61 protein-coding genes and 1 riboswitch (1 of these 62 cut by a window edge) are annotated in these 57,487 nt (G+C 33.0%); of the genes, 46 read left to right on the top strand and 15 right to left on the bottom strand.

Annotated features, from left to right (window positions below; genetic code table 11):
- On the top strand, positions 1-1,571 hold the 3' portion of the coding sequence (locus tag ANASTE_RS11380; protein WP_007050037.1) for a bifunctional diguanylate cyclase/phosphohydrolase. It extends 790 nt beyond the left edge of the window; the window shows 1,571 of its 2,361 coding nt (coding positions 791-2,361); its start codon lies off the left edge, out of view; its stop codon occupies positions 1,569-1,571.
- A 19-nt stretch (positions 1,572-1,590) separates the two neighbouring features.
- The gene (locus ANASTE_RS05750; protein ID WP_007050036.1) at positions 1,591-1,941 is read left to right on the top strand and encodes an Hpt domain-containing protein; all 351 of its coding nucleotides are present in this window, start codon (positions 1,591-1,593) and stop codon (positions 1,939-1,941) included.
- Between the two features lie 90 nt (positions 1,942-2,031).
- Here ANASTE_RS05750 and ANASTE_RS05745 read toward each other — a convergent pair whose 3' ends face one another.
- A complete protein-coding gene (locus tag ANASTE_RS05745) occupies positions 2,032-2,469 on the bottom strand; it encodes an HD domain-containing protein (protein WP_007050035.1) in 438 nt (145 codons plus the stop codon).
- A gap of 184 nt (positions 2,470-2,653) precedes the next feature.
- Here ANASTE_RS05745 and ANASTE_RS05740 point away from each other — a divergent pair, with 184 nt between their 5' ends.
- The 10 genes from ANASTE_RS05740 (at position 2,654) to ANASTE_RS05695 (ending at position 11,676) form a co-directional block, all read left to right on the top strand.
- The gene (locus ANASTE_RS05740; RefSeq protein WP_039945214.1) at positions 2,654-3,820 is read left to right on the top strand and encodes an aminotransferase class I/II-fold pyridoxal phosphate-dependent enzyme; all 1,167 of its coding nucleotides are present in this window, start codon (positions 2,654-2,656) and stop codon (positions 3,818-3,820) included.
- 124 nt (positions 3,821-3,944) lie between these two features.
- Positions 3,945-4,793, top strand: a complete 849-nt coding sequence (locus ANASTE_RS05735) for a patatin-like phospholipase family protein (protein ID WP_007050033.1) — start codon at positions 3,945-3,947, stop codon at positions 4,791-4,793.
- A gap of 250 nt (positions 4,794-5,043) precedes the next feature.
- Entirely contained in the window at positions 5,044-6,078 is a 1,035-nt protein-coding gene (gene vanG, locus ANASTE_RS05730; protein WP_039945211.1) for a D-alanine--D-serine ligase VanG, read from the top strand.
- Positions 6,079-6,080: 2 nt separating this feature from the next.
- A complete protein-coding gene (locus ANASTE_RS05725; protein WP_007050031.1) occupies positions 6,081-6,833 on the top strand; it encodes a M15 family metallopeptidase in 753 nt (250 codons plus the stop codon).
- Between the two features lies 1 nt (position 6,834).
- On the top strand, positions 6,835-7,854 hold the full coding sequence (locus ANASTE_RS05720) for an acyltransferase family protein (protein WP_007050030.1): 1,020 nt from the start codon (positions 6,835-6,837) through the stop codon (positions 7,852-7,854).
- A complete protein-coding gene (gene vanT, locus ANASTE_RS05715; protein WP_007050029.1) occupies positions 7,847-8,971 on the top strand; it encodes a serine racemase VanT catalytic subunit in 1,125 nt (374 codons plus the stop codon). The genes ANASTE_RS05720 and vanT overlap by 8 nt, the downstream gene beginning before the upstream one ends.
- A 120-nt stretch (positions 8,972-9,091) precedes the next feature.
- The gene (locus ANASTE_RS05710) at positions 9,092-9,919 is read left to right on the top strand and encodes an Mrp/NBP35 family ATP-binding protein (RefSeq protein ID WP_007050028.1); all 828 of its coding nucleotides are present in this window, start codon (positions 9,092-9,094) and stop codon (positions 9,917-9,919) included.
- Between the two features lie 10 nt (positions 9,920-9,929).
- Positions 9,930-10,223, top strand: a complete 294-nt coding sequence (locus ANASTE_RS05705; RefSeq protein WP_007050027.1) for a Dabb family protein — start codon at positions 9,930-9,932, stop codon at positions 10,221-10,223.
- Positions 10,224-10,312: 89 nt separating this feature from the next.
- Positions 10,313-11,014 carry a CBS domain-containing protein gene (locus tag ANASTE_RS05700; RefSeq protein WP_007050026.1) on the top strand — a complete coding sequence of 234 codons (702 nt, stop codon included), beginning with the start codon at positions 10,313-10,315 and terminating at the stop codon, positions 11,012-11,014.
- An 8-nt stretch (positions 11,015-11,022) separates the two neighbouring features.
- The gene (locus ANASTE_RS05695; protein WP_007050025.1) at positions 11,023-11,676 is read left to right on the top strand and encodes a trimeric intracellular cation channel family protein; all 654 of its coding nucleotides are present in this window, start codon (positions 11,023-11,025) and stop codon (positions 11,674-11,676) included.
- Positions 11,677-11,739: 63 nt separating this feature from the next.
- On the opposite strand, the gene ANASTE_RS05690 is transcribed toward ANASTE_RS05695, so the two are convergent.
- Positions 11,740-12,195 carry a DUF1307 domain-containing protein gene (locus ANASTE_RS05690; protein WP_007050024.1) on the bottom strand — a complete coding sequence of 152 codons (456 nt, stop codon included), beginning with the start codon at positions 12,193-12,195 and terminating at the stop codon, positions 11,740-11,742.
- Between the two features lie 190 nt (positions 12,196-12,385).
- Between ANASTE_RS05690 and ANASTE_RS05685 the strand changes: the two genes are divergently transcribed.
- The 9 genes from ANASTE_RS05685 to ANASTE_RS05645 all read left to right on the top strand — a co-directional run bounded on the left by ANASTE_RS05685 (position 12,386) and on the right by ANASTE_RS05645 (position 18,543).
- Positions 12,386-13,501: a helix-turn-helix domain-containing protein gene (locus ANASTE_RS05685; protein WP_007050023.1), complete on the top strand. Its 1,116-nt coding sequence runs from the start codon at positions 12,386-12,388 to the stop codon at positions 13,499-13,501.
- 1 nt (position 13,502) lies between these two features.
- Complete coding sequence (locus tag ANASTE_RS05680; RefSeq protein ID WP_007050022.1) at positions 13,503-13,712, top strand: PLDc N-terminal domain-containing protein; 210 nt, start codon at positions 13,503-13,505, stop codon at positions 13,710-13,712.
- The gene (locus ANASTE_RS05675; RefSeq protein ID WP_007050021.1) at positions 13,713-14,630 is read left to right on the top strand and encodes an ABC transporter ATP-binding protein; all 918 of its coding nucleotides are present in this window, start codon (positions 13,713-13,715) and stop codon (positions 14,628-14,630) included.
- Positions 14,627-15,385: an ABC transporter permease gene (locus ANASTE_RS05670; RefSeq protein ID WP_007050020.1), complete on the top strand. Its 759-nt coding sequence runs from the start codon at positions 14,627-14,629 to the stop codon at positions 15,383-15,385. The genes ANASTE_RS05675 and ANASTE_RS05670 overlap by 4 nt, the downstream gene beginning before the upstream one ends.
- Positions 15,386-15,484: 99 nt before the next feature.
- On the top strand, positions 15,485-15,856 hold the full coding sequence (locus ANASTE_RS05665) for a GntR family transcriptional regulator (RefSeq protein WP_039945206.1): 372 nt from the start codon (positions 15,485-15,487) through the stop codon (positions 15,854-15,856).
- 2 nt (positions 15,857-15,858) lie between these two features.
- Positions 15,859-16,701, top strand: coding sequence for an ABC transporter ATP-binding protein (locus ANASTE_RS05660; RefSeq protein WP_007050018.1), 843 nt, complete (start codon positions 15,859-15,861; stop codon positions 16,699-16,701).
- Complete coding sequence (locus tag ANASTE_RS05655; RefSeq protein ID WP_007050017.1) at positions 16,702-17,340, top strand: ABC-2 transporter permease; 639 nt, start codon at positions 16,702-16,704, stop codon at positions 17,338-17,340.
- 150 nt (positions 17,341-17,490) lie between these two features.
- Positions 17,491-17,853 carry a DUF4180 domain-containing protein gene (locus ANASTE_RS05650; protein ID WP_007050016.1) on the top strand — a complete coding sequence of 121 codons (363 nt, stop codon included), beginning with the start codon at positions 17,491-17,493 and terminating at the stop codon, positions 17,851-17,853.
- Positions 17,854-18,093: 240 nt separating this feature from the next.
- On the top strand, positions 18,094-18,543 hold the full coding sequence (locus tag ANASTE_RS05645; RefSeq protein WP_007050015.1) for an Hsp20/alpha crystallin family protein: 450 nt from the start codon (positions 18,094-18,096) through the stop codon (positions 18,541-18,543).
- Between the two features lie 39 nt (positions 18,544-18,582).
- Here the strand turns inward: ANASTE_RS05645 and ANASTE_RS05640 are convergent, their stop codons facing one another.
- Together ANASTE_RS05640 and ANASTE_RS05635 are read right to left on the bottom strand one after the other, a co-directional pair.
- Entirely contained in the window at positions 18,583-18,981 is a 399-nt protein-coding gene (locus tag ANASTE_RS05640) for a helix-turn-helix domain-containing protein (protein WP_007050014.1), read from the bottom strand.
- Positions 18,982-19,127: 146 nt separating this feature from the next.
- Positions 19,128-20,411 carry an NAD(P)H-dependent oxidoreductase gene (locus tag ANASTE_RS05635; RefSeq protein ID WP_341271229.1) on the bottom strand — a complete coding sequence of 428 codons (1,284 nt, stop codon included), beginning with the start codon at positions 20,409-20,411 and terminating at the stop codon, positions 19,128-19,130.
- 271 nt (positions 20,412-20,682) lie between these two features.
- Here ANASTE_RS05635 and ANASTE_RS05630 point away from each other — a divergent pair, with 271 nt between their 5' ends.
- From ANASTE_RS05630 to ANASTE_RS05620, 3 genes are read left to right on the top strand one after another with little or no spacing between them, the layout of a single operon-like run.
- Complete coding sequence (locus ANASTE_RS05630; protein WP_007050012.1) at positions 20,683-21,900, top strand: S41 family peptidase; 1,218 nt, start codon at positions 20,683-20,685, stop codon at positions 21,898-21,900.
- Between the two features lie 16 nt (positions 21,901-21,916).
- Positions 21,917-22,564, top strand: a complete 648-nt coding sequence (locus ANASTE_RS05625; RefSeq protein WP_007050011.1) for an HAD-IA family hydrolase — start codon at positions 21,917-21,919, stop codon at positions 22,562-22,564.
- 9 nt (positions 22,565-22,573) lie between these two features.
- Complete coding sequence (locus ANASTE_RS05620; protein ID WP_007050010.1) at positions 22,574-23,221, top strand: HAD hydrolase-like protein; 648 nt, start codon at positions 22,574-22,576, stop codon at positions 23,219-23,221.
- Positions 23,222-23,249: 28 nt separating this feature from the next.
- Here ANASTE_RS05620 and ANASTE_RS05615 read toward each other — a convergent pair whose 3' ends face one another.
- The 3 genes from ANASTE_RS05615 to ANASTE_RS05605 all read right to left on the bottom strand — a co-directional run bounded on the left by ANASTE_RS05615 (position 23,250) and on the right by ANASTE_RS05605 (position 26,678).
- Entirely contained in the window at positions 23,250-25,307 is a 2,058-nt protein-coding gene (locus ANASTE_RS05615) for a hypothetical protein (RefSeq protein ID WP_039945202.1), read from the bottom strand.
- Between the two features lie 8 nt (positions 25,308-25,315).
- Positions 25,316-26,020: a hypothetical protein gene (locus tag ANASTE_RS05610; RefSeq protein ID WP_007050008.1), complete on the bottom strand. Its 705-nt coding sequence runs from the start codon at positions 26,018-26,020 to the stop codon at positions 25,316-25,318.
- A gap of 412 nt (positions 26,021-26,432) precedes the next feature.
- Positions 26,433-26,678, bottom strand: coding sequence for a helix-turn-helix domain-containing protein (locus tag ANASTE_RS05605; RefSeq protein WP_007050005.1), 246 nt, complete (start codon positions 26,676-26,678; stop codon positions 26,433-26,435).
- A 214-nt stretch (positions 26,679-26,892) separates the two neighbouring features.
- Here ANASTE_RS05605 and ANASTE_RS05600 point away from each other — a divergent pair, with 214 nt between their 5' ends.
- Positions 26,893-27,234, top strand: coding sequence for a helix-turn-helix domain-containing protein (locus ANASTE_RS05600; RefSeq protein WP_007050004.1), 342 nt, complete (start codon positions 26,893-26,895; stop codon positions 27,232-27,234).
- Between the two features lie 292 nt (positions 27,235-27,526).
- On the opposite strand, the gene ANASTE_RS05595 is transcribed toward ANASTE_RS05600, so the two are convergent.
- Positions 27,527-28,807: a 3-phosphoshikimate 1-carboxyvinyltransferase gene (locus ANASTE_RS05595; RefSeq protein ID WP_007050003.1), complete on the bottom strand. Its 1,281-nt coding sequence runs from the start codon at positions 28,805-28,807 to the stop codon at positions 27,527-27,529.
- A 124-nt stretch (positions 28,808-28,931) separates the two neighbouring features.
- Positions 28,932-29,023: riboswitch (THF riboswitch) on the top strand.
- A gap of 65 nt (positions 29,024-29,088) precedes the next feature.
- Between ANASTE_RS05595 and ANASTE_RS05590 the strand changes: the two genes are divergently transcribed.
- Positions 29,089-29,622, top strand: a complete 534-nt coding sequence (locus ANASTE_RS05590) for a folate family ECF transporter S component (protein ID WP_007050002.1) — start codon at positions 29,089-29,091, stop codon at positions 29,620-29,622.
- Positions 29,623-29,637: 15 nt separating this feature from the next.
- Positions 29,638-31,311 carry a formate--tetrahydrofolate ligase gene (locus ANASTE_RS05585; protein ID WP_007050001.1) on the top strand — a complete coding sequence of 558 codons (1,674 nt, stop codon included), beginning with the start codon at positions 29,638-29,640 and terminating at the stop codon, positions 31,309-31,311.
- Positions 31,312-31,610: 299 nt separating this feature from the next.
- Here ANASTE_RS05585 and ANASTE_RS05580 read toward each other — a convergent pair whose 3' ends face one another.
- The 3 genes from ANASTE_RS05580 to ANASTE_RS05570 all read right to left on the bottom strand — a co-directional run bounded on the left by ANASTE_RS05580 (position 31,611) and on the right by ANASTE_RS05570 (position 34,814).
- On the bottom strand, positions 31,611-32,858 hold the full coding sequence (locus ANASTE_RS05580) for a glutamate-5-semialdehyde dehydrogenase (RefSeq protein ID WP_039945199.1): 1,248 nt from the start codon (positions 32,856-32,858) through the stop codon (positions 31,611-31,613).
- Positions 32,859-32,868: 10 nt separating this feature from the next.
- The gene (gene proB, locus ANASTE_RS05575) at positions 32,869-33,657 is read right to left on the bottom strand and encodes a glutamate 5-kinase (protein ID WP_007049999.1); all 789 of its coding nucleotides are present in this window, start codon (positions 33,655-33,657) and stop codon (positions 32,869-32,871) included.
- A gap of 134 nt (positions 33,658-33,791) precedes the next feature.
- On the bottom strand, positions 33,792-34,814 hold the full coding sequence (locus tag ANASTE_RS05570; protein ID WP_007049998.1) for an alcohol dehydrogenase catalytic domain-containing protein: 1,023 nt from the start codon (positions 34,812-34,814) through the stop codon (positions 33,792-33,794).
- Positions 34,815-35,328: 514 nt separating this feature from the next.
- On the opposite strand from ANASTE_RS05570, the gene ANASTE_RS05565 reads away from it, so the two are divergent.
- On the top strand, positions 35,329-37,524 hold the full coding sequence (locus tag ANASTE_RS05565; protein ID WP_039945196.1) for a leucine-rich repeat domain-containing protein: 2,196 nt from the start codon (positions 35,329-35,331) through the stop codon (positions 37,522-37,524).
- 436 nt (positions 37,525-37,960) lie between these two features.
- Here the strand turns inward: ANASTE_RS05565 and ANASTE_RS05560 are convergent, their stop codons facing one another.
- Positions 37,961-38,329 carry a Fur family transcriptional regulator gene (locus ANASTE_RS05560; RefSeq protein ID WP_007049996.1) on the bottom strand — a complete coding sequence of 123 codons (369 nt, stop codon included), beginning with the start codon at positions 38,327-38,329 and terminating at the stop codon, positions 37,961-37,963.
- Positions 38,330-38,544: 215 nt separating this feature from the next.
- Here ANASTE_RS05560 and spoIIP point away from each other — a divergent pair, with 215 nt between their 5' ends.
- The 11 genes from spoIIP (at position 38,545) to ANASTE_RS11365 (ending at position 48,108) form a co-directional block, all read left to right on the top strand.
- Positions 38,545-39,543 (top strand): stage II sporulation protein P, encoded by a 999-nt coding sequence (gene spoIIP, locus ANASTE_RS11375; RefSeq protein WP_007049995.1) that lies wholly within the window; start codon positions 38,545-38,547, stop codon positions 39,541-39,543.
- A complete protein-coding gene (locus ANASTE_RS05550) occupies positions 39,543-39,767 on the top strand; it encodes a hypothetical protein (RefSeq protein ID WP_007049994.1) in 225 nt (74 codons plus the stop codon). Before spoIIP ends, ANASTE_RS05550 begins: the two co-directional genes overlap by 1 nt.
- A 149-nt stretch (positions 39,768-39,916) precedes the next feature.
- Positions 39,917-40,561, top strand: coding sequence for a redox-sensing transcriptional repressor Rex (locus tag ANASTE_RS05545; RefSeq protein ID WP_007049993.1), 645 nt, complete (start codon positions 39,917-39,919; stop codon positions 40,559-40,561).
- Between the two features lie 223 nt (positions 40,562-40,784).
- Positions 40,785-41,969 (top strand): acetyl-CoA C-acetyltransferase, encoded by a 1,185-nt coding sequence (locus tag ANASTE_RS05540; RefSeq protein ID WP_007049992.1) that lies wholly within the window; start codon positions 40,785-40,787, stop codon positions 41,967-41,969.
- 37 nt (positions 41,970-42,006) lie between these two features.
- A complete protein-coding gene (locus tag ANASTE_RS05535; protein WP_007049991.1) occupies positions 42,007-42,777 on the top strand; it encodes an enoyl-CoA hydratase-related protein in 771 nt (256 codons plus the stop codon).
- A 70-nt stretch (positions 42,778-42,847) separates the two neighbouring features.
- Positions 42,848-43,684, top strand: a complete 837-nt coding sequence (locus ANASTE_RS05530) for a 3-hydroxyacyl-CoA dehydrogenase NAD-binding domain-containing protein (protein ID WP_007049990.1) — start codon at positions 42,848-42,850, stop codon at positions 43,682-43,684.
- 15 nt (positions 43,685-43,699) lie between these two features.
- Positions 43,700-44,836 carry an acyl-CoA dehydrogenase gene (locus ANASTE_RS05525; protein ID WP_007049989.1) on the top strand — a complete coding sequence of 379 codons (1,137 nt, stop codon included), beginning with the start codon at positions 43,700-43,702 and terminating at the stop codon, positions 44,834-44,836.
- Positions 44,837-44,860: 24 nt separating this feature from the next.
- The gene (locus ANASTE_RS05520; RefSeq protein ID WP_007049988.1) at positions 44,861-45,643 is read left to right on the top strand and encodes an electron transfer flavoprotein subunit beta/FixA family protein; all 783 of its coding nucleotides are present in this window, start codon (positions 44,861-44,863) and stop codon (positions 45,641-45,643) included.
- 25 nt (positions 45,644-45,668) lie between these two features.
- Complete coding sequence (locus tag ANASTE_RS05515; protein ID WP_007049987.1) at positions 45,669-46,703, top strand: electron transfer flavoprotein subunit alpha/FixB family protein; 1,035 nt, start codon at positions 45,669-45,671, stop codon at positions 46,701-46,703.
- A gap of 87 nt (positions 46,704-46,790) precedes the next feature.
- Positions 46,791-47,279 (top strand): RNA polymerase factor sigma-54, encoded by a 489-nt coding sequence (locus tag ANASTE_RS11370; protein WP_187361975.1) that lies wholly within the window; start codon positions 46,791-46,793, stop codon positions 47,277-47,279.
- Complete coding sequence (locus ANASTE_RS11365; RefSeq protein ID WP_341271236.1) at positions 47,242-48,108, top strand: RNA polymerase factor sigma-54; 867 nt, start codon at positions 47,242-47,244, stop codon at positions 48,106-48,108. The genes ANASTE_RS11370 and ANASTE_RS11365 overlap by 38 nt, the downstream gene beginning before the upstream one ends.
- A gap of 40 nt (positions 48,109-48,148) precedes the next feature.
- Here the strand turns inward: ANASTE_RS11365 and ANASTE_RS05505 are convergent, their stop codons facing one another.
- The 3 genes from ANASTE_RS05505 to ANASTE_RS05495 all read right to left on the bottom strand — a co-directional run bounded on the left by ANASTE_RS05505 (position 48,149) and on the right by ANASTE_RS05495 (position 51,610).
- Entirely contained in the window at positions 48,149-48,508 is a 360-nt protein-coding gene (locus ANASTE_RS05505) for a heavy-metal-associated domain-containing protein (RefSeq protein ID WP_007049984.1), read from the bottom strand.
- Between the two features lie 261 nt (positions 48,509-48,769).
- Entirely contained in the window at positions 48,770-50,068 is a 1,299-nt protein-coding gene (locus ANASTE_RS05500) for an acetyl-CoA hydrolase/transferase family protein (RefSeq protein ID WP_007049983.1), read from the bottom strand.
- A 93-nt stretch (positions 50,069-50,161) separates the two neighbouring features.
- Positions 50,162-51,610, bottom strand: coding sequence for a 4-hydroxyphenylacetate 3-hydroxylase family protein (locus ANASTE_RS05495; protein ID WP_039945190.1), 1,449 nt, complete (start codon positions 51,608-51,610; stop codon positions 50,162-50,164).
- 478 nt (positions 51,611-52,088) lie between these two features.
- Here ANASTE_RS05495 and ANASTE_RS05490 point away from each other — a divergent pair, with 478 nt between their 5' ends.
- The 7 genes from ANASTE_RS05490 to ANASTE_RS05460 all read left to right on the top strand — a co-directional run bounded on the left by ANASTE_RS05490 (position 52,089) and on the right by ANASTE_RS05460 (position 57,288).
- On the top strand, positions 52,089-52,832 hold the full coding sequence (locus ANASTE_RS05490) for an SDR family NAD(P)-dependent oxidoreductase (protein ID WP_007049981.1): 744 nt from the start codon (positions 52,089-52,091) through the stop codon (positions 52,830-52,832).
- An 87-nt stretch (positions 52,833-52,919) separates the two neighbouring features.
- Positions 52,920-53,573: a flavin reductase gene (locus ANASTE_RS05485; RefSeq protein ID WP_039945187.1), complete on the top strand. Its 654-nt coding sequence runs from the start codon at positions 52,920-52,922 to the stop codon at positions 53,571-53,573.
- Positions 53,574-53,710: 137 nt separating this feature from the next.
- On the top strand, positions 53,711-55,093 hold the full coding sequence (locus ANASTE_RS05480) for a hypothetical protein (protein ID WP_039945184.1): 1,383 nt from the start codon (positions 53,711-53,713) through the stop codon (positions 55,091-55,093).
- Between the two features lie 123 nt (positions 55,094-55,216).
- Entirely contained in the window at positions 55,217-55,756 is a 540-nt protein-coding gene (locus ANASTE_RS12395) for an EamA family transporter (protein WP_007049978.1), read from the top strand.
- A 38-nt stretch (positions 55,757-55,794) separates the two neighbouring features.
- Positions 55,795-56,178 carry an EamA family transporter gene (locus ANASTE_RS12390; protein WP_007049977.1) on the top strand — a complete coding sequence of 128 codons (384 nt, stop codon included), beginning with the start codon at positions 55,795-55,797 and terminating at the stop codon, positions 56,176-56,178.
- A gap of 124 nt (positions 56,179-56,302) precedes the next feature.
- On the top strand, positions 56,303-56,521 hold the full coding sequence (locus ANASTE_RS05465; RefSeq protein ID WP_007049976.1) for a hypothetical protein: 219 nt from the start codon (positions 56,303-56,305) through the stop codon (positions 56,519-56,521).
- Complete coding sequence (locus tag ANASTE_RS05460; RefSeq protein ID WP_007049975.1) at positions 56,470-57,288, top strand: Ig-like domain-containing protein; 819 nt, start codon at positions 56,470-56,472, stop codon at positions 57,286-57,288. Before ANASTE_RS05465 ends, ANASTE_RS05460 begins: the two co-directional genes overlap by 52 nt.
- Positions 57,289-57,487 lie beyond the last annotated feature (199 nt).

Here is a 57,487-nt window from a genome sequence, read left to right as displayed (position 1 = left end):
CAGGTATTTTGAATAAAGTTGCCAGTGAATCTATTATAAAAGAACTTATTGAGAATTCAAATGATAAAGAAAATAAACATGGATTATTGGTAATAGATGTAGATGACTTTAAAAACATCAATGATTCTTACGGACATAAAAAAGGTGACAGCGTAATAACGCTGATTGCGAAAATACTGGATAATACTTTTCGTTCTACAGATACCATAGGAAGGATAGGCGGGGATGAATTTATTGTTTTTCTAAAGAATGCAGATAACGACATTATAATAAGAAAAGGAAACGAACTAAAAGATAAATTAATGAACGATCCTTTCCCTATAAGTGTCAGTATTGGAATAAGTATATATCCCAATGACGGTAAGGATTATATAGCATTATTTTCAAAAGCGGATATTGCAATGTATCAGGCTAAATTAAATAAAAATGAAAAGGTGATTTGTTATAGCGGCAATGAACCTAAAAGAGAAGAAAATAGGGAAAAGATAAAAAAAGAAATTAAAAAAAGAGAAAGTATTTTAATTGTAGATGATGAAGAATTAAACAGAGAAATTCTAAAAATAGCCCTTGAGGATGAATATAATATATTAATGGCTGCTGACGGTGAGGAAGCTTTAAAAGTATTGGAAGAGAATAAAAATAAGGTAGTGCTTATTTTACTTGATATAGTCATGCCTAAAATGGATGGGGTTCAATTTTTAACTATACTTCGTAATGAGCTCAATGAAAAAGATATACCTGTTATAGTTATTTCAGCAGGTGTTTCTGAAAATATGAACGATATGATCTATCAAATAGGTGTTGAGGATATAATGAGAAAGCCTTTTGATAATTTTGAAGTTAAGAATAGAGCCAAGAACTTAATTGACTTATTTAAATATCGTAATCATTTAGTCAATTTAGTTGATGAGCAAAAGAAAAAAATAGACAGACAGATGAAATCTCTTCAGGAAAGCCAGTCAAGGATATTATCCAATTTGAGTACTTTAATTGAATTCAGAAGTTTGAAAAGCGGGGGACATGTAAACAGAATAAAAAAATATGTTAATATTTTATTAAAAGCACTTGTAAAAATAAACAATTCAAAGTACGATATTAGTAAAGAAGAAATAGATGTAATAACGGAAGCAGCGGCACTTCATGATTTGGGTAAAATAGCAGTCCCGGATAATATAATTAAAAAGGGTTCGATTTTAAATTATGAAGAAAATGAGATAATGAAGACACATACTATTCAAGGTGCTAAATTTTTATCAAAAATTTTAGAAACGAAAGATGAGTATTATATAGCAAGCAGAGATATAGCATTGTATCACCATGAAAGATATGACGGGAAAGGATACCCTTATGGTTTAAAAGGGGATAATATTCCAGTGTCTGCTCAAGTAGTCGGGCTAATAGATGTTTATGATGCGCTTACTATGGGAACTCCTAACGGAAATCCTATTTCTCATTCAAAAGCTTCTGAAATGATAATAAACGGAAAATGCGGGGCTTTTTCGGATGATTTGATATCAGCATTTATTGCAGTATTGGATCAATTCGAAAAGGTAGACAAAAGTAAAAGTTAAGCGAGAGGATGTATAAGTTATGAATGGTGTTTTAAATGAATTGAATGAAAATGGCGTAGATATTAAATCCGTCATTGAAAGATTTGCCGGAAATGAAGGGCTTTGTACGAAATTTATACTTAAATTTGTGGATGATAAGAGCTTTAATGAGGCAAAAGAAGCTTTAAACGAAAAGGATTTTGAGAAGGTATTAGTTGGCGTACATACATTAAAAGGTGTAAGTGCTAATTTAGGTATGACTGATTTATATAAAGAATGTGATAATGTAGTAATAAAAATCAGAGCCAATGATCATGAAATTGAAAAAGATATGCAAAAGATAGAAGATGAATATGACAGGATTGTAAATATAATAAAGAAATATAAATAAAAAAGACCAATAAGGTCTTTTTTATTATTTTGGCACAAATATTTACTGCACTGCACTAGATATCTTAATACGAATATCACAAGTACTCGCTTATTCTTTATTGTCTGTTAATATTTCAATTGCTTTTTTGTATTTTTCATATCTTTTGATATCTTCACTTGTTATTTTATCGAGTCTTGATAAGTCCATATTATGTTTTAAATCCAGTATTTTTATTTTTCTTGCAAGGTTATTTTTCTTTATCCTGCTGATATAATAAAAATAATCCTCATTATTTCTTGTTAAAGTATCGACAGCTTCAACTATATTAGTATTAAACCCTGCATTTATTAAGTCTTTTTTTGTAAGGTCACTATCTTCCAGCGTATCATGCAAAAGTGCGGTAATGATTTCATCTTCATCATTTAATTTACTTGCTATATAAAAAGGATGCATTATATATGCCATGTCTCCTTTATCTGTTTGTCCTTCATGTGCACTGAAAGCTAAATTAATAGCTTTTTTTATCATAGCTGAATTTATATCCATATGCTTTACCTTCAATATGATTTTTTTATTATTTCATATTATAACTTTAAATCGTAATAAAGTATATATATTGACAAGGTTCTAACATTATTTTTTTAATTGCATATAATAAACAGATGTGATAGACTTTTCTTTGGTTATTACATTATATTTTATAGCAAGTATCAAACTAGGAGGAATATTAATGAAATTTGCAAAAAGGATGGATATGTTCACAGAAGGGATTTTTTCTAAACTTGCTAATTTAAAAGAAGAAAAAATAAAGGAAGGGATGCATGTAGTTGACTTGAGTGTAGGTACACCCAATATACCTCCTGCAAAGCATATTATTGATGCTTTGACCAAACAGGCTAAGGATATAAACAGCTATTTGTATCCGTTGAATGATAAAGAGGATTTAAAAGAGTCAGTGGCAAAGTGGTATAAAAATCGTTACGGAGTTGATTTGGACCCTGATACGGAAGTTCAGTCTTTGCTTGGTTCACAAGAGGGACTTGCTCATATCTCGTTTTCCGTTGTTGATACGGGAGATGTTGTTCTAGTTCCCGACCCATGTTATCCTGTCTTTGCTGACGGACCTAAGCTTGCTGGGGCGGAGCTATATTATATGCCTCAAAGAGAAGAGAACGGATATGTTATCAATCTCGATGATATAACAGAAGATATAAGACAAAAAGCTAAATTGATGATAGTATCTTATCCAAATAATCCTACGACTGCAATGGCACCGGACAGCTTTTACAAGGATTTAATAGACTTTGCCAAAAAATATGATATTATCGTACTTCACGATAATGCGTACAGCGATTTGGTGTTTGACGGTAAAGAATGCGGAAGCTTTTTAAGGTTTGAAGGTGCTAAAGACGTTGGAGTTGAATTTAACTCTCTTTCAAAGACTTATGGACTGGCGGGAGCAAGAGTAGGGTTTTGTGTAGGTAATAAAGACGTGGTAAGTAACTTAAGCAAACTGAAATCAAACATGGATTACGGTATGTTCCTTCCCGTCCAAAAAGCTGCCGTAGCTGCCATAACGGGAGATCAGTCTTGCGTTGAGGTTACGAGAAAGGCATATGAAAAGAGAAGAAATATACTTTGTGACGGGCTTAGCGGTATAGGCTGGGATATAAAAAGATGTTCTTCAACAATGTTTGTTTGGGCTAAAATACCTAAAAAATATACTTCTTCGGAAAAATTCTGTTTTGACCTGTTAGATAGAACCGGAGTATTGGTCACACCGGGAAGTGCATTCGGACCTTCAGGAGAAGGCTATGTAAGGATGGCTCTTGTTCAGGACGAAGAGGAAATAATAAAGGCCATCGAAAGTATAGATAAATCAAACATTTTAAAATAAATAAGGCTCGGTTTGACCGAGCTTTTTTGATTTGGATAAATACTTATTTTTATTAAATCAAATTAAATTATTTTAAATATCAAATTTTAGTGATATAATATAAAATATTTTATATGGAGGCATTATGTATAACAGCGGACTTATATTGGAAGGCGGCGGAATGAGAGGTATCTATACTGCCGGTGTACTTGACTTTTTTATTGATAAAGATATTTATTTTAAAAATAACTATGGAGTTTCTGCGGGGATATGCCATGCATGTTCTTATTTAGCCAAACAACGAAACAGAGCTTACAGAGTAAATGTAGATTATCTTGATGATAAACGATATGCAAGCTTTTACAGTTTGATTACTACCGGGGATTATTTCGGTGCGGATATGTTATATAATATAATCCCAAATGAATTATATCCTTTTGATTTTAAGACTTATGATGAATTTGAAGGTAGTTTATATGCGGTCGTTACCAATATAGAAACGGGAAAAGCGGAATATATAAAGCTTAATGATATGAATGAAGATATCATATATGTAAGAGCTTCCAGTTCACTTCCTCTTTTATCAAGGAATGTACCTATTAACGGAAAAGAATATTTAGACGGAGGTATTTCCGATTCTATCCCGATTAGAAAATCCATTGAAGACGGTAATAAAAAAAATGTTGTAGTTCTTACTCAGCCTGAGGGATATCAAAAAAGTAAAAATAAACTGCTTCCTATGATAAAAATAAAGTATAGAAAGTATCCTGATTTTGTAAATGCTACAGCTAAGCGACATATTAATTATAATGAATCTCTCGGTATAATAGATGAAGAAGTAAATAAGGGAAGTGCATTTGTTATAAGACCCAGCGAAAATATGAATATAGGAAGACTGGAAAAAGACAGGGATAAACTGAAAGCACTGTATGATTTGGGTTATAAAGACGCGAAAAACAGTTATGATGATTTAATTGGTTTCTTGTCAAATTAGGCTACTCATTTATAGCTTTTTATTTATTTTAATACATATTTAATTATTGTTAATAGATTATTAAATCTTGTTAATAAATAAGAAATTATTTTTAATACTATCTTAAACGAGGCTTCAAGATTAAATTTAATAAAAAATATATAATAATATCAAATTTAGTAATTAATATTAAATTTGATATTTTTTTATAAATAAAATCTTTGCAAAGTATTTGATTTAGTTTTAAAAAATGATTTTAGGAAGTGATAAAATGAAAAAATCTATTTTGGTACTGTTTGGCGGGAATTCTCCGGAGTACGATGTATCTCTTAAATCAGCTTATTCCGTTATTAATTCAATAAACAAAGATCTGTATGATATAAAACTAATTGGAGTTAGTCGCAGCGGAGATTTTTATTTATATGAAGGTGATATTGAAAAGATAAGAAATGATACTTGGCATTTGGATAAGAATTGTTATGATGCTTTGATATCGGGAAATACATCAGAGCATGGTATTGTCGTTTTTAAAAATGATGAATTAATAATAATACATATAGACGCTGCTTTTCCTATATTACATGGGAAAAACGGAGAGGACGGAACGATACAGGGATTATTGGAGCTTGGCGGTATACCTATTATCGGCTGCGGTGTATTATCTTCGGCTTTATGTATGGATAAATACAGGGCTCATAAGTTAGTTGAAAGCATGGGGATTAAAGTGCCTAAATCTGTTTTGATTAATAAAAGCATAAATGATTTCAGTAATCATATTGAATATTTAGGTTTTCCGATATTTGTAAAACCATTAAAAGCAGGTTCATCTTTTGGTATTACAAAAGTTGAAGATAAAAAAGACTTATTTAAAGCGGTCGATAAGGCTTTTGAATACGATGATAAAGTAGTACTGGAAGAAAATATCGACGGTTTTGAAGTCGGATGTGCCGTGCTTGGTAATGAAAAGCCGATAATCGGCGAAGTAGATGAAATAGAACTTTCCAAAGGATTTTTTGATTATGTTGAAAAGTATAATTTAAAAACTTCTAAAATACACATGCCTGCAAGGATAACCGAAGAAAATGCAAAAGTCATTAAAGAAACCGCACTGAAAATATATAAAATATTGGACTGTAAGGATTTTGCACGTATTGATATGTTTATAACGAAAGATAGAGATATTGTATTTAACGAAGTCAACACTATACCCGGCTTTACAGCTCATAGCAGATTTCCTAATATGCTTAAAGGTATAGGTATGGATTTTGATGAAATAGTAAATAAAATTATTTCATTGGCGGTGTAATCATGAAAAAGTTGTGCTTAGATAGAAATCAGGTATTCAGCGGGGAACTTATATTGGTAAATAAGGATAATCCTATTAGGGAAATAATTCCTTACGAAAATATATGCCAAATAGATAAAGACAGTAAGGTTTACTTAAATAAGAATGTTGATTATATATTAAAAGAATTGCTGTTTGAAATTGGCAGCACTGATGAGATAGCATATGTAAGCGGATATAGAACGCTTGAAGAACAAATAGAGATTTACAATAATTCTCTTAATGAAAACGGAGAAGATTTTACAAATAAATATGTGGCTCTTCCCGGGCACAGTGAACATCAGACCGGATTTGCTATAGATTTAGCAAAGAATAACGGGGATATTGATTTTATAAGACCCGATTTCCCTAATGAAGGTATATATAAAGAGTTTAGAGAAAAGGCTCCCGCATTCGGATTTATTGAAAGATATATAAAAGAGAAAGAAAGGGTAACTGGAATATCAGCGGAACCTTGGCATTTCAGATATGTGGGCTTTCCTCATTCCAAAATAATCACGGATAAAAATATGGTGCTGGAAGAGTATATTGAATTTATAAAGGATTTTAAATATGGTAAAAAATCCCTTATTGTTAAAGATAAAAATTTAAATATAGAAATATCATATATATGCTTCGAAAGCGAAAAAAATTTAATATCTATACCCGATAACTCTCCGTATGTTATTTCGGGAAATAATGTCGATGGTTATATATTGACATTATGGAGATCCTGATATGAAGACTTTTAAATATAACGGCATAGACTGTTTTAGATTGATTGCCGCATTTTTGATCATTGCCATACATATCGGTCCTCTTAGCAGTATAAATAATACATTGGATTTTGGTTTTACATATGTTTTATGCAGGATAGCGGTTCCTTTCTTTTTGATGACGACGGGATATTTTATATTGTATCCCGTCGCTGTAGAGGGAAATGATAACTCTCGATTTTTAGCATTTTTAAAGGGCACTCTTATTTTATATGTAGTTTCTGTAATATTATATTTGCCTGTTAATATTTATTCGGGAGCATTCAATAAATCATTTAGTATTTGGGGTGTTATAAGAGCGTTTTTCTTAGACGGAACCTTTTATCATTTATGGTATCTTCCTGCCGTTTTAATTGGCTGTATCTTTGTCTATTTACTTTGCAGGAAAGTAAATATCAAAAATGTATTTATCATTTCACTGTTTTTATATCTGATAGGTTTATTCGGAGATAGTTATTACGGATTTATAAAGAATATGCATTTTATAAATTACTTTTATGACATTATATTTAAAGTAACTTCTTTTACCAGAAACGGGATTTTTTACGCTCCTGTATTTTTGGTTCTTGGTATGGTTTTAAGAAAAGTAAAATGCAATATGCAATTTAAATCAAAAGTTATATTTTTTGTTATTTCAATGTCATTAATGCTTATGGAAGGACTTTTGCTTCATTATTTTGATATACAAAGGCATACGAGCATGTATATATTTTTACTGCCATCCATGTTTTTCTTCTTTCAAATATTATTGGATATAAAGGGCGATAGATACAAGGATTTAAGAAATATTTCTATGTATATTTATATTATCCATCCTGCTTTTATAATTACCGTGAGAATGTTTGTAAAGGTCTTTGGTTCTATGAGTGTTTTTATTGATAATTCTATGTTGAATTATTTTATAGTGAGTATCTTATCTTTATTATTTGCTGTTATATTCAATACTCTCTTTACTAAGTATAAGGAGTGGAGAAATGTATGATAAAGGCAGGGCTTGGATAGAACTGGATATAAATAATTTAAATAATAATGTAAATGAGTTTAAAAGAGTACTGCCTAAGGGATGTGAATTAATGCCTGCAATAAAGGCAAATGCTTATGGACATGGACTGGTGGAAACAGCCGAAGCGTTAAATAAAATGGAGATTTATCATTTTTGTGTGGCAGAGATTTCGGAAGGGATAAGGCTAAGGAAAGCCGGTGTTAAAGGAGAAATACTGATACTTGGATATACTCACTTAAGCAATATAAATTTAGTAAAGAAATACGATTTGACTCAAACAGTAATTGACTATAGATATGCAAGTTCGTTAGACGAATGTAAGTTAAATATAAAAGTACATATAAAAATCGATACGGGAATGCATAGACTGGGTGAACATTTTGAGAATATAACAAATATAATTAGAATACTAAGTTTTAAAAATATAGATGTTAAGGGAGTATTTAGTCATTTATGTGTAAGTGACAGTATTGATAAAAAGGATATAGAGTTTACAAAACTTCAAATAAATCATTTTAATAATATAGTCAAAGTATTAAAAGAGAATGGTTATACAAATTTGAAATTTCATATTCAGGGGAGTTACGGAGTACTCAATTATCCCGATTTAAAATATGACTATGCAAGAGTCGGGATTGCACTATACGGAGTATTAAGCAAAAAAAGTGATAAAATTAAATTAGACTTGGATTTAAAACCGGTTTTATCTTTAAAAGCAAGAGTAGAAGTTGTCAGAGAACTTATGAAAAACGAAACTGTTGGTTACGGTCTGGATTTTAAAGCCGAGAAAAAATGTAAGATAGCGGTTGTATCAATAGGTTATGCGGACGGTATTTCGAGAAAATTATCCAATAACAACGGATTTGTTTTAATAAATGGTATAAAAGTTCCTATAATCGCAAGGATATGTATGGATCAATTATTTATAGATGTTTCAAAGGTCGATGATGTGAAAAGAGATGATGAAGTTGTTTTTATAGGACAATCAGGGAATGAAGAAATCAGTGCAGAGGATATGGCGAATAATCTTGATACTATAACAAATGAAATATTAAGCAGGCTGGGAGAAAGGCTTAAGAGAATATACAAAGTATGATTATGATTTGTTTATTTCACTTTATTTGTACTAAAAATTAATATTAAATGTATAAAAATAAGCATAATGGTGCTATAATGTATAGAAAATGTATATTTTTATAATTAAAGAGGTATTGATATGAGTGAATGTTCACATGATTGTTCAACATGTTCTGCTAATTGTTCTTCGAGAGAGCAAACAAAAGAAGATTTTTTAGTAAAACCACATAAAAAAAGTAATATAAAAAAAGTAATAGGAGTTGTAAGCGGTAAAGGGGGCGTAGGAAAATCTCTCGTTACTTCGCTTTTAGCTTCTAATATGAAAAAGGAAGGTTATAATGTCGGGATTTTGGATGCTGATATAACAGGGCCTTCTATTCCCAAGATATTCGGAGTAAGCGGAAATGTATATGCGACAAAAGAGGGCGCTTATCCAAAAAGTAGTAAAGGCGGGGTAGATATCATGTCTATAAACTTGCTTTTGGATGACGATACAAAGCCTGTCGTATGGCGTGGTCCGGTTATAGCGGGAGCCGTAGGTCAGTTTTGGACGGATATCATATGGGAAGATATAGATTATATGTTTGTGGATATGCCTCCGGGAACAGGTGATGTTCCTCTGACTGTTTTTCAAACTCTTCCTGTAGATGGTATAGTAATAGTTGCATCTCCTCAGGAACTAGTTTCCATGATAGTGGAAAAGGCTGTTCATATGGCAAATATGATGAATGTAAAAGTTTTGGGCTTGGTTGAGAATATGAGTTATATCGAATGTCCGGACTGCGGTAAAAAGATAAATGTTTTCGGTGAAAGCCATGTAGATGAAATAGCTGAAAAATATAATTTAGATGTTCTTGCAAATATCCCTATAGACCCGGAAATAGCAGAAAAATGCGATAAAGGCGAAATCGAAGATTTGAATAAAAACTATGTAGATAAAGCCATAGAAAAGTTAAAGGAACTATAGGAGGATATATATGATAAAACATATCGTTTGTTTTAAATTAAAAGACAGCAGTGAGAAATCATGTAAAATGGCTAAGGAAACATTGATGTCCATGAAAGGTCATGTAGATATGATCAAAGATATTAATGTGGGTATAGATTTCCTTCATTCCGACAGGTCTTATGATATCATTTTGGAAGTTGTTTTGGATAATGAAGAAGCTCTTGAGGCGTATCAGCATGATCCATATCATGTGGATGTGGTAAAGACTTATATGCATAAAGTAAGAGAAACGAGTATTGCTGTAGATTATGTAATAGATTAATTTTAAAGGGACCTAAGCAGGTTCCTTTTTATTATAAATTTTTATTTTTTTATAAATAAGTATGTGTATAATATAGAAAGGAGGAGCTTATGAACAGAACAGAAGAATTCTTGCAGCTCTATAAAAAATTGGAACAGACAGCTGTTATGGAATATAATTTTCCTAAGGACGGAAAAAGTATAAGCAGGTTAATAAATTTAAAATGTTATAAACATATCAGAAGAGAGTTGGAATACTGCAAAGAAATAAGAAATATACTTCAGCATAATCCCAAAGTAAACGATGAGTATGCGATTGAACCAAGTAATGCCATGATAGAACTGTTATCTAATATTTTAAAGCAAATTGAAACTCCAAAGAAAGCTATAGAGTTTGCTGTAGATTACAATGATATAATAAAAGCTTACATTGGTGATAATGTAATGGATTTTATGAATAAAATGGATAATAAAAAAATAAGTCATATTCCAATAATGAATGAGAACGGGATTGTCCGAGGTGTATTTGGAGAAAATACTGTTTTTCAGTGTGTGCTTGATGAAGGTATAGATGAGATCAATGATAAAACCAGATTTTTTCATATAAAAAGATATTTATCTCTCGATAATCCGATACTCGAAAAGTTTCTTTTTGTACATAAAAATACTTTAATGATAGAAATAGAAGATATGTTATATAATGCATATAAGAGAAATGAGAGGATAGGGGCTATCTTCATTACGGAAAATGGGAAAGAAATTGAAAGATTGATCGGTCTTATTACTCCATATGATGTAATAGGATATAAATAGGGAGAATTATGAATTTTATTTTTACGGAACAGTTTATAAATATATGTGAAATTATTGGTATAATAGCTTTTGCAATTTCCGGAGCCATGGTTGCCATAGAAAAAGACTTGGATGTATTCGGTGTTGTCGTTTTAGGCGTTACAACCGCTCTGGGAGGAGGAATAATAAGGGATATCATACTTGGTATGCTGCCACCGAATATGTTTACGAACGGAACTTATGCGGCTCTTGCGGCTGTTGCCGCTTTGGTGGTATTTATTTTTTCTTATTATAATTATAAATATATTGAGGATCATATAAACTTATTTAACAATGCTCTTAATGTGTTTGATGCCATAGGACTTGGTGTATTTGTGATACTTGGGATGAACTCGGCTATTTTTGCGGGATTTACCTATAATAATTTTCTTCTTATTTTTGTAGGTGTCATTACGGGTATTGGAGGAGGAATGCTCAGAGATATAATGGTCTCGGATATACCCTTTGTTCTAAGAAAAAGGATCTATGCTCTTGCCTGCATCGTTGGAGGAGGCGTTTATTTGGTACTGCTTAAAAATAATGTGAATTCTGATATATCTGTTCTTATAGGTATTTTTTCTATTATATTTATAAGACTTCTTTCAAGAAAATATAAATGGTCTCTTCCTAAGGTAAAAAAATAATTTTTATCAATATTTGTAATAAAAAAATGCAGTTAAATAAACTGCATTTTTATTTTTTATATACTATTCTTCTAATGTCCAGCCTGCTTTTTGTAGACTTTCTTTAGTTTTATCCAAAGATAATTTTGTTACCTCACCGCTTGAACCTGTTACAGGAAGCAAGCCTTTTGATATTACTGTTTTTAAAGTTTCCTCGTCTGTCGGTATAATGATTGTTTCTACGATCTTATCTCCGCTTTCTTCTGCCTTATATGTAATACCCTTGATATTCTTATAAGTATCTTTTGATTCTTCAACTACTTTTTTTAATTGTTTTATTTGGCTGCTGTTAAAGTTTTTTGTGTTTATTGTAGAAGTTTGCGTTAATTTTATAATCGTATCACCTTCTGCATCAGCAACCATCTTTACATCAACCCCGTTCGAACTGTAATTAAATGTTGCTGTTTGTGCTTTAGAACCGCATCCCGCCATTATGAATACAAGACCCAATGCCAGTATTACTTTTAGAACTTTTTTCATCTTTTTCGTTCTCCCTATTTTATTATTTTTTCTTAATTAAATCGTAATATATAGTATAAAATTTGTCAAATTATTTATAAAAAAATTATACATTAAATCAACTAATAATTGATTTTATCAACTAAAATTAACTTTAAATCCATTGTTTATATTTCCTTTACTAATATAATAATATTAAGAGGTGAATAAAATGAAAGAAATAAACATTTCAAATATATTAATTGAAAAACGAAGAGAAAAGAAGCTCACTCAGGAAGATGTTGCAAATTATATGGGGGTTTCCAAGGCTTCTGTTTCGAAATGGGAGACAGGAGGAAGTTATCCGGATATAGAATTACTTCCAAAACTCGCAACCTTTTATAATATTTCTTTGGATGAGTTACTTGGATATAATCCAAACCTTACAAAAGAAGAAATAAGAAAAATCTATCATAGCTTAGCAGATGATTTTGCAAATGAAGATTTTGATAATGTATTCAATAAATGTGATGAAATAATAAAAGAATATTATTCATGTTTTCCTTTGCTTCTGCAAATGGTACTTTTACTTATTAATCATTATGCATTAGCCGGCAATGAAGAAAATTCTCAAAAAGTCATCAATACGATTTTAGAATTATTGAAAAGAATAAAAAGTGAATGTGAAGATATTTCTATAGTAAAGCAAAGTGTTATTTTGGAAGCGAATATATATTTAATGACCGGAAAGCCCGATCAAGTTATAGAACTTTTGGGAGAAGAAATAGTTCCCACTGCTAACAGCGATTCTCTTATATCCAGAGCATATGAGCTGATGGGAGATTATAAAAAAGCAAAAGAAATCACACAGATAACTATATTTCAAAATTTGATGGATTTGGTCGGGAATATGCTTGTATATCTTTCCCTAAATCATGATAATAAAGAGGTTTTTGAAGAGACGTTAAAAAGGCTTGAAAAATTAAATGATACTTATCATATAAACAGATTAAACCCTAATTCCATGATCCAAGTTTACTATACTGCCGCAAAATTATATATGAGTTTTGATGAGTCCGATAAAGCTATCAAGATAATCAGGAAATATAAAGATGTTGCTGTAAGAGATTTATTTCCATTAACTCTTCATGGAGATGATTATTTTGATATGATAGATACTTGGTTTAAAGATTTTGACTTGGGGGAAAAAGCTCCCAGAAGTGAAAAATCCATTAAAGACGATTTAGTGAATTTAATTGATACGGAGCACGACTTTAAAAGTCTGAATGAAAGTAAAGAATTTCAGAATATACTTAATGAATTAAAAATAAATTTAGGAGATAATTAAAATGAATACGATTAGTAATATAGGAGAATATTTACCATTTTTGATCCCTATTATCATAATAGAATTGGTACTTATGGTAACAGCTTTAATACATGTGCTCAGACATGATAACTATAAAATTTTAAACAGACCTGTTTGGATTGTTATAGTTGTATTTATACAAATAATAGGTCCTGTAATTTACTTTGTTTTCGGAAGAAGTGACGAATAGATGGATAGCTTAATAATAGAGAATTTATCAAAGAGTTTCGGCTCCAATAGAATAATAGATAGCATTTCATTTTCTGTCCCTCAAGGTTCGATTTTTGGTTTTTTGGGAGAAAACGGAGCCGGAAAGACAACGACGATGAAAATGATATTGGGGCTGCTTAAAAAAGATGACGGGATTATCAAAGTTTGCGGAGAAGAAGTTTATTACGGAGAAACCAAAACGAACAGATTTATAGGATATCTTCCTGATGTTCCCGCTTTTTATGGATATATGAAACCAATTGAATATCTTAAATTATGCGGTGAAATAACGGGGATGGACGGTAAGATATTAAAGAGAAGAATTGAAGAATTATTAAATCTAGTGGGACTGGAAAATAATAATAAAAAAATAGGTGGTTTTTCCAGGGGAATGAAACAAAGGCTTGGGATTGCACAGTCATTATTAAATGAACCAAAACTTTTGATCTGCGATGAACCGACTTCAGCCCTTGATCCTGTTGGAAGAAAAGAGATCCTTGATATACTTCTTAAAATAAAGGGGAAGAGCACTGTTATCTTTTCAACACATATTTTATCAGATGTTGAAAAGATATGCGACAGTATAGCAATTCTTCATAAAGGTAATATCGCACTTAGCGGCGAAGTTGAAAAATTAAAACAAGGCAAACGAAAAGATGTTTTGTCCATAGAATTTACTGAACAAACGGATTTAAATAAATTTATGATGTTTGAGAAGATACTTGATTATAAAGAGCATATAAATGTTGAAGGAAAAAATGTGTTGATATCCTCAAATAATATCGGTAAAGTACAAAGATATGTACTTTTTGAACTGGGTAAAGAAAATATACTTCCTGCTAAAATAGAAATATTAGAGCCTACTTTAGAGAATTTATTTATGGAGGTGGTAAAATGAAAAGTTTTATAGCCTTTACAAAAAAAGAATTTTTGGAGCTTTTTAGAACATATAAAATACTTATAATATTGGCAGTATTCCTTGTTTTTTCTATGATGAATCCGATAATTGCAAAGATTACCCCTTTACTTGTTGAAAATTTTATGCCTGCAGGAATGAATATTACAATACCTGAGCCGAGTGCAATGGATTCGTGGATGCAGTTTTATAAAAACTTGCCTTTGTGTCTTATCGTTTTTGTGATTGTATTTTCCGGGATTTTGACGGTCGAGATAAGTAACGGTACTCTTATAAATATGCTGACTAAAGGTTTAAGAAGGGCAAATGTTATAATATCTAAACTATTGACCATGTTAATCATGTGGACTTTTGCATATTTATTATATTTTATGGTTACTTATGTTTATACGATTTATCTTTTTCCCGAGAATATAAATAATATAATATACGCAGCTTTGATGTATTATATATTTGGAATACTTATAATATCCGTTATGATATTTGCAAGCAGTATGTTTAATAGCAATTATGGTGTGTTATTATTTACCGGGGGAGTAACTGTGATATTATTCCTTATAAATATAGTTCCTAAAATACAAAAATATAATCCTTTGATGCTTATCAATGATAATATGTCATTACTTCAAAGTAAACTGTCGGTCGGTGACTTTAAATTTGCTTTAATGACATTAACTGTAATGTGCTTTGTATTTATTATATCGGCAATACCTATATTTAATAAAAAACAGATATAAAAAATAAGCCTAAATAAAAGGCTTATTTTTTTATATTTTACTTGACATATCTGTTATATCTGTATATACTGTATATATACAGAAAAAGAGGTGAGGATATTGGATATAATTATTAGTAATGTCGACGATAAACCAATATATGAACAAATTTATACACAAATCAAAAATTTGATTGTTTCCGGGAAATTAAAGGAAGGCGATCCTCTTCCTTCCATAAGAAGTCTTGCAAAGGATTTGAGAATAAGTGTCATAACCACAAAAAGGGCTTATGACGAACTCGAAAAAGACGGATATGTCTATACTTTAAAGGCAAAAGGGTCTTTTGTTAATAAAAAGGACACAAAGCTTATTAAAGAGGAAAATCTAAAAAAAATAGAAGATTATATCAAAGAGATAATGGTGCTTGCAAAAGTATGCGATCTTGATAATGAAGAATTACTTGAAATGTTTAAGCTTATGGCGGAGGAATAGAAATGAATGCTATTGAAATTAATAACTTAACCAAAGAATATAAAGATTTTAAATTGGATGATATAAGTCTAACCTTACCAAGCGGGTATATAATGGGGCTTATAGGAGAGAATGGTGCAGGAAAAAGTACAACGATCAAACTTCTGTTAAATGCTATAAATGCAGATAAAGGTGAAATCAGCATTTTAGGAAAAAGCAATAAGGATAATTTTAAAGTTACAAAAGAAGATATTGGTGTAGTTTTAGATGAAGCTCATTTTCCCGAAGGTGTCAATGCAAAACAAGTTAATGTGATAATGAGAAATACTTATAAAAATTGGGATGAAAAAGTATTCTTCGAATATATAAATAAATTTTCCTTGCCTCTTAAAAAGAGTTTTAAAGATTTTTCAAGAGGAATGAAGATGAAGCTTATGATTGCGGTTGCTCTTTCCCATGACGCAAAGCTATTGATTTTAGACGAGGCTACAAGCGGACTCGATCCTATAGTAAGAGATGAGATATTGGACTTATTCTATGATTTTACAAGAGATGAAAGTCATTCGATCTTAATTTCTTCGCATATAGTTTCCGACCTTGAGAAGCTATGTGATTATATTGCATTCCTTCATAAAGGAAAATTATTATTCGTAGAAGAAAAAGATATCCTTCTTGAAAAGTACAGGATACTGAAATGCAGTAATGCCGAGTTTGACGATATTGACAAAGATGCCGTAAAAGGTGTAAGGCGAACGGACTACGGAGTAGAAGCTTTGGTATTAAAAGATAAGGTAAATAACGCTTTTAAACTTGAAAAACCAAATATTGAAGATATTATTGTTTTTATGGCTAAGGAGGTTAAATAAATGAAAGGTCTGATTATTAAAGATTTGTATGAACTTATAAAGCAGTGCAGATTTGTTGTTTTATTATGTTTGGTTTATATGATAATAGCAATAATGGGTGAAAGTTCAACATTTTTCTTGGCATTTGCTATAGTATTCATTTCAATGCTTCCTATTACGCTTATGGCTTATGACGAAAAAAGCAAATGGGACAGCTATGCGATCACTATGCCATATACAAGAAAAGAAATGGTTTTAAGCAAATATATATTGTCGCTTATCGGGATACTTTCTATGAGTATTTTATATTTGATACTAAGAGGCACAACATTATTGATCATGGATGGAAGCTTATCCAAGTTACCGGGTATGATGACTTCAATGCTTCCTATGATACTTGTTGCCATACTTTTCAGTTCCATAAACTTTCCTATTATATTTAAGTTCGGAGCGGAAAAGGGAAGACTTGCGATGATCATCCTTTGTGCTTTAGTAGGAGGTATATTTGGAGCCAGTGCAGCTAGTGCCGAAGAAGGCGGAGATTTCTTTGTCAGTATATTTTCGAGTATACCGAATATCGTTTATCCTATTGCCGCAGTGATTTTACTAATAATTTCATTTTGGATCTCAGTTAATTTCTATGAGAAAAGAGAATTGTAATTAAAAAAGACATCTTTGATAAGGTGTCTTTTTTATGGGGCACTATGCCTCACTGCGTGAGATTTCGCGCCCAGTGATTATTGTACAATAAATGTGGATTTTAAAATGAAGTCGTGTTAAAATTTAAATACTAAATAAAGGAGATAAAATATGAAAATATATAATATAAACAAAAATAACGAAGATATTTCTGTGGTTGAAAGTGAAGATATATTAATAAATGATGTAGGTTCCGGGCTTGATTTTGCTATGGAAGTTTCCAATATGACGGGAATAAATAATATAATTTTGAATAAGGAAGCTGTAAATGATGTTTTCTTTGATTTAAAAAACAGGATGCTTGGGGAACTATTACAAAAGTATATCAATTATAATATAAAGATAGCTTTTATCGGAGATTTTTCGGGATATGATAGTAAGGCTTTGAATGATTTTATATACGAAAGCAACAATGGCAGAGATTTCTTTTTCGTAGAAGATATTGATATCGCTGTAGAAAAGATGACTAAATAATATTTAGGAATATATAGATTATAAGAGATATGTTTGGTTTATTGTAACATAATATCGGTAAATTAAATATAATAATACAAAATAGCGAAAAATATTAATCAAAATTAGCACTCTAGTCTTGACAGTGCTAATCAAAAGTGGTATATTATAGTTGAACAAAGAGGAGGACCTTTCAAAAGAGATTTAAATCCAAGTAGTTCAAAATTTAGGAAGCATTTAATATGATGGGAGGAATGACTTATGATGTTACCTAGAATTTTGTCAGAAAGCTTATTTGATGATTTAATGGACTTTCCTTTAGAAAAAGATTTCTTTGGCGGTAAAAATCCTTTATATGGGAAACGCGAAAAAAATCTTATGAAGACCGACGTAAAAGAAAAAGACGATAACTATGAAGTCGATATTGATTTACCGGGGTTTAAAAAAGACCAAATTTCAGCTGAATTAAAAGACGGATATCTAACAATTAGTGCCAGTAAAGACCTTGACAAGGAAGAAAAAAACAAAGAAGGAAAGTACATCAGAAAAGAACGTTACAGCGGTTCTTATGCCAGAAGTTTTTATGTTGGAAGTGATGTTAAGGAAGATGAAATCAGTGCTAAGTATGAAGATGGAATATTAAAAATGGTTATACCTAAGAAAGATGTAAAACAGATAGAAGGTAAACGAATTATTTCTATAGAGGGATAACATATAAAAAGGACTGTCATTTATGACAGTCCTTTTATTTTACTGTTCTTTATTTAAAAGCGTAATTCCGATACAAACGAGGGATAAACTTAAAAGTGTAATGCTGTCATTCACATTTGTTTTTCCTATAATATTTAATACCAAAACCGCGACAGCCAAAGCAAATCCCACACATTTGAAAACAAGCATTATAGTATCTTTTATGTTTGATTTGTCTGTTTTGCTTATTTCATTATTGCTGCTTCCCAGTAATTTATTGGGGTCGATATCCAAAATATCCGCTAATTTGGGTATCAATGATATATCCGGATAAGAAAGTCCTCTTTCCCATTTTGATACCGCTTTATCTGTAATATTTAATTTGTCGGCGAGTTCCTGCTGAGTCATGTTTTTTTCTTTTCTGAGACTGCTTATGAGTCTACCCATTTCGTTGTCCATTTAATTGCTCCTTTATCTTTGATTAATTATATTATAAATTATCATTAAAATAAAGGCTATCCATACAAAGTAGAATTTGGTAAACCTATGGTTTAGTTCCTATTTATAAAAAAAGAAACCCTTATTTTAAGGATTTCTTTATGTTATTATTCAAATATATTATCTTGTTCTTTTCTGAGTTTTACAACAAGTGAGTTTTCATCAAGAATAACATCATCATAAGTTATTACTTCGCCTTTTCTAACATCTTTTGCCATATATGTATTAGAATTTATAAGTCCTATAGGAAGAGCATTCAATTCCTTTGCAACTTCTCTTTTATCTATAGTTCCGTAAGTTGAAAATCCTCCGATACCATCGATTTTTTCTCCTTTTTTAAGGTCTTTCTTTGCTACGGTTATCGTTTCGCATACCAAACCGTTCATTGGAACTATTGTATTTGCTTTATCAAGGACCGCTCTTGCAATTGTAAGTGGTGTTTCCATTCCGCATAAATGATAAGGTCTGTATAATACGTAATTAGGTCCGTCACCTATCCTTAAATACTGAAGTTCGTGATGAACGAATTCAAGATCTGTTGATATTATGCAGAATACTCCCGGTGCAATACCGTTTACCCATTCCACAACTCCGTAATTATTTAAAATACCACCTTCTTCTTTCAAAGATAATATTTTAACCAATTCTTTGATATCGCTTTTTGGTCCGTGACCTCCTCTTACATCCGGAACAAGCCCTGTAGAGTTTGCCATACAGCAAAGTTCAACCATATTTTTTGTTCCGTCCGAGAAAGAACACTGCATTTTGGGGCTAACACCTCTGCTTATTGCATAATCTCTTATACTGTCAGGTGTGCATGAGTGGTCTACCTCATTGTTTTTACCTTTACCGATGACTTTGATATCGAATGCCAAAGCTTCGCAGAAATCAAACATTTCTTTTACCGCACCCGGTTCGTCTCCCGCACTTCCCGTATATATAACACCTGCTTTATCCGCTTTTTGTTTTAGTATCGGTCCTACTACTACGTCTGCTTCAACGTCAAGCATTATGATATGCTTTTCGTTATTTATTGTATCTATTGCTATTTCCGCTCCGATATCCGTAAATCCTGTAGCGTCTACTACCGCATCTGTACCCTCTACGAATGAAGCTATGCTTTTATCTTCGCTGACAACGATTTTTCCTTTATTGATGGCGTCGTTTGCTTCAGATAATTTGTTTGTTATTATGTAGTCATCTTTTGTTATATTGGATTTAGTGAATGCGTATAATACTTTATCCACATCTATATCACAAATCACGGAAGGTGTCATTCCCTTCATTTTATAAAGCTGGCTAATCAATCCTCTGCCCATTTGTCCTGCTCCCACAATACCTACTTTAATAGGTCTGTTGTTTTCTTGCAGTTCTTTTAATCTGTAATTCATTCCTAGCATAAATTTATTTCCTCTTTTCTCTTAAACTTTTTACAAATCCCCTCAAACTTGTACATATTTAAGCAGGATAATTATAACACCATATTTTATATTTATACAAATTTTAATTAAATTCTAATTAATATGATATATTATAATGCTTATAAAATAAGCATAATTTCAATATTTATAAAAAATAAACTTTTGTAATAAATATTGATATTAAAGGGACATTGACATATAATATAATAGTTAAAAAATAGCATTAAAAGGAAGTTCATTTATGGAAAATAATAAAAAAAATAAAGGAAAGATAGTAGTCATCGGTATCGTTGCGGCTATAGTGATAGTGACTAACTTACTTACCTTTTTAATAACATCTTCTTGTAATTTGGCAATAGGAAATAAAGTTCTTATAAATACACCAAGTACTACGAGTGCTAAGAATATAACAAAATTGGTATCACTTGAAAAACTACTTAAAGAAGATTATTATACCGAGTTAGATGAACAGAAATTATGGAATTATGCGTTTAAAGGTTTATATGCGGGAACCGGAGATCCGTATTCCACTTATTATACCGAAGAAGAATTTAATTCTTATACCGAAGGATTTGACAGTAATTATTCCGGTGTCGGCATACAAATAATGAATAATGAAAATAGTCAAGTAATAGTCGATTCTATATTTCAAGGTTCACCTGCGGAAAAATCAGGTATGAAAGCAGGGGATATAATAACAAAAGTGGATGATATGGATACCACAAAGGCTTCCACTTCAGATGTTTCTAAAAAGTTAAGAGGAAAAACTCATACAAAAGTAACCGTTACCGTTCTTAGGGATAAAAAAGAAATAACAATGGTAATCACCAGGGACAAGATCGATATGAAGAGGGTTTCCGGTAAAATGATAGGTGATTTGGGTTATATAAAAATAACCGAATTTACCGATAAAGTAGGCAAACAATTTGAAAATTATTATAATGAATATACCAATAAAAATATGAAAGGTCTTATTATCGATTTGAGGGATAATCCGGGAGGCCTTGTAAATGAGGCTACCGAAATAGCTAACTTGTTATTAAAGGAAAACAGTACGATTATTTCTACGACTAACAAGTCAGGAAAGACTCAGACCGTAAAAGATACCACAAGCGAATATGCTAAGGTTCCTATTGTTGTCTTAATAAATGAAAATTCTGCCTCATCTTCGGAAATTTTATCTTGTGCATTACAGGACAACAAAGTGGCGACGATAATGGGAGTTAAATCATATGGAAAAGGAATAATCCAAGAAGTAAAATCTCTTCTTGACGGTTCGGGAGTTACAATAACTTCAGATGAGTATGTGAGTCCTTTAGGACATAAAATTCATAAAAAAGGCATTACGCCTAATCAAACAGTAAAACTAAATAGTAAGAAATCATTAAATCAATTATCTGAAAAAGAAGATAATCAACTACAAAGTGCTATTAAATATTTAAAACAAAATATAAAATAATAAAAGGAGAAAGAATATGGGATACAAATATGTAATATTCGATTTGGACGGAACGATCGTTGATTCACAGCTTGGAAGCTGCAAGGGATTTCAAGGTGCACTCAAAGCGTACGGTGTAGAAGAAAGCTTGGAAAACATTAAAAAATTATTGGGACCACCTCTTTCAAAGACTATCATTACAAAATACGGTTTTAGCGAAGAAGACGGAAAAGCGGCTATGAAGCTCCATTTTGATTATTTAAAAACTAAAGGTATTTTTGATGCTGAGTATTATGACGGGATGTTTGAAATGCTGGATAAGTTAAAGGAAAATGGCATAAAAATCGCAATAGCTACGAATAAACCCGAAGAAATTTCCATTAAGCAGTTGGAACATTTAAAATTAAAAGATTATTTTGATTTTATTGTCGGAAACAATGAAGCACAAAATAGAGGAACAAAAGCTGAATTTATTAAAATGGCAATGGACGCTATAGGTGTTGTTGATAAAAAAGAAGCAGTAATGGTAGGGGACAGATACAATGACCTTGAAGGCGGAGTTGAAAACGGACTCGATACAATAGGTGTTACATATGGATATGGTTCAGTAGAGGAAATCGAAGGATGTAATCCTACTCATATCGCTAAAACTCCTTTGGATATTGCAGATATCGTATTAGGGTAGGTATATATTATGGGATATAAATATGTAGTATTTGATTTAGACGGAACAATAGTGGATTCACATGAGGGAATATGTATATGCTTTCAGCAAGCACTTAAATCAGCAGGTATCGAAGAGAGCGTCGATAATATAAGGAAATTGCTCGGACCTCCTCTTTCAAGAACCATTATCACAAAATATGGTTTAAGTGAAGAAGAAGGTGCCGCGGCAATGAAAATACATATGAAGAGATTGAAAGAAAAGGGAATATATGAATGTAAGATTTATGAAGGTATTCCAAAACTTTTAAAAACTCTTAAAGAAAATGGGATCAAAATGGCGATAGCTACCAATAAACCCGAAGAACCTTCTATCATGCAGCTTGAACATTTTGATTTAGCTAAGTATTTTGAAATTATTATCGGTAATGATTATACTCAAACCAGAGGAACAAAAGGTGACTTTATAAGAATGACTCTTGAACATATGGGTGTAGAAGATAAAAAAGAAGCAGTAATGGTAGGGGACAGATATAATGACCTTGAAGGAGGAGTAGAGAACGGACTTGATACAATAGGTGTTACCTATGGATACGGTTCTAAAGATGAAATCGATAAGTGTAATCCGACTCATATTACAGATACTCCGCTTGGGATACTTGATATAGTATTAAAATAAATAAAAAAGACCGATTTCACGGTCTTTTTTAAATTGTGATATTACTGAACTCTTCGTCCATTTCGTCATCGCTGAAGTTAAGCTCATCATCTTCTTTATCCTTTACCGATGCGATTTCTTTTAGCGCTTCGGCTTCTTGATGTTCATTATCCTTTATTGTATCTATGTTTTCTTCGACTTTTAATACTTCTGCTTTTAATTTATTGAGTTCTTCGTCGATGTCTTTATCTCTTGCTCTTCTTTCGATATTTAATAATTCTTTTTTAACCTCGGCTTCGAGCTTTTCTATTTTGCTTGTTGTTTTTGCAAGCTCTCTCATTATTCTGTCCAGCTCGCTTTCAGCTTTCTTTTTTTTGAATACTTCCTCTTTTTTAAAGGGTTCCGATTTTGCCACTTCTTCTATATCAAAATTTTCCAGTTCTTTTATCAGTATCTCTTCATCATCTGAAGTTTCTTCGATTACCGTTTCCGTATTTGTTTCTCTAACGGCTTCAGCATGTTCTTCTTTTAATATAGGTTCTTCTTCTGTTCCTGCTTCTGTTTCTTCTGCATTGATTTCGTTAATTTCTTCTATGATTTGAGTTATATCTTCTTCATTTTCCTCTTCAATGATTGAATATTCTTCATTAAGCTCAGTAGCTGCGGTTTTCTCTGTTTCTTTTATAGCTTTTGTATAAGTATCATTGATATCAGTTATTGGGGCAGACTTTATTAGTTCTTTTTCATACCCTTTATCTTCCGTCAATTCAAATTCATTTATATACCCGTAGATTTCTTTTTCTTTATAATAGGCTTCTCTTCTTGATTTCAAACCAAACCTTAATAATAATTTGTTTAAGTTATAAAGCTGTCTGAACCCAAAGTTATAAATGAGCGTAAATCCTATAAATTCCAAGCTTTCCGATATATTTATGTTTTTTCTTAAGGATACTTTGTCGGTTATATGAAGGAGTATATTTTTAGCTATATCAAAACTTATATATAAAAGCATAAAACAAAGTAATGTCAACGGAGAAATCACTTTTATTATTGTAAATAATACGGATAAGATGATTATAGGGAATTCCAGTATGGGATTTATTATACTCGTGAATAAATCGTATAACCTGCTTATGGTATTATATGGATTTGAATTATTTATGTCTTTCTTTATGATATATCTGTCTATGATGTCGTCGGTGACGTATTCGTGTATATCATCTATTTCTTCAAAAGCCAATGCGGCATAATTGATTTTGAAATCATTATTATATTCTTCGGTAAGTCTTTGTTTCAAATCGTTGTTTGGATTTGATGTTTCACAGTTGAAACCTCCGACTTCACGTATTTTCCCCAAATTGTATAAGGTAAAGCTGTTTCCTATTTCTTCACCGCTTAAATATTCAAAATTATAAGTCTTTTCAAATAACTTGTTTTTTATGTTTCTCAGAATGGAAAAGCATGAGAAGAAATTATGTGTCTTTATACCCTTATATTCAAGATTTTCTCTATGTATATAGCTGTCATCTTTGATTATCCCGGAAGTAAAAAGAGTGTTGTCGTTTATAAGGAATTCTCTTGTCAGCTTTTTGAGTGCGTTTTTTTCTATAAAGATATTTTCTTCTATAGCAAGTATCAAATCGGCGTTTGTGTTATCCGCGGCTGCATTGATACCGTTCCATTTGTTTGTCTTTTCCGTGTTTAGAAGGTTTATTTTATCGCTTTTGTATATTGATATTATTTCGCTCTTATTGGTTTTATATTTTATACTTTCGATATTTTTCTTTAAATCGAAGTATTCTATGATTTTTCTTGAAAATTTCAAATCACCGGAAGTATTTACTATATATATGTCGTAATTATCATAATTCAAACTTAAAAGATTTTTTACCTTTAACATGAACTTATTTATGTTAGGTTCGGCATTCAGTATTAGAGATATTTTCTTTGATTTTTTATCTTCAATGAGTTCTTTATATCTTTTGTTGTTTTTATGGATTTGTCTGAATACCAGAACGGAGGGGATAACTCCCGCAAAGAGAGATACTATCCCATACATAAGGATATATATCGTCATTATTATAAAAATTATGTATAAAGTGTTCATATATCCTCCTAACTTTCCAGATAATCTCTTAAAGTGAGTTTTAGTTTTATATTATCGGTTTCGTCTTTAAGTCTTTTCAGTACGGGAAGCAGTATTTTCCTGTCTTTGAATTTATTGAGTGCGGTTTTGATTTCTTCAAAAGAATAATCTGCAAGTTTATCGCACGTAATCACTACTGCTTTCGCAAAAGTATTTATGTCGCCCCTAAGAGATATTACAGAAAAAGCGTGAGTCCTTATTCTTTTGGAGTTGCTTTTTAAACAGTTTAAAAGAAATTCGTTTGCTTTTTCGTCTTTTATGTCATATGAAGCGGTAATGGTTATCAAGTCATTCAGGTCATCGGAATAACTGTCTTCATATATGAAGCTGACATTTTGATTTATTTTATTATTTATTTCATCCATGAATTTTCTCGTAATGGTTTCATGGTCGGTATCAGTGAGAACTTCTTCCGCCTTTTTATAAAATAAATCCTTCATAGCTTTATCTTTATTTATATTCAAACATATGAATTCTATGGTTTCGCTTTGAGGGAATTTCCCGTGGGATAGATTATCGAAGCTTTCCGTGACAGCTATGATAAATTTTTTTATCTTGATATTAAAAATTGCATTTTTGATTTTAGCGAATAATGTTGATAATGAAAAATACAATATCACAATAAGCAAAATCATTAATATTGCAGTGAGTACGATCAATGTAAATCTGTTCATATTTCCTCCTGAAAATCTACTTTAGTATATCATAATTCGATTTCTTTTTCAAAGAAATGACATAATAAGGGGCTCTGCCCCTTTCATCCCGCCATTTTTTGCTTGTCCAAAAAATGGACAAAACGACCCCGCTGGGCGCGGTGCCTAAGCCTTCGGCAAAAGGGATATTAAACTTACTAAAGTTATTCACCCGCATATTACCTAAAAGATTTATTACCTTAAATATAAGATAAAACTTTTCAAGGTAATGTGTGAGATATAGGTTATTTCACAAAACGCGGGCGATATTCAAAAGCAAACCGCAAGTTTTCCCAATGACCGCTATCCCGCCGCATATTGCACTAAATAGAATATTTAATATATTTATAATAAAAAAGAACCCAAGGGGAAAACAAAGGTTCTTTTTCATTATTTATTTTTCCTGATCATAATCCCTGTTTTTAAACGGTTCATAATCAAAAAATTCATATAAGCTTATGTCGAGAGCATCACAAAATCTAATTATAAGTTTTAATGACGGTGAAGAAGACTTCCCGTCTCCTATGCTGTAAATACTGGTCGTAGGCATTTGATGTTCCCTGCAAAATTTATTTATGTTTGTACCTTTTTCTTTTAATAACTCAGTTATCCTTTTATAAACGATTTTTGAAATTTTCATATCATTTGTCCTCTGATTTTTTTCTTCTATAAGTAAGTATTTACATCACAAGAAAAAATATTACACAATATTTCAATTTCTTCAAATTTTATTTTTTTATATATGAAAACATAATATATGTTGACGTATGCTACGTCTGCATAGCTTATTTTACATTTTAAAATATAGTATTATAAAGTAAGATAAATATTTAATAAAATGTAGGAGGAAAGAAATGAAAATAGACTATTTAATGATGGGAGAAAGGCTGAAAAGGCAGAGGATAAAACAGAAGCTAACACAGGAGCAGTTGGCGGAGGCTGTGGATTTATCGGTTAGTCATTTAAGCCATATTGAAAACGGAAATACCAAGACATCGCTTCAGACTGTTTTGAATATTGCAAATGTACTAAATATAAGTATTGATAAGATTTTAGGTATCGACTTCGGGACAAAAACAAGACATGTTCCGATAGCGGAAATAGATGTGATATTTAAAGATTGTGCAAAAGATGAAAAAGAATTTTTAATAGAGAATTTAAAATCTTTAAAATCACAATTAAAAAAGTTCAAATAAAAAAGAATGCAAATGCATTCTTTTTTTTGTTGTTTTATTATTTAAAAATATCTTAAAGTTTTATTTTAATTGGGGGCGGGGTAGCTTCTTTTCCAAGAAACGCGGGTAGCGTTTCTCAGGAAATCAGGAAGCGTTAAGAGCCATCACGGCGACTGAGTGAAAGCATTTTATCGAATATTTTTTGCTTCGGAAAAATATTCGCAGGGTTCCTAAGGGAAGTCCCTTACAATGGGTCGTAGGGCGTGCCCTACAAAGTTAAGGGGTGAAATGGGCAGCGCCCCTTGTAAAGAACCTAGTGAAGTCTTTTTCCCCCAAGTCTTGTAAAATCTCTGTAGAATTCTTTGTAGTAGTTTGGCATGGTTGAGGGTACTTTTGCTTTTATTGGACTCAGTGCCTGTCTTGAAACGGCACACAGTGCAAATATGCTTTCATGAAGCTTTAAATCGTTTACCGTACCGCCTTTTAACATTTCTCTCCCTCTTATTATAAGGTCTCCTCCGAAGATAAAGCTGTCTCCGCCCACGGAGTTTATTGCGTGAGACAAATCGTTTGCGGCTAAGGTATCTTTTACATATATATCCTCTACGTTTTTAAGCTTGCTGGTCCCGTCGGCAACGCTTGCTATCACTGCAAGGTATGGCATCAAATCGGGCACTTTGCTTATATCTATGTTAAAGGCGTTTATCCTGTTCGGTCTTGCTATTATATCTCCGTTGGGACTTGCAAAAATATCTATCCCTATTACTTTTAAAATATCCAAGAGTTTTTTATTATCCTGTCTGCTTTTTAGGTTTAGATCTTTTACCATTACCTTATGTCCGAGAGCGCTTGCGGTTATCCAAATGCTTGCCATTGTAAAGTCGTTTTCTACGGTTACATTGCATGGTTCATACTTTGTGTTGATTATATCGAATTCTTTAAAGTTATTGTTTCTTACGTCTATTTCAAAGTCTTTTAAGATTTGAATGGTCCTGTTTACATAAGCTTTATCTTTTATTTCTCCGACTATTATTACTTTAGAGGCTCTGTAAGCTCTTGGCAGCATTGAAAGGAGTGTGGATAAACATTCTTTTTCGATGTCGGCTCTTATATAAAAAACAGACTTATCAATGCCGGTTTTTATTTTTAACGGATATTCTCCTTTTTCCATTTGTATCTTGGTAAATCCCTTTTCAAAAAAGAGACTGTAAAATGAGTTCAAAGGATTTTGTATAATCGTGTTTTTGTATTTAAGATTGAATTTAGTCTTTGAAATCAGCAAAATGGGTGCAAAAGTCCTAAGTAAATTTAAGTTGTTTCCTAAATCTATTTCTTCAAGTTTTATGTCAAAAGGATAGGACCCTTTTATCCTTAAAGTTTTTCTTTTGCCCTTAAATTCGTCAACGGTTATCCTTGCTCCCAGCAGACTCAATATATCAAGTATCTCTTTCGTTTCTTTATCGAGTAAAACATTTTTTATTATACTTGTTTCATTCGTAAAAAGAGAACATATCAAATATCTTTTTAAGTCTTCCAAAACCGGTTTAGCGGTAACTTTTCCGTTTAAAATTCTGCTATCAAGTGTTATCTCCATTTTTACCCCATAACCCCATTTTAAGATTTTACTTAATTTTACTATTTTTAAATTAAAATATCAATTATTTAATATATTTTTAATATTTTCTCCATATCGTAATTACTTTATGTTATAATATTTTCGCAGAGTAGATAAGATGCGTTAAGTGTTAAAGGATGGGAAGTTGCCTTTAAACGAAAACGAAAGTTGCGGTATCTTATTGCGTCCGCTGTGGATTTACATTTAAATATGTCATGAATAGCGGAGCTTTGTCTAGTAATACTTAGGAGGTAAAAAGTATGAATAGAGCAAGCTCTAGTTTAGTTAGTACGAGAAAAATCGTTTTCGCGGGACTGCTGATTGCAATGGGGATAGTACTGAAGATGTTTGAAATCAGTGTGACACCCAATTTCAGGATCGGGTTTACTACCGTTCCCACGATTTTTTCGGGGATACTCCTTGGACCCGTTTATGGTTTTGCCATAGGGTTTTTGTCTGATTTTATCCAATTTGTCATAAAGTCGGACGGAGGTGCATTTCACCTCGGTTTTACCCTTACCAGTGCCTTATACGGACTTATTCCCGGACTTATTGCAATGATGGTCAAAAAGAAAAATATCGAACTTGAATTAAAACATATTGTACTCATAGTAGTACTGTGTGAAGTTATATGTTCGATACTCTTAAATACCGTGTTCCTTATCCAGATGTACGGTTACGCTACGATAGCTATGATACCCCAAAGGTTTATAAAAGCCGTAGTCATGATTTTTCTCAACAGTGCAATAATTTATTTTCTATATAATAATACTAAAAACAAAATAAAGGTTTAAGGAGAAGGATTTAAAATGGGTTACAAAAGTGATATTGAAATTGCTCAGGAAGCAAAGATGGAAGACATCAGGGAAGTAGCAAAGAGAATAGGTTTAAGCGAAGACGATATAGAACTTTACGGAAAATATAAAGCAAAAGTGGATTATAATGTTTTAAAGAGGACCGAAGGTAAGAAAGGTAAACTGATACTTACCACTGCCATCAATCCCACTCCGGCAGGGGAAGGGAAAACAACGACTACTATCGGCGTTGCAGACGCAATAAGAAGGCTTGGTCATAACACGATAATGGCGCTTAGAGAACCTTCTCTCGGACCTGTGTTCGGGATAAAAGGCGGAGCTGCCGGCGGCGGATATGCTCAGGTCGTTCCTATGGAAGACATCAATCTCCACTTTACCGGTGATTTACATGCCCTTACTGCCGCTAATAATCTTCTTGCGGCGATGATAGATAATCATATCCAGCAGGGTAACGAACTTAATATCGATACGAGAAGGATAGTTTGGAGAAGAGCTATCGACATGAACGACAGACAGCTTAGGAATATCGTCTGCGGTCTCGGCGGAAAAGTAAACGGGACTCCTCGTGAAGATGGTTTTGATATAACCGTAGCAAGCGAAGTAATGGCTATATTCTGTCTTGCCAACAATATCACTGATTTGAAAGAAAGGCTCGGTAATATAGTTGCCGCATATAACATGGACGGAAATCCCGTTACCGCAAGAGATTTAAAAGCAAACGGAGCTATGGCAACACTTCTTAAAGACGCTTTGAAACCGAATTTGGTACAGTCTTTGGAAGGAACTCCAGCTTTTATTCACGGAGGACCTTTTGCGAATATAGCTCACGGATGTAACAGCGTTATCGCAACGAAAATGGCTAGACATTTCTGTGATTATGTAGTAACGGAAGCAGGTTTCGGGGCAGACCTCGGGGCGGAAAAATTCCTCGATATAAAATGCAGACTTGCAGACCTTAAACCTGATGCGGTAATCATAGTTGCGACGGTAAAAGCTCTTAAATACAACGGGGGAGTAAGTAAGAACGAACTTGGTGAAGAGAACTTGGAAGCTCTTGAAAAGGGACTTCCTAACTTGCTTAAACACGTTGACAACATAAAAAATGTGTTCGGACTTCCTTGTGTTGTTGCTATAAATAAATTCGTCAATGATACTGAAGCCGAAATCAGTCTTATTGAAAATAAGTGTAAGGAACTCGGCGTAAACGTAGTCTTAAGCGAAGTATGGGAAAAAGGCGGCAAAGGCGGGGAAGACCTTGCAAAAGAAGTTATAAGGCTTTGTGATGAAGAAAATAACTTTAAATTCTCTTATGACACTGATTTAAGCATTAAAGAAAAAATCGAAGCGATAGCAAAAAAAGTATACGGAGCAGACGGCGTTGACTTCCTTCCAAAAGCTAAGAAAGAAATGGATAATTTCGAGAAATTAGGTTTTGGGAATATGCCTATCTGTATAGCTAAAACACAGTATTCGCTTTCCGATGACCCAACCAAACTCGGAAAACCGGAAGGTTTCAGGATAACGATAAAGGATATGACCGTTTCTGCGGGAGCAGGATTTATAGTTGCACTTGCGGGGGACGTGATGAAAATGCCGGGGCTTGGAAAAGAACCTGCTGCATTTAAAATCGACGTCGATGAAAACGGAAAGATCTCAGGATTATTTTAGAAAATAAAACTTATTTTAAAGACCGTGAAAGCGGTCTTTTTATTTTGTTTTTTTAGATATACATATGAATATTTAATGTTAAATTAAGAGTTTTAACTAAAGATGATTTTGTCTTTTGGTATCAATTGATGAAATATGATTTGATATGATGTTTTAAAGGTGTATTTATGTATAAAGGGTAAGGTCACATGCTTGTTTTGGAGTATGATGTTTGGAGGAGGCGGGGCGCGGAATCTGCCGAAGGCAGGCGTAGTGCCCCGTAAGGCAAATAAAAAAGCTCCCATATGGGAGCTTTTATTTTATCTTATTTGTCCGTTTCCTGTGATAACATATTTGATTGTCGTAAGTTCATTAAGTCCCATAGGACCTCTTGGAAGTGTCCTTTGAGTTGCTATACCTATTTCACTTCCGAAACCGAATTCTTCTCCGTCGGTAAATCTTGTGGAAACATTCACATAGACACATGCACTGTCTATTTTGGAAGTAAATAAATTCATGCTTTCGATATTGTTCGTAACGATACATTCGGAGTGTTTCGTTGAATATTTATTGATGTGATTTATTGCTTCTTCTATGTTTTCTACGACTTTTACAGCAATTATATAATCGTTGTATTCTGTTTTATAATCTTCTTCGTCAGCTTTTTTTGCTTTGCTTCCGAGGATTTTTAAAGTTCTTTCGTCTCCTCTGAATTCCACATTATGTTCTTTGAGTTTGTTATATATAAGAGGAAGTACTTCTTCTGCTTTCTTTTCATGGACTAAAAGAGTCTCCAGTGAATTACACACGCTAGGTCTTTGTGTTTTCCCGTTGTCCGTTAAATCAACTGCCATATCGTTATCGGCAAATTCATCTATATATATATGGCAATTCCCCGCTCCGGTTTCGATAAACGGAACCGTTGCGATATCCTTTATGGATCTTATAAGTCCTGCACTGCCTCTTGGTATTAAAACGTCTATGTATTCCGTAAGCTTAGCCATTTCGGATACGTATTTCCTGTCGGTGTCGAAAACCAGCTGGATCACATCGTGGTTGAGTCCTGCTTTTTTTACTGCACCTCTCATTACTTCTACGAGTCTGGTATTTGTATTTATTGCTTCTTTACCGCCTCTTAGGATACATGCATTCCCTGATTTCAAACATAAACATCCCGCGTCAACCGTAACGTTCGGACGTGATTCGAATATTATACCCACCACTCCGTAAGGAACTTTCTTTATTACTATCTCCATTCCGTTTGGTCTTTTGGACCCTCCCGAAATGATACCCACAGGGTCTTTTAAATTGATGACTTTATCTATAGAATTCGCTATGGCTTTTATTCTGTCTTCGTCAAGAGTTAGCCTGTCTATCATAGATTCTTTCATTCCGTTTGCTTTGGCATTTACAATATCTTCTTTGTTTGCTTTTATGATACTTTTCATATTATTGATAAGTTCGTTTTTTATGCATTCAAGAGCTTCGTTTTTTTTGTTTGTATTCAAATCGCTTATGCTTCTGCCTGCTATTTTAGCTTTTTTGCCTAAACTGTTCATGTTAAACATTTGTATTACCTCACTTTCTTACTTTAAATAACGTTCCCTTATTTTCTCCGTCAAATAAGCTGTATAGGTCGTTCGGGTCTTTTGATGATAGTATGACCATGTCAAAATTGTTTTCAAATGCTATTTGTCCCGCTTTGATTTTGGTTATCATGCCTCCCGTACCCAGATTATTTACGGTATCCGCGCAGCAGCTTATTATATCGTCAGTGATTTCCTCTACGACTTCTATCCTCTTTGCATCTTTATTCTTGCTCGGATTGTCTGTGTATAGTCCGTCTATATCAGTCAGGATAACTAATAGGTCTGCTTTTATTATGGAACTTACAACGGCGGATAATGTGTCGTTATCTCCGAATTCAAGTTCTTCCGTGCTTACCGTGTCGTTTTCGTTTACTATAGGGATGACATTGTACTTAAGAAGTTTATCGAATGTATTTGTTATTTTAAGTATATCTTCTTTTTCGGATATTACATCATTTGTTATAAGTACCTGAGCTACATTATGATTGTACTCCCCGAATAACTTATCGTACAGATACATAAGTTCGCACTGTCCTATAGCTGCGAGAGCCTGTTTTTGTGATAGGTCCCTGGGCTTTTTATCAAGCCCGAGTTTACCCATTCCCACGCCTACCGCACCCGAAGAAACGAGGATTATGTCCCTTCCGGAATTTTTAAGGTCTGCGATTATTTTTACCAAATGTTCCACTCTTCTTATATTTATATTTCCCGTTTTATGAGTAAGAGTGGAAGTCCCTATTTTTATGACTATTTTTTTTGCTTTTACTACGTTTTTCATGATCTACCCTTATTTTGTTTTATTTATTATTATATAATAAAACAAGCTTCGTTGTAAAGAAAACTGATGTATAATAATTCAAATATGGGTTTTAAAAAGAAGTTTAGAAAACTAAACTCCTTTTTTATTTATATTTAATTATATGTTATGTAGTTCTTTATCACATTTCCTTCATGATGGTTCATCAATGCTTCTTTTACGTTTTCAAGCTTGTATTCGTTATAAAGAAAATCCTTTTCGTCTATGACTTTCATTTTTAATAGTTCAAATGCTTGGTTTACATATAAAGGAGTCGTATGGTACAGTCCTTTTATCGTAACTTGGGAATAATGAAGCAGTTTTGTGTCTACTGTAAGTTCTTCTCCCGCTTTTGTGCCTCCGTAAAGAAGTGCAAATCCTCCCGGACGAACCATATTGATAGACATTTCCCATACTTTGACGCTTCCCGCGGCTTCTACGGCAGAGTCAACGCCTCTTTTTCCCGGCGTCAAATCTTTGACAGCCTGAACCTGATCATCGACTTCTTCTATGTTTATTATATCGTATGCTCCGAGCTTTTTAGCCGCTTCGAGCCTTACTTTGCTTTTATCGCATGCAATGACTCTTGCTCCTTTTAAATATAAAAGTCTTATGAACATAAGTCCCGACGGACCGCATCCGTTTACCGCTACGTAATCTCCCTGTTCAACGGGTATCTGTGAAACTCCGTAGACCGCACATGCAAAAGGTTCGAGAAGTGCAGCCTGTTTGAAACTCATATCATCGGGGATACGGAACATATTTTGTTTTACGATTATCTCAGGTATGAGCTGATACTCGCTGAAACCTCCGTTTTTCAGCTGATTTGTAATGAGATTTTCGCACATGCAGTGTATCCCTTTTTTGCAGTAGTAACATTCGTTGCACGGAGCCGAATTATGGGCAACGACTCTGTCTCCGACTTTGAATTTTGTAACTCCTTCTCCAACTTCCGCAACTATACCGCTGCATTCATGTCCGATATTATACGGAGGCGTATGCTTTGCATATCCCCTTATATAACTTTTTACATCGGAACCGCAGGTAAGAGAGACTTCGTTTTTTATAAGTACTTCTCCTTTTCCCGCTTTCGGTCTTTCGCACTCTATAAGCCTTAAATCTCCCGGCTCGTATAACATTACCTTTCTCAATTTATCTACCTCGCTTAAAATTTAATTAAGTATAGTTTATCATCATTTTATTTTTTTGTCATTATTTTATTTTATCATCGGGGCACTACGCCTCACTGCGTGAGATTCCGCGCCCCGTCCCGCCTTTTTATCCGCATATAATAATTAGTAAGACTTTTCATTTTTTGATGTTGTATTCATATATATTTTATTTTAGATATTTAGTCCCTTAATACGGTAAAAATCAAGTGTTTTATGTTGCTTTGATTTTCAATCATTATATTCTTCAAAAATCAATAATCAGTTAAATTACAAAAAAAAATGTAAAAAAGGTGTACTTTTTGTAACTAACATAAGAAATCTGTAATATATGGATTTTATTACAAATAATCTTTTATATGTAATATTAATATGTCGTTATATGTGATTTCTTACATTATCACAATACATTTTGAGTATAGCATAAATGTCACAAAAAGTACGATTTTTGATATTATTGTCGAAAAATAAAGGGGGGTTAGAAATGAAGAGTAAGAGATTACTGGCGGTAATGCTGAGCGGATTTATGGTGTTAGGAAGCATGACACCCGTGTTTGCCGAAGAATTAAAAGGTGAAAACACGAATGATAATGTTGTAGTAAGTGAAGAGCAACAGGGAACCGACGTAAACAACAGCGAGGAAGTTAAAGATAACGAAAAAGCTGTTATAACAGATAAATATGAGCAAGATAAAACAGCACAAGATGAAAAGAAATCTGAAGAAAGTACTTCTTCAAATGAGTCTTCTAAAACGGTTAAGTCGACTTCAAAGACAGCTAAGGCAGTGGTGACAAACCAAACCGATGAAGCAACTGGACTTACATTCAGTTATGATGAAGATACAAAGGAAGCAACTTTGACCGGTAATAAAAATTTTAGCTATACCGGAGAAACTTTTAAATTACCCAACGAAGTAAACGTTGCGGGAAGCGATGAAAAATATAAGGTAGTAAACATATCCAGTTATGCTTTTTCAAGCGGTTATTTTAATTCGATAAAAGAATTGATAATACCTAAAAACCTTAAAAATTGGTCAGCGGATCAAAATATGTCTACATTTACCAATGTGGAGAAAATAACTTTTGAAGAGGGCTTCGAAGTAAAGGATTTACCGAGAGGAGCATTTAACTATATGTATAAATTAAAGGATATAACTCTGCCGAAGTCTGTAGAAACAATAGGAGAAAATGCTTTTGCGGGGTGTTCAGCACTGAAATCTTTTGATGTCGAAGAAGGAAGTGTTTTGAAGATTATAGGAAAAAATGCCTTTGATAGTGATACTGCTTTGGAGAGCATAACGATACCGAAGACTGTAGAAACAATAAAAGAAGGTGCTTTTTATAAGTGTACATCATTAGCTTCATGTACCTTTGAAAATGACAGTGCTATAAAAACGATGGAAACAGCGATTTTTCGTGATTGTAGTAATTTAAAAACTATAATCATACCCAGAAGTTTGGAAGTTTTAGATGGATTTAATTTCAGCGGTATTGAAAATATAACTTTTGAAGAAGGTTCAAAATTAAAAACAATCTCAGAGCAAGCTTTTTTTAATAGTAAATTAAAGAGTATAAGGATACCGAGGTCGGTAGAAACGATTTCAAGGAATGCTTTTTTCCTTTGTGAAGACCTGAATTCATGTACCTTTGAACCGGGAAGCGCTTTGAAGACGATAGGAGAATATGTATTTTCTCGTGTAGGTCTTGAAAGTATAACAATCCCTAAAAATATTACAAAAATTTCCGGAAGAGCTATAGAACAGTGTCCTAATTTAACAACGGTAGATACCGAAGAAGGCAGTGCATTGACTACGATAGATAATAATGCTATTTATTTTAATCCTAATTTTAAGACTTTTAAAACAACGAGTACAAACACAATCAGTATTGGCAGTGGTTTTGGTGAAGAAAACAGCGGTGCGAAAATCGAAGGATTTACGATTGTTGCTCATAAAGGTTCTGCAGACTCTCCAAGTTCATTATATCAATATTATTTGGATAATGATCCTGGTTCTTGGGTATTTAAAACAGAGGGAATATGTCACGGAACCACCGAAGTTGCAGGAACAAAAGTCGAACCTACGTGTACACAAGCAGGTAGCGTTACATATACAGCGGGAACTTGTGCATGCGGTAATGAAGTAAGTGATGAAGTTACAGTTGTCCTTCCTGCAACGGGAAATCATATTTTTGAAACAGTTACGGATAAGCCTGCAACATGCACCGTAAAAGGCAAAGAGCATAAGGTATGCAGTGGCTGCGGAGAAATTGATTATGACTCGTATAAAGATACGGATATGCTTGCTCATAAATTTGATAAAGAAGTTGTAGACAAAGAAGCTACATACACAGAAGAAGGCTCAAAGCATACAGAATGCAGTGTCTGCGGTACTAAAAAAGAAGGTTCCGATGTCATTATACCTAAGATTGTAAAAGAAGATGATAAAAATGACAATAACAACGACAACAATGTAAGCGGTTCTAGTAATAATAATCCAAGTAATAACGGTAATTCAACATCAAGCGGAAGTACCGTGACAAAAACAGGAAGTGATAAAACAGCGGTAAATACTCCTCATACTTCTGATGAAATGAATATGGTTTTATATGTCCTATTGGGTCTTGTATCTTTGGGAGCAGTAGGTACCGTAGGATATAAGCTTAAAAAGAGGAATATATAGTAAAATCTAAAAACAAAAAAAAGATAAATAATTAACTAAGATTTATATATAAGAATAAATAAGATATTTAATCAATTAAGATATAAGAATAAAAATATATATAAGTTAGAGAAGTAAAATAAATATATACATATTTATTTGAAAAAGTTACCCGGATGATTTCACTCAGCAGAAATCATCTTGATATAAAGGTAATATTTAAAACACCGATCCTAAAAAAGGCCCTACCCCGACGGGTCTTTTTTAGTTCCATGTTTGTTTTATAGTTTATACCTTGTTTAAAGATTTTGTTAGTATGGTAATGTTTGGGGATTAAGGGGAAATTTTGTTAGCAGTGCTTGTTAGGGGCGCGGATTCTGCCGAAGGCAGGCGTAGTGCCCCGATGTGTTTAAGTATATTATAGATTACATAAAAACACCACTTTTAAAAGTGGTGTTTAAGCTTGTTTCTTTTTACATTCAGGGCATATATAATGAATGTTTAAATCATATGATGTTATGTTATCTACTGAGTGCTTTTCTATAATTTTATCAAAGTTTTTAATTATTATGTCTTTCAGTTTACCGCATTCATCGCAAATAAGATGATCGTGATTGATTATATTTTTATCAAATCTGTCCGGTGCATTATGTATTTCGACTTTTCTTATTTCACCATCTCTGATCATTAAGTTTAAATTTCTATATATTGTCCCAATAGCGATATTTGGCATTTCTTTCTTTGCCGATTTATATATTTCTTCTGCTGATAAATGTTCTTTGGAATTTGTAATGATACTATAAATAAGCCTTCTTTGTTTAGTCATATTTATATACCCCACTGTTTTATATTTATATAATTATATCATATATAAACCTTTCCTTACAATGAATTTTATCTTTATTATAAGGAATAGATATTGTATCTATTTTTATGTTTTGGTTATATTAAAATTTTATTAAAAAAAATAACATGACACAGATAAACAAAGTTTTTTATGGAAAAGCTTTATTATTCTATAAAAGGAAATAGGGTGACGAAGTGTTAAGTGGAATTTTTAAAAATAAAGCGTTTATTTTAGCGTGTTTACTTATATTTAATTTTTCTATTCCGATAAGTATAAAAAACCATATAGATGAAAAAACTAAAAATGCAGCCATATATAAAGATATTTTAAAACAAAGCGTTGCGGTCATGAATGATAATGCGGCAAAAGAAGAAAAAAAAGGAAGCTCTTATGGATTTACAAAAAACATACTTGTATCAGCACTCCCTTTTTTGCATTTAAATGAGACAGGCTATGAAGAAGTTAAAATAAAAAAGGATATAACAAACGATACTAAAGATGATACAACCAAATTGGTAGCAGCCAAGAAGAAAATGAATGACAGTACTTCTACCGATAATAAGGCAACAAATAAACCGCTTGTTTTGATATATCATACTCATGCTACCGAGTCTTTTAAAGATAAAACGAATAAGGGAACATATCGTTCAAGGAATAATAACGAAAATATGGTCGCTGTGGGTAAGGAAATGGTCAATGTACTTAAAAATGAATATGGTATAGAAAGCATCCATGATACGGCTCAGCATGACTATCCAAGCTATAATGCAGCTTATGATAATTCTCTTAAGAGTGCTGAAAAAATATTAAAAGATAATCCGAGTATAAAATACGTTTTTGATATACATAGAGATGGTCTTCCATCTTCAAATAATAATGTAAAATATAAAGCAAAAGTAGGAAGCACAAATGTTGCTAAGGTGATGATAGTGTTAGGTATGGATCATAAAAATTCCGGCAAGAATTTAAAATTTGCCGATAAAGTTAATAATCAGTTTGATAAAATGTACCCGTCGATTTGTCTCGGAGTTACAAAAAGGGAGCCTTACAGGTATAACCAGTGGTTAAGCAGTAACAGTATACTTTTCGAAGTCGGCAGTAATCTTAATAATCTGCAGGATTCGAAAAATACTGCGAAACTTATGGGACGAGTTGTCGGTGAAGTAATAAAAAAAGATATGAAAGGTAAATAATGCATAGAAGAAGAAATATATCTTTACCTATTATGATTTGTTTACTGATTATGATAATAACTTTTGCCGGATATTTGGTGTATGATTTAACCGATATGTACTATGATACTTATGAAAATACAAATTCCAATTTGCTTGTAGAAAATAATAATGAAACAGATAAAGTTTTAAATGTTTTCGGATATGAATTTAAAGTTCCCGATTTAGAGGTTTTCACTAAATAATAACCTGTGAAAGCCTCTATTTAATTTCATTTTTTTTACATATTTATTTTTAAAATAAAGTTTATTTTTATTGACATAGTTTAAATAAATCAGTATAATTATACTGATAAAAAAATACTGATATATAAGAAGGGAGCCTATACATAAAAATGAAAAAATACTCTATATCAAAACAGGCATTACAAAGATTACCTTCTTATTTAAACTATCTGAATTGGGCAAAAAGAGAGAATGTTAAAAATATATCTTCTCCGACTATTGCAAGCGATTTAAAACTCAATGAAGTTCAGGTGAGAAAAGATTTGGCTGCAATAAGTTCAACCGGCGGTAAACCCAGACTTGGATATAATGTCGATACCCTGATTTCGGATATTAAAGTATTTCTTGGTTATGATGAAACCGATAAAGCAGTTTTGATAGGTGCGGGACAGCTTGGCAGAGCGCTTCTTTCTTATAACGGCTATGAGGATTACGGACTTGAAATAGTGGCGGCATTTGATGTCGATAATGCGGTTGTAGGTAAGAAATTCAAAGGAAAGCCCATTTATCATATTGATATGCTTGATAGAGTATGTAAGAAAAATAATATACATATAGGGATCATAACAGTTTCAGCGGAAAATGCACAGGAAGCTTGTGACAAACTGGTAGAGTGCGGGATACTTGCGATTTGGAATTTTGCACCTTGTCATTTGGTTGTTCCGGATAATATCCTCGTTCAGCATGAGAATACTGCGGCTTCACTTGCATTTTTATCAATGCATCTTAGAGAAAAGATGAAAAATGAAAAATAATTTAATATAATTTTTAAATTGATTAATTAATAAATATTCATTGTAATGTTTTAGGTATTATTATATAATTATTATATATAATGCCAAATAAAATCCTTTATTTATAAAGGGTTTGGTAGTTTATTGTTTATAAAAGTTTGGTAATACACCGACTTATATATATAAGTTCATAGCCTTGCCTTTGCTATGATAAAAAAAAGGTTTTATTTTAGGAGGAAAAAATATGGCAAAAAAAGTAGTTTTAGCAGGCGCTTGCCGTACTGCAATTGGTACAATGGGTGGGACTTTAAGTACGACTCCTGCCAGAAAATTAGGTTCAATCGTAATCAAAGAAGCTTTAAAAAGAGCTAATGTACCGGCTGATCAAGTTGATCAAGTATATATGGGTTGCGTAATCCAAGCTGGTTTAGGTCAAAACGTAGCAAGACAAGCGTCAATCGATGCAGGTTTACCTATCGAAGTACCTGCCGTTACAATCAACGTAGTTTGCGGTTCAGGTCTTAACTGTGTTAACATGGCTGCTCAAATGATTAATGCAGGTGATGCTGATATCGTAGTAGCAGGCGGTATGGAAAATATGTCAATGGCTCCATATGCTGATATGAACGGTCGTTACGGACATAGAATGAATAATGCGACATTAGTTGATACAATGGTTAATGATGCGTTATGGGATGCATTCAACGGATATCACATGATTCAAACAGCAGACAATATTTGTGTTGATGAAAGATGGAATCTTTCAAGAGAAGAATTAGATGAATTTGCTGCAGCTAGTCAACAAAAAGCTATCGCAGCACAAGAAGCAGGAAAATTCGATGATGAAATCGTTCCTGTAGAAGTTAAAAAGAGAAAAGAAACAATAGTATTTAATAAAGATGAAGGACCTCGTCCTGGAACAACTCCTGAAACATTAGCTAAACTTAGACCAATCAATAAAGATGGAAAAGTTACTGCAGGTAATGCTTCCGGTATCAATGACGGTGCGGCTGCAATAGTTGTAATGAGTGAAGAAAAAGCTAAAGAATTAGGTGTTACACCTATGGCTACATGGACTGCAGGTGCCCTTGCAGGTGTTGACCCAACAATAATGGGTATCGGTCCTGTTGCTGCAACAAAGAAAGTTTTAGCTAAAACAGGCATGAAAGTTGAAGACTTCGATTTAATCGAAGCTAACGAAGCTTTCGCTGCTCAATCAGTTGCTGTTGGTAAAGATTTAGGATTTGATTTATCTAAATTAAACGTTAACGGCGGAGCTATAGCTCTTGGTCATCCTGTTGGTGCTTCAGGTTGTCGTATACTTGTAACATTATTACATGAAATGCAAAAACAAGATGCTAAAAAAGGTTTAGCTACACTTTGTATCGGTGGTGGTATGGGTTGTGCTACTATCGTTGAAAGAGACTAATTTAAATTAGTAATTAATTTTAAGGAGATATTAAATAATGGGTTTTGTTAAGTATGAACAAGAAGGTTTTGTAGGTATCGTTACTATTGATCGTCCAAAAGCTTTAAATGCTTTAAATGAAGAAGTATTAAAAGATTTAGAAGCTGCATTTGACGCTATTGATTTAGATACTACAAGAGCAGTAGTTGTAACAGGTGCAGGTAAATCATTTGTTGCAGGCGCTGATATTGGTGCTATGAGCACAATGACAGCAGAAGAAGGCGAAGCTTTCGGTAAATTCGGTAATGATATATTTAGAAAAATTGAAACATTCCCACTTCCGGTTATTGCAGCAATCAACGGTTTTGCACTTGGCGGCGGAAATGAATTGGCAATGAGCTGCGATATCAGAATTTGTTCTGATAAAGCTGTATTCGGTCAACCTGAAGTAGGTCTTGGTATTACTCCTGGATTTGGCGGAACACAAAGACTTGGCAGAATAATCGGTATCGGTATGGCTAAAGAATTAGTATATGCGGGATATAACATTAAAGCTGATAAAGCTTTAGAAGTAGGATTAGTAAACGCTGTTTACTCTCCTGAAGAATTAATGCCTGCAGCTATGAAATTAGCAGGAAAGATCGCAAAACAAGCTCCGATTGCAGTAAGAAACTGTAAAAAGGCTATGAATGACGGTTTACAAGTAGATATGGATCAAGCTATAGTAGTAGAAGAAAAATTATTCGGAGACTGCTTCAACAGTGAAGATCAAAAAGCAGGTATGAAAGCATTCCTTGAAAAAGGTAAAGCTGAATTCCAAAATAAATAGTTTATAAATAAGTAAAAATAGTCTAGGATCATTCCTAGACTATAAATAATAATTAATACGGAGGATAAGAATGAAAGTAGGTATTATTGGTGCTGGCGCAATGGGTTCAGGTATTGCTCAAGCATTCGCACAAACAGAAGGTTATGAAGTTTGCTTATGTGATATTAACGAAGAATTTGCAGCAAACGGTAAAAAAAGAATCGAATCAGGTTTAAACAAAAGAGTAGCAAGAGGCAAGATGGAACAAGCCAAAGCTGACGAAATCTTAGGAAAAATCACAACAGGTGTTAAAGATATTTGCGGTGACTGCGATTTGATCGTAGAAGCTGTACTAGAAGTTATGTCTATCAAACAAGACACATTTAAAGAATTAGATAAAATTTGTAAAGAAGATTGTATCTTCGCTACAAATACTTCATCACTTTCCGTTACAGAAATCGGAGCAGGTGTAAACAGACCTATCATTGGTATGCACTTCTTCAATCCGGCTCCTGTAATGAAATTAGTAGAAGTTATCGCAGGTTTAAATACTCCGGCTGAAACAGTGGATAAAATTAAGGAAATTTCTGAAGAAATCGGTAAAACTCCGGTAGAAGTTGCTGAAGCTCCTGGCTTTGTAGTAAACAGAATCTTAATTCCTATGATTAATGAAGCTATCGGTATTTATGCTGAAGGCGTTGCTAGTGTAGAAGGTATTGACGCAGCTATGAAACTTGGTGCTAACCATCCAATGGGACCATTGGCATTAGGTGATATGATTGGTCTTGATATTTGCTTAGCAATTATGAATGTACTTTTCACTGAAACTGGCGACCCTAAATATCGTCCACACACATTACTTAAGAAAATGGTACGTGGCGGTCAATTAGGTCAAAAATCTGGCAAAGGATTTTATGATTATAAATAGGAGGATTCAAAACAAATGGATTTTACATTAAGTAAAGAGCATGAAATGGCGAGAACTCTTTTCAGAGAATTCGCTGAAACAGAAGTAAAACCTCTAGCTCAAGAGGTAGATGAAACAGAAGTTTTCCCTAGTGAAACTGTTGCAAAAATGCAAAAATTAGGATTCCTTGGAATTCCTATGCCTAAAGAATACGGAGGACAAGGCTGTGACACATTAACATATGCTATATGTGTTGAAGAATTATCCAGAGTATGCGGTACTACAGGCGTTATCGTTTCAGCACATACATCATTAGGTGCTGGTCCTATCGAAAAATTCGGTACACCGGAACAAAAAGAAAAATATTTAAGACCACTTATCAGTGGCGAAAAACTTGGTGCATTCGGTTTAACTGAACCAAACGCAGGTACAGACGCATCAGGACAACAAACAAAAGCCGTTTTAGACGGAGATGAATATGTACTTAACGGATCAAAAATCTTTATCACAAACGGTAAAGAAGCTGATACATATGTAATATTTGCAATGACTGATAAGTCTAAAGGTACAAAAGGTATCTCTGCATTTATCGTAGAAAAGGGAACACCTGGTTTCACTTTCGGTACTAAAGAAAAGAAAATGGGTATTAGAGGTTCTTCTACATATGAATTAATCTTTACAGATTGCAGAATTCCTAAAGAAAATCTTCTTGGTCAAGAAGGTAGAGGATTTGGTATTGCTATGCAAACTCTTGATGGTGGTAGAATCGGTATCGCATGTCAAGCTCTTGGTTTAGCTCAAGGTGCTTTAGATGCTACAATCGAATTTGTTAAAGAAAGAAAACAATTCGGCAGGCCTATCGCTAAATTCCAAAATACACAATTCCAAATTGCTGATATGGCAACAAAAGTTGAAGCTGCAAGAAATTTAGTATACAAAGCTGCAATAGCTAAAGATACAAAGAAGAGATTCTCTGTTGAGGCTGCTATGGCTAAATTATATGCTGCTGAAGTTGCTATGGAAGTTACTACAAAAGCTGTTCAACTTCATGGTGGATATGGTTACACAAGAGAATATGATGTTGAACGTATGATGAGAGACGCTAAGATTACTGAAATCTATGAAGGTACTTCAGAAGTACAAAGAATGGTAATCTCAGGAAGCTTATTATAATAAGAGGAAAAGGAGAGAAGTATAGTGAAAATTGTAGTTTGCGCTAAGCAAGTTCCAGATACAAATGAAGTTAGAATTGATCAAAAAACAGGTACTCTAATCAGAGAAGGCGTTCCTGCTATTATGAACCCAGACGATAAAGCCGGTCTTGAAGCTGCACTTCAAATAAAAGATAAAACTGGCGCAGAAGTAACTGTTATTACAATGGGTCTTCCTGCTGCAGAAGAAATCTTAAGAGAAGCTTTTGCTATGGGAGCTGATAAAGGTGTATTAGTAACAGACAGACCATTCGGTGGAGCTGATACTCTTGCAACATCAAATACATTAGCTGCTGCTATCAAAACATTGGATTACGATTTAATCATTGCCGGTAGACAAGCTATCGATGGTGATACAGCTCAGGTTGGACCACAAATTGCAGAACATTTAGATATTCCAAACATTTCTTATGTTCAAAAAGTTGTTGAAGTAACAGATGACAGCATCACTGTTGAAAGACAATACGATGATGGTTATCATGTAGAAAAAGCTCAAATGCCTTGCCTAATCACAGCTCTTGGCGATTTAAACAAAGCAAGATATATGACACCGGGCGGAATTTTTGATGCATTCAAGAAAGACATCCAAATCATTACAAGAAAAGATGTTGATATTGAAGATGAAAAAATCGGTAAAGCCGGTTCTCCTACAAACGTTGCTAAATCATTCCCTAAAGCTGTTAAAGCTGCAGGTGAAAAGGTTGAATTAGATGCTGATGCAGCTTCTGAATACCTTGTAGGAAAATTAAAGGAAAAACATATTATCTAATTAATTAGGAAAGGAAATTGAAATAATGAGTTTTGAAGAATATAAAGGCGTATTTGTCTTCGCGCAACAAGTTGATGGTGTAATCAACAATGTTGCTTTAGAATTAACAAGTGAAGCTACAAAGCTTGCTGCTGCTTTAAAAACAGACGTTACAGCTGTTCTTTTAGGACATGATGTAAAAGGATTAGCTGACGAATTAGCTAAATATGGTGCAGATAAAGTATTAGTAGTAGATGATCCTGCTTTAGAAACATATACAACTGAACCATATGCACATGCTATGGATGAAATAATTAAAAATTACAAACCTGATATCGTACTTTACGGTGCTACAGCAATCGGTAGAGATTTAGCTCCTAGAGTATCTGCAAGAGTTGCTACAGGCTTAACAGCTGACTGTACAGTTCTTGAAATCGATGAATTTAAAAATGCACTAGGTAACGTAAACAAAGGTTACGAAGGTAAACTTTTCTTAAACGCTACAAGACCTGCATTCGGTGGTAACTTAATGGCAACAATCGTTTGTCCTGATAACAAACCACAAATGGCTACAGTAAGACCTGGCGTTATGCAAAAAATCGAACCTAAAGATGTAAAAGCTAACGTTGAAGAAGTAAAAATCGACTTTGCTAAAAACAACAAATGCGTAGAAGTATTGGAAGTTGTTAAAGCCGTAAAAGATAAAGTTGATATTTCTGAAGCTAATATCTTAGTATCAGGCGGACGTGGTGTTGGTAGTGCTGAAAACTTCAAGTTATTAGAAGACTTAGCTGAAGCTATCGGCGGTGAAGTTTCTGCTTCAAGAGCTTGTGTTGACGCAGGTTGGGTAGCAAAAGATATCCAAGTAGGTCAAACAGGTAAAACAGTTAGACCTAACGTTTACTTTGCTATCGGTATTTCAGGTGCTATTCAACATGCCGCAGGTATGGAAGAATCTGATCTTATCATTGCTATCAATAAAGATGAATCTGCTCCTATCTTCAGCTTTGCTGATTATGGTGTAGTTGGCGATTTAAATAAAATAGTTCCATTATTAACAGAAGCTATTAAAAACGCTTAATATAATCATAAAATCATATAATGAAAAGTAGAAATACTTTTGAGAAAGGGGTATCTTAGGATGCTCCTTTTTCATAATGAGGGACTCATGGATATAAAACAAGAACATAATATATCACAGGTACAGACTTTATCTCAGGCTCAAGTTATGTCACTCAATATACTTTCTATGGATAGTTTAGAGTTAAATGAATTCTTATACAAAGAATATTTGGAAAATCCTCTATTGGAAAATAAATGTGAGAATAATAGAGATATTACTTTAGATATAAAAAATATGGATATCCCAAGTAAAAGACAGCATTCGAAAGATGATATAAAGTATTTGGAAACACCTAACACTGATGAGATAAATATCAAGCATTATATATTATATCAATTAAATTACGACGATTATTCTAAAAATGACCTCGTAATAATGGAGTTTTTGATAGATTGTCTGGATAATAACGGATATTTTAATTATGAATTAACTGAGATATCGGAGATTTCAGATTATAATATAGGTGATATAGAAAAATGTATTAATGTATTAAAAAATCTTCAACCTTACGGAATATTTTCCAAGGATTTATAAAGAATGCTTACTTATTCAACTAAAAAAGAATAATATATTTGATGAAAATATAAGTAATATTGTAATCAACTATTTAAATGAAGTATCCGAAAATAATGTGAGTAAGATATCAAAAGAATTAAATATAAGCAGGCTGGAAGTTAGAAAATATATTTATTCAATAAAGTGTTTAAATCCAAAACCTCTTATAAATATAAAAATGTCTGAGCCCGTTTACATTAATCCTGATATATTATTGACTTATGAGAATAATAAATGGAATATAGAATTAAACGATAATTGGATAAATAATTATTATATAAGCGATTATTATTTAAAAATGATTGATACAAGTGAAGATGAAAATTTAAAGATGTATTTTAAAGAAAAGTTATCCAAATGCAGGTTTATATTAAATTCACTTGAACAAAGACGGAATACTATTTTAAATATAACAAAAGTCATAATACGCAGACAAGAAAAATATTTCCGAGGAAATGGTAAAATCGTGTCGATGACTTTAAGTGAAGTTGCCGATGAAATAGATATGAATGTATCAACTGTAAGCAGAGCAATCAAAAATAAATATATGAGTTCTCCTATAGGGATAATCAATATGAGGGATTTATTTTCATCCTATGTTTCTTACGGTGAAGATATAAGGCTTACCCCGGAAGATGTAAAGCAAAAGATTAAAGTTATAATAGAGGAAGAAAATAAGAAGAAACCTTATAGTGATGACGAAATTGTTAATAAATTAAATGACGAAAATATAAATATTTCCAGAAGGACTGTAAGCAAATACAGAAAAGAATTGAATATTCCGACTTCGTATAATAGGAAAGAATAAAAGGAAGTAAAAAATTAATATATTACTTCCTTTTTACTTTTTATATTATTTCACTTACTATGTATCCTGCTTGTGATACAATATTTTCTATTGCGATTTCATCTAATTCTTCTTTCATCAAAACATCGGCGGTATTTTTTGATAAATTTACCTTAGCCCATATACCATCCAGTTCGTTAAATGCATTTTCTATTCTTATTGCACAGTTTCTGTATGACATACCTTTTATTTTAACGAGTCTTTCATATTTATAATTATCTTTATTTCTATCTTTGACTTTTATCCTTTGTATCGTTTCATTTTCGTTACCACAGCATCCTGATGTCAGTTTTTTTGTATAGCTTTTTATTGATACTACAACCAATAGTATCAGTATTATAAACATAATTGCCGCTATCATAATTTCTCACCTTACCTTTTTGTTATACTATTAATATAATATGTTATTTACTTGATTTTGCTATTATTGTTTTTTCATTATGATTTAAAGTTAGAAAAGAATTGATTTTAGCATATAAAAAATATTAAATGATAATATAGATTTTAAATATTTCTTATTATTGTTATGTTTAGCTTGAGAATTATTATGACAATGCTTTAATTACATTTTGGCAATAAAATAAAGTACCAACTTAAAGTCGATACTTTATTTAAAATAATATTAGAAGTTTTCTTTAAATCTATTTTCAAATTCGGCTATTAACCCATCTCTGAAATTCGGATCTGCAATATTTATAAGCCTTCTTGCTCTTTCTTTTAATGTCTGTCCCTTAAGATGTGCTATACCATGTTCCGTTACTATGTAGTCCACATCTGTTCTTGAAGTTGTTACCGCACTTCCTTCTGTGAGGAATGGAACTATTTTGGATATAGTCCCTTTTTTTGCTGTGGAAGGGAATGCCAGTATTGATTTACCGCCTTTTGAAAAAGCCGCACCTCTTATAAAGTCTACTTGTCCTCCTATGCCGCTGAATTGTTTAAGTCCCATTGCTTCGGCACACACCTGACCCATTAAATCTACTTGAAGAGCAGAATTAACGGAAACCATATTATCATTTTGACCTATTACTATAGGGTTATTTACATATTCGATATCCATCATACTTATTGCCGGATTATCATGGACAAATTCGTATAACTTCTGAGTACCCATCAAAAATGCTACTACCATTTTACCTTTATGTAAATTTTTCTTCTTACAGGTAATTACACCTTTTTCATATAGATCCATTACTCCGTCGGAAATCATTTCCGAATGTATTCCGAGGTCTTTTTTATGAGTCAGGAACTTAAGTACCGCATCCGGTATTGCACCTATACCAAGTTGTAATGTATCTCCGTCATTTATAAGTTTTGCACAGTTTTCTCCGATTTTCATTTCCACATCCGTAATTTTAGGATTTGGAAGTTCCGGAACTTGTTCGTCATGTTCAACTATTATATCAATATCATTTATATGTATGAACCCATCTCCCAAAGTCCTCGGCATTTTTTTATTTACCTGTGCTATTACTATTTTAGCTGCTTCCGCAGCCGGTTTTGTATAGTCACATGAAGTCCCGAAGCTGCAAAATCCGTTTTCATCAGGAGGGGATACCGTGATAAGTGCCACGTCTATGGGAAGACAGCTTCTGAATAGCTGAGGGATTTGATAAAAGAAGCAAGGTGTAAAATCTCCTCTGCCTTCAAATACCGCATCTCTTGTATTCCCTCCGAGGAAAAATGCATTAAGCCTGAAATGTTCCTTCATTTCTTCTTTTGCATATAGAGAATGTCCCATAGGAACCAACTGAACTATTTCCACGTCTTTATAATCTTTATGATGTTCTACCATTTTATCTACTACGTAAACAGGTTCTCCGACTGCATGAGCAATAACCACTCTGTTTCCGGATTTTATAGCCTTAACTGCATCATCTGCATTTTTAACTTTAGAATTATATATTTGTTTTAAATCCATTTTTCTCTCCTTAATTAAAATATTGCACTGCTTTGGTAAGATGTAGAAGAGGTTAAATAAACCAAAACAGTGCAATTTAAAGAAAAGTTAGCTTTATTCTTTAATTCCTGCTATATCTTTAGCAAGTTCTTTTTTCATATTCATATTGCCTTGTCTTGCAATCATTATTCTTTGAGCTTGAGGTGAACCTGCACCATGAAGCGATTCTGTTCTGTAACCAACTGCTGCCGTACCTAAAGTTAGATTTTCAATAAGTCTTAGTATTCTTAGCCTGTTTTCCGTAGATACGCTTGCTACACCGACTAAGTATTTTTCTACATATTTACCTACTACAGGGTCTTTCAAGTCTTTTTCCGATGGTGCGGTGACCATGATACCTCCGGCAATATCTTCTGCAAGTCTGGCTATTTCATAAGGAAATCTTGTTACATTTTGTTTACATACATTTGCTAGAAGTAAATCTATCATATAGTTACCGGATTTGGTTTTTTGACCTTCTGAAGAACACGCTATACCGCAGCAATAAAGTGTTTCATTAAGGTGAGTCATTTCTATTAATTTATCTTTGATATGAGAAGCTCTTGCTGCTCCGTTGTATTCTGCCGCAAGTGCTGATGCTCCTATTAATACATCACCTACGCCGACTTTACATCCGCCATAAGACTGTCTGTGGTATCCTGCAAATCTTTCAACTAGCATACCTGAAAAATCGTATTCTCCGTTCATGAAAATCCTGTCGTTTGGAACAAACACGTCATCAAATACAACAAGTGCTTCCATTCCGCCGAATTCTGCGTTTCCGACATCCATATCTGAATTTTCTAATTTTCTTGTATCGCAAGATTGTCTTCCCACTATCATCAAGATACCTTTAGTATCTGTAGGAACGGCAAAGGAAATTGCATAATCTTTATCTTTTTCAGTCATGCTGATTGTAGGCATTACAAGTACTTCATGTGAATTTACGATTCCTGTTTGATGAGCTTTTGCACCTCTTACAATGACACCGTCTTCTCTTCTCTCAACTACTCTTAAATATAAATCCGGGTCTTTTTGCTCAGATGGTGACAAGCCTCTGTCGCCTTTAGGGTCAGTCATTGCTCCGTCGATTACTAGGTCTTCATCCTGACAATATTTCATGAACTTTTTAAAGTTTTCATGGTAATTTGTTCCGTAAGCTTCATCTGTTTCATAAGTTGTACTGTAAACTGCATTAAAAGCATCCATTCCTACACATCTTTGGAAACAAGATGCTGTTTTTTGTCCGCATAAACGCTGCATTTTTACTTTTTTAACTAAGTCATCAGCGTTTCTATGTATGTTTGTAAACCTATTTATTTTTCTTCCATCATCAAGGGTAACCGTCATTAAATCTTCATACTCAGGCATTTGAGCCAAATCATAAGTAGCTCTTACAGAGTTTAGTGATGGTCTTAAAATTGGATTATCTACAGGGTTTTCTACTTTTTTACCGAACATATAAACTTGTAAATCAAGTTTTCTCATACTTTCTATATATTCTTTTCCTGTCATTAGTGGCATAATCATTATCCTTCTTTCTTTTTTTATTTGGGGTAGTTTGGTTTAATTTTCTATTAATATATATAGCAAAACTTGTGCCAAGTTGAATAACAGGCTCAAATAAAGCAATTTAATTATACAAAGTACAATATCTTTTATTTTTGTTGCGATAATTCATTGCAATATTGCAACAAAAATATTAGAAGTTTTAAAAGCAGATTTAAAATATGCTTCGATTAACTGATTCTATTACTTAGTATTCAAATCCAAATCCTCCTTTTGACCGAAAGCGGCATATTTTTTATGGGGTATGTTTAAAAATAAATAAGTAAAAAGTATTATTTAGAATGATTACAGTTTAAATTAGAATGATTATAATTTACTTGACAAAAAATGGAAACGGGTGTATAGTGAAATTAAGATTTGAAATATTTTATTTGAGCATTAATGTGCCAAAAAAATATCTTTAACGTTTAACTAAAATGGAGGTAGTAAAAAAATGTTAAAAGGTAAAGTAGCGGTAGTAACAGGCGGAACAAGAGGTATCGGTTTTGCAACGGTAAAGACTTATTTGGATAACGGTGCGAAAGTCGTTTTATTCGGTTCTAGACAGGAAACTGTGGATAAGGCGTTGAAAGAATTGATGGAAGAAAACAAGGATTATCCTGTAAAGGGCATGCATCCCGATTTAACGAATGAAGAAGAAATAAAGAAAGTATTTGCAGAAATCAAAGAAGAATTCGGAAGCCTTGATATCTTGGTAAACAATGCGGGTATTTCAGCAAGAGACAGTCTTTATGACTATAAACTTTCAGATTTTGAAAAAATAATGGATCTAAATGTCGTTGCGGCATTCAACTGCTCGAAAGAAGCGGCAAAGATAATGAAAGAACAAGGCGGCGGTGTAATACTAAATACAAGCTCTATGGTAAGTATTTACGGTCAGTCCGCAGGTTCGGGTTATCCGGCATCTAAATTTGCGATAAACGGACTTACAAAATCTCTTGCAAGAGAGCTGGGAAGAGACAATATCAGAGTAAACGCTGTAGCACCGGGTGTTACAAAGACGGATATGGTAGCGGCACTTCCCGATGAAATGATAAAACCTTTGATTGCTACTATTCCTCTGGGAAGAGTCGGAGAACCGGAAGATATAGCGAATGCTTTATTGTTCCTCGCAAGCGATATGGCAAGTTATGTTACGGGTGCGATTTTATCCGTTGACGGCGCAGCAATGAGCTAAGAAGGAAAGCAGATATAAAGTAATAAATACAGATAAATATAATATATATAATATTGTATATTAAAAAAACAGAAGGTAAGTGAACAAATGAACAATAATATTTTCAGAAACATGTCTTACGGAGTATATATCGTAAGCGCAATGGACGGGGATCGTCCCACCGGATGTACGGCAAACAGCATAATGCAGATAACATCGGATCCCGCAAGTGTTGCTATAAGTATCAACCATGACAACTACACGAATAAGTGTATAAAAGAAACGGGAAAATTTGCTTTTTCCATACTAGCTGAAGACAGCGACGCTTCTCTTATCGGTAACTTCGGATTTAAATCCGGTATCGATAACGACAAATTTGAGAACGTGGAACATGAAATGGTCGGCGGCGTTCCCGTAGTAAAGGATACATGCGGATATGTAGTTTGCGAAGTGATAGATAAAATGGAGACTTCAAGCCATACTGTCTTTTTGGGCAAAGTTGTGGAAGCGGAAGTTTACGGCAAACGAAGACAAATGACTTATGCTTATTATCACGAAGTGGTAAGAGGTAAAACTGCTAAAAACGCTCCTACTTATATCCCCGAAGAGGAAGAAAAAGAAGAGAGCAAATCGAATGTAAAATATGTCTGCACTGTATGCGGATATGTTTACGAAGGCGACCCGCTTCCCGAAAATTATAAATGTCCGATATGCGGAGCAGGTCCCGAAAAATTCAAAAGAGTGGAAGAAGCTATCGTTTAGCTTATTTAAAAAACAGCATTTCTTATGCTGTTTTTTTATTTTACTTATAATCATGTGATTTTAGATGATTGTAAATGATATCATTTAAGAGTATAATATTTTATAAGAGGGAATTTAATAAAGGAGTACAAACCGCTATGAAAAAGATACTTGACTTTTTTTACGAACACAAAACTTTTAGTTTTATATTAAGGTTCATTTTTATTTTTTGTCTTTATTTTTTCATGATACCTTTTATGACCGACATCATAAACAATATTTATGTACTTTTCGGTATCATTCTCGCTGTATTCATCATTTCACAGCTCATTATTTATATTTATAATAAAGATACGGTAAAGAAAAAGAAGATGATAAGAAATGATATCATCCTTATTTTCCTTGCGGTGATATTCGCGGTGTGGTTTTCTTATACCGAGTACGGGAATTTCGACGGTACGAATTATTACTATCCCGCTCAAATAGTCATGCAGTATGAAAAAAGAAGTTATAAGAAAGGCAGTGAGCAGGATAAGCTTTGCAGGCTCAGCGATGAAATGTTTTCCGTTTCCTTTGAAAATAACGGAGCTTTTGATTATAAATATAAGGATATAATATCCGAGGAAGATTTTAAAAAGCTTGATATCGGTTCTATAATGGACAAAAAACAAAACAGCTTCTTTAACAGGAACGTGAAGCTTAAGGATACATACGAAAAAATGGGACCCATACTGACTTCTTATGACGAAAAGTACGCCGCTGTATGGGTGGGTACGGATCATTACGTCATAGAAAATGAAAAGGGTATATGTTACTATACATCTGTCTACAGACAAATAAAATACAAAAAAATCGGTGATAAATATAAAGTAATCGGAGTCAGAGACGAAAAGGAAAGTTACAAAGAAAATAAAATGATACATAAACGTTTAAAAGACATGGGCAGGATAGAAAAGACAGGGTACTACGACGATATATTGGATATTGACGATGATATTGAAGACGGATACAGCGAGCATTTGGACTATATCTTAAAGTATAAAAGGATAGATACGGAAGATAAAGACATCTTAAAAATAAAAGATGATATTTATAAACTTGCGAAGTATTCATATTCAAAGAGATATGATGATACGCTTAAAAACAAAATAGATAAAGACCTTTACGATAAACTTTCATCAAAGAGTGATATAAAGCAGGAGATAAAAGACATTAAAAATATGAACGAAGATATGAATAAACTTTATATCAAGAGTATCGAAGCTGACGCTCTCCTTCCTATCATAACACAACTCAATGAAGACTCCATGACCCTTTGGATAAAGAAAAATATATCCATAGAAGCCGATAACTCCGGGGGTGAAGATAGCTTATATGCAAATGATAGTATACTTGGAAGTGATATCGAAAGGATTTATCAGGTAAAAGTAAAGATAATCGATAAGGATAAAATCAAATATAGAATAGAGAGTGTGAAAACGGATTATGAAGCAGAAAAGGAAATAAATCTTCAGTATAATAGGCTTAAAAATCGGAAGTAAGATTTATCTTCAAAAACAAAACATTATGAAATGAAGTAAATAAAGATATAAAAGAAAATATTTTTTAATTTTTACTTTAGGGAGATATTAATAGTATAATATAATGATAAAGAGGTATTTGATATGTGGATATTATATGCGTTTTTATCATCGATATTTGCCGGAATCACTGCCATTTTTGCAAAAATAGGTATCAAGCACACGTCTTCTAATGTCGCAACGGCAATCCGAACGGTGATAATCCTTATTTTTTCATGGGGGATAGTATTTGCTTTCGGCGGTATCGAAGAAATAAATAACGTTAGTTTGAAAGATTTGTTTTTCCTTGTTTTGTCGGGCTTGGCTACGGGATTGTCATGGATATTTTATTTTAAAGCTCTTGAGGCGGGAGAAGTAAATAAAGTCGTTCCCATAGATAAAAGCAGTATCATTTTAACTATGATATTTGCATTGGTATTTTTGGGGGAAAGTTTTGATTTTATAAAGCTTTTTACTTTGGTATTTATCGGGTTTGGGATGTTTTTGATGATAGAAAATAAAGAAGAAACGGATATTAGGGTAAAAGAAAAAAGACCGGGAAAGATTGCCGTAAATGAGGAAAACTTTGATATATCAAATGATGTATCAAATAAAATTACGGAAGCAAAACAGAAGAAAAGATAACACATTCCAAATGGTTCATATATGCTCTTTCTTCCGCTGTGTTTGCGTCTCTTACTTCAATACTTGCAAAAGTCGGTATAAGTGATATAAATTCTAATTTAGGTACGGCTATAAGGACCGTTATAGTACTTATAATGGCTTTTGTATTTATAACTTACACCGGGGAAATAAAAGGATTAAAAAATGTACCTAAAAAAGACAATGTTTATATATGTCTTTCGGGAGTAACCACGGGGTTTTCATGGCTTTTTTATTATGCTGCTTTGAAGCTCGGTGAAGCGAGTGTGGTAGTTCCCATAGATAAACTGAGCATAGTCGTAACTGTGATATTCTCATGTTTAGTATTGAAGGAGAAGCTTTCTTTAAAGGCTTTTATTGGACTCATGATGATAGTTATCGGAACTATTTCCTTGGTGATATGAAAAAATATTTATTGAAATATCTTTATTTTAAATAGGATCATTTACGAACTATCCATTAAAAAGTATCAATAAAGTAAGATTTTATGCTATAATATTAAATATAAATAAAAACAGGGGGAAATATATGAAAAAGAAATTGGTAAGCGTGGTTTTGGCAGCTCTTCTTATGTTCAGTATAATGCCTTTGGCGAACGTAAGTGCCGCAACGCCGAAATTATCCGCAAAAAGCGTATACGTTACCGCAGGCAAGACTTATCAGCTTAAAGTAAAAGGTACGAAGAAAAAGGCTAAATGGTCTACAAGCAAGAAAAGCGTTGCTGTGGTAAACAAAAAGGCAAGGTAACCGCAAAGAAAAAAGGTGCGGCGTACATATATGCAAAAATCGGTAAGAAGAAGCTTAAATGCAAAGTAAATGTTGAAGCTCCTAAACTTAATGCCACAAAGAGGACAATGAACCTTGCAAGCAAATATACTCTCAAACTCAGCGGTACAAAGAGGAAAGTATCTTTCAAAAGCAGCAAGACTTCCGTTGCCACCGTTACGAGCAAAGGTGTCATAACCGCAAAAAGAGTGGGAAGCGCTACTATCACCGCTAAAATAAAGGATAAATCATACAGCTGTAAGGTAAGCGTAATAGATCCTGTGGGAAGCAGGACAAACCCTGCAGACCCTACAAAGGGGATAACCGTCGATGCTTTTGAAGGTAAGTTTTACTTTAGGCTTAAAAGCGTGGTAAAAGGCGACGAAGTAATAAACAAACTCAAAGCCATGAACGAATGGGATGAAAGCTATAATGAGGTTCCAGCAGGTACGACTCCCGTGTTCTTTACTTATGACGTAAAAGCAATAAGCGGATTTGATTCATATCCTTTGACGGGGTATGATATAATCAATTTTATGGATTTATATAACAGTTCATGCAGTTCTACTATCAGTGACATTGAAACTCAGCCTATGGATAGTGAACATTACAGAAGTAATTTTGAAATATATAATGGTGTGAATAAAGAAATGTACGCCGTTTTTTATGCTCCAAAGGGAATGACATCTTTCAGTAATTATTACTTTAAGAAAAATTTTGATAAATTGTGGGTAAGATATAAATTCTAAATTTAAAGGACACCTATATGGTGTCCTTTTTTATATTTACTTATTATTAAGAATAAATAAACTCTTTTTTAATTGATAAAATCGGGTATATTTAAGAAAATAAGTGAATTTTATTGCATTTTCTAAATTATGGGTGTATAATGATTTAGGTTAGATGAGTGGGCAAAAGTCCACTCATCGTTTTATATTGTTGAAATCA

The organism is Anaerofustis stercorihominis DSM 17244 (assembly GCF_000154825.1).
Lineage (GTDB): Bacteria > Bacillota > Clostridia > Eubacteriales > Anaerofustaceae > Anaerofustis > Anaerofustis stercorihominis.
Note: the sequence above shows the minus strand (reverse complement) of the source record. Positions and strands in the feature narration are given on the sequence as shown.

What these genes read in the sequence shown, in the direction of transcription:
- ANASTE_RS05595 (WP_007050003.1), bottom strand. Translation starts at nt 28,807, where the DNA reads ATGGAGATAACACTTGATAGCAGAATTTTAAACGGAAAAGTTACCGCT.
- ANASTE_RS05585 (WP_007050001.1), top strand. Translation starts at nt 29,638, where the DNA reads ATGGGTTACAAAAGTGATATTGAAATTGCTCAGGAAGCAAAGATGGAA.
- ANASTE_RS05655 (WP_007050017.1), top strand. Translation starts at nt 16,702, where the DNA reads ATGAAAGGTCTGATTATTAAAGATTTGTATGAACTTATAAAGCAGTGC.
- ANASTE_RS05460 (WP_007049975.1), top strand. Translation starts at nt 56,470, where the DNA reads ATGGTCTACAAGCAAGAAAAGCGTTGCTGTGGTAAACAAAAAGGCAAG.
- ANASTE_RS05725 (WP_007050031.1), top strand. Translation starts at nt 6,081, where the DNA reads ATGAAAAAGTTGTGCTTAGATAGAAATCAGGTATTCAGCGGGGAACTT.
- ANASTE_RS05675 (WP_007050021.1), top strand. Translation starts at nt 13,713, where the DNA reads ATGGATAGCTTAATAATAGAGAATTTATCAAAGAGTTTCGGCTCCAAT.
- ANASTE_RS05490 (WP_007049981.1), top strand. Translation starts at nt 52,089, where the DNA reads ATGTTAAAAGGTAAAGTAGCGGTAGTAACAGGCGGAACAAGAGGTATC.
- ANASTE_RS05695 (WP_007050025.1), top strand. Translation starts at nt 11,023, where the DNA reads ATGAATTTTATTTTTACGGAACAGTTTATAAATATATGTGAAATTATT.
- ANASTE_RS05620 (WP_007050010.1), top strand. Translation starts at nt 22,574, where the DNA reads ATGGGATATAAATATGTAGTATTTGATTTAGACGGAACAATAGTGGAT.
- ANASTE_RS05515 (WP_007049987.1), top strand. Translation starts at nt 45,669, where the DNA reads ATGAGTTTTGAAGAATATAAAGGCGTATTTGTCTTCGCGCAACAAGTT.
- ANASTE_RS05495 (WP_039945190.1), bottom strand. Translation starts at nt 51,610, where the DNA reads ATGCCACTAATGACAGGAAAAGAATATATAGAAAGTATGAGAAAACTT.
- vanG (WP_039945211.1), top strand. Translation starts at nt 5,044, where the DNA reads ATGAAAAAATCTATTTTGGTACTGTTTGGCGGGAATTCTCCGGAGTAC.
- ANASTE_RS05570 (WP_007049998.1), bottom strand. Translation starts at nt 34,814, where the DNA reads ATGTTATACGAGCCGGGAGATTTAAGGCTTATAGAGTGCGAAAGACCG.
- ANASTE_RS05750 (WP_007050036.1), top strand. Translation starts at nt 1,591, where the DNA reads ATGAATGGTGTTTTAAATGAATTGAATGAAAATGGCGTAGATATTAAA.
- ANASTE_RS05605 (WP_007050005.1), bottom strand. Translation starts at nt 26,678, where the DNA reads ATGAAAATTTCAAAAATCGTTTATAAAAGGATAACTGAGTTATTAAAA.
- ANASTE_RS05600 (WP_007050004.1), top strand. Translation starts at nt 26,893, where the DNA reads ATGAAAATAGACTATTTAATGATGGGAGAAAGGCTGAAAAGGCAGAGG.
- ANASTE_RS12395 (WP_007049978.1), top strand. Translation starts at nt 55,217, where the DNA reads ATGTGGATATTATATGCGTTTTTATCATCGATATTTGCCGGAATCACT.
- ANASTE_RS05610 (WP_007050008.1), bottom strand. Translation starts at nt 26,020, where the DNA reads ATGAACAGATTTACATTGATCGTACTCACTGCAATATTAATGATTTTG.
- ANASTE_RS05645 (WP_007050015.1), top strand. Translation starts at nt 18,094, where the DNA reads ATGATGTTACCTAGAATTTTGTCAGAAAGCTTATTTGATGATTTAATG.
- ANASTE_RS05615 (WP_039945202.1), bottom strand. Translation starts at nt 25,307, where the DNA reads ATGAACACTTTATACATAATTTTTATAATAATGACGATATATATCCTT.
- ANASTE_RS05505 (WP_007049984.1), bottom strand. Translation starts at nt 48,508, where the DNA reads ATGATAGCGGCAATTATGTTTATAATACTGATACTATTGGTTGTAGTA.
- ANASTE_RS05545 (WP_007049993.1), top strand. Translation starts at nt 39,917, where the DNA reads ATGAAAAAATACTCTATATCAAAACAGGCATTACAAAGATTACCTTCT.
- ANASTE_RS05670 (WP_007050020.1), top strand. Translation starts at nt 14,627, where the DNA reads ATGAAAAGTTTTATAGCCTTTACAAAAAAAGAATTTTTGGAGCTTTTT.
- ANASTE_RS05580 (WP_039945199.1), bottom strand. Translation starts at nt 32,858, where the DNA reads ATGTTTAACATGAACAGTTTAGGCAAAAAAGCTAAAATAGCAGGCAGA.
- ANASTE_RS05540 (WP_007049992.1), top strand. Translation starts at nt 40,785, where the DNA reads ATGGCAAAAAAAGTAGTTTTAGCAGGCGCTTGCCGTACTGCAATTGGT.
- ANASTE_RS05635 (WP_341271229.1), bottom strand. Translation starts at nt 20,411, where the DNA reads ATGAATTACAGATTAAAAGAACTGCAAGAAAACAACAGACCTATTAAA.
- ANASTE_RS05550 (WP_007049994.1), top strand. Translation starts at nt 39,543, where the DNA reads ATGCATAGAAGAAGAAATATATCTTTACCTATTATGATTTGTTTACTG.
- ANASTE_RS05530 (WP_007049990.1), top strand. Translation starts at nt 42,848, where the DNA reads ATGAAAGTAGGTATTATTGGTGCTGGCGCAATGGGTTCAGGTATTGCT.
- ANASTE_RS05685 (WP_007050023.1), top strand. Translation starts at nt 12,386, where the DNA reads ATGAAAGAAATAAACATTTCAAATATATTAATTGAAAAACGAAGAGAA.
- ANASTE_RS05625 (WP_007050011.1), top strand. Translation starts at nt 21,917, where the DNA reads ATGGGATACAAATATGTAATATTCGATTTGGACGGAACGATCGTTGAT.
- ANASTE_RS05690 (WP_007050024.1), bottom strand. Translation starts at nt 12,195, where the DNA reads ATGAAAAAAGTTCTAAAAGTAATACTGGCATTGGGTCTTGTATTCATA.
- ANASTE_RS05485 (WP_039945187.1), top strand. Translation starts at nt 52,920, where the DNA reads ATGAACAATAATATTTTCAGAAACATGTCTTACGGAGTATATATCGTA.
- ANASTE_RS05705 (WP_007050027.1), top strand. Translation starts at nt 9,930, where the DNA reads ATGATAAAACATATCGTTTGTTTTAAATTAAAAGACAGCAGTGAGAAA.
- ANASTE_RS05710 (WP_007050028.1), top strand. Translation starts at nt 9,092, where the DNA reads ATGAGTGAATGTTCACATGATTGTTCAACATGTTCTGCTAATTGTTCT.
- ANASTE_RS11370 (WP_187361975.1), top strand. Translation starts at nt 46,791, where the DNA reads ATGGATATAAAACAAGAACATAATATATCACAGGTACAGACTTTATCT.
- ANASTE_RS05500 (WP_007049983.1), bottom strand. Translation starts at nt 50,068, where the DNA reads ATGGATTTAAAACAAATATATAATTCTAAAGTTAAAAATGCAGATGAT.
- ANASTE_RS05735 (WP_007050033.1), top strand. Translation starts at nt 3,945, where the DNA reads ATGTATAACAGCGGACTTATATTGGAAGGCGGCGGAATGAGAGGTATC.
- ANASTE_RS05560 (WP_007049996.1), bottom strand. Translation starts at nt 38,329, where the DNA reads ATGACTAAACAAAGAAGGCTTATTTATAGTATCATTACAAATTCCAAA.
- ANASTE_RS05660 (WP_007050018.1), top strand. Translation starts at nt 15,859, where the DNA reads ATGAATGCTATTGAAATTAATAACTTAACCAAAGAATATAAAGATTTT.
- ANASTE_RS05680 (WP_007050022.1), top strand. Translation starts at nt 13,503, where the DNA reads ATGAATACGATTAGTAATATAGGAGAATATTTACCATTTTTGATCCCT.
- ANASTE_RS05630 (WP_007050012.1), top strand. Translation starts at nt 20,683, where the DNA reads ATGGAAAATAATAAAAAAAATAAAGGAAAGATAGTAGTCATCGGTATC.
- ANASTE_RS05700 (WP_007050026.1), top strand. Translation starts at nt 10,313, where the DNA reads ATGAACAGAACAGAAGAATTCTTGCAGCTCTATAAAAAATTGGAACAG.
- ANASTE_RS05740 (WP_039945214.1), top strand. Translation starts at nt 2,654, where the DNA reads ATGAAATTTGCAAAAAGGATGGATATGTTCACAGAAGGGATTTTTTCT.
- ANASTE_RS05535 (WP_007049991.1), top strand. Translation starts at nt 42,007, where the DNA reads ATGGGTTTTGTTAAGTATGAACAAGAAGGTTTTGTAGGTATCGTTACT.
- ANASTE_RS05565 (WP_039945196.1), top strand. Translation starts at nt 35,329, where the DNA reads ATGAAGAGTAAGAGATTACTGGCGGTAATGCTGAGCGGATTTATGGTG.
- ANASTE_RS05650 (WP_007050016.1), top strand. Translation starts at nt 17,491, where the DNA reads ATGAAAATATATAATATAAACAAAAATAACGAAGATATTTCTGTGGTT.
- ANASTE_RS05745 (WP_007050035.1), bottom strand. Translation starts at nt 2,469, where the DNA reads ATGGATATAAATTCAGCTATGATAAAAAAAGCTATTAATTTAGCTTTC.
- ANASTE_RS05480 (WP_039945184.1), top strand. Translation starts at nt 53,711, where the DNA reads ATGAAAAAGATACTTGACTTTTTTTACGAACACAAAACTTTTAGTTTT.
- ANASTE_RS05640 (WP_007050014.1), bottom strand. Translation starts at nt 18,981, where the DNA reads ATGGACAACGAAATGGGTAGACTCATAAGCAGTCTCAGAAAAGAAAAA.
- ANASTE_RS05465 (WP_007049976.1), top strand. Translation starts at nt 56,303, where the DNA reads ATGAAAAAGAAATTGGTAAGCGTGGTTTTGGCAGCTCTTCTTATGTTC.
- ANASTE_RS05720 (WP_007050030.1), top strand. Translation starts at nt 6,835, where the DNA reads ATGAAGACTTTTAAATATAACGGCATAGACTGTTTTAGATTGATTGCC.
- proB (WP_007049999.1), bottom strand. Translation starts at nt 33,657, where the DNA reads ATGAAAAACGTAGTAAAAGCAAAAAAAATAGTCATAAAAATAGGGACT.
- ANASTE_RS05525 (WP_007049989.1), top strand. Translation starts at nt 43,700, where the DNA reads ATGGATTTTACATTAAGTAAAGAGCATGAAATGGCGAGAACTCTTTTC.
- vanT (WP_007050029.1), top strand. Translation starts at nt 7,847, where the DNA reads ATGTATGATAAAGGCAGGGCTTGGATAGAACTGGATATAAATAATTTA.
- ANASTE_RS05590 (WP_007050002.1), top strand. Translation starts at nt 29,089, where the DNA reads ATGAATAGAGCAAGCTCTAGTTTAGTTAGTACGAGAAAAATCGTTTTC.